Annotated in this window: 58 protein-coding genes and 1 tRNA gene; 34 read left to right on the top strand and 25 right to left on the bottom strand. The window is 45.2% G+C overall.

Going from position 1 to position 55,902, the window contains the following annotated elements; translation table 11 throughout:
- Positions 1–190 precede the first annotated feature (190 nt).
- From ACFSRY_RS18620 to ACFSRY_RS18580, 9 genes are all read right to left on the bottom strand, one after another.
- Positions 191–278 (bottom strand) — tRNA-Ser (locus ACFSRY_RS18620).
- Positions 279–345: 67 nt separating this feature from the next.
- On the bottom strand, positions 346–1,413 hold the full coding sequence (locus ACFSRY_RS18615; RefSeq protein ID WP_377511603.1) for an asparaginase: 1,068 nt from the start codon (positions 1,411–1,413) through the stop codon (positions 346–348).
- Positions 1,414–1,415: 2 nt separating this feature from the next.
- On the bottom strand, positions 1,416–2,183 hold the full coding sequence (locus ACFSRY_RS18610; RefSeq protein WP_377511600.1) for a TatD family hydrolase: 768 nt from the start codon (positions 2,181–2,183) through the stop codon (positions 1,416–1,418).
- Between the two features lie 153 nt (positions 2,184–2,336).
- Positions 2,337–3,428, bottom strand: coding sequence for a glycosyltransferase (locus tag ACFSRY_RS18605; RefSeq protein WP_377511597.1), 1,092 nt, complete (start codon positions 3,426–3,428; stop codon positions 2,337–2,339).
- Complete coding sequence (locus ACFSRY_RS18600) at positions 3,425–4,057, bottom strand: polysaccharide deacetylase family protein (protein WP_377511594.1); 633 nt, start codon at positions 4,055–4,057, stop codon at positions 3,425–3,427. Before ACFSRY_RS18600 ends, ACFSRY_RS18605 begins: the two co-directional genes overlap by 4 nt.
- Positions 4,058–4,092: 35 nt before the next feature.
- A complete protein-coding gene (locus ACFSRY_RS18595; RefSeq protein ID WP_377511591.1) occupies positions 4,093–5,316 on the bottom strand; it encodes a PP2C family protein-serine/threonine phosphatase in 1,224 nt (407 codons plus the stop codon).
- Positions 5,317–5,514: 198 nt separating this feature from the next.
- Positions 5,515–5,772 carry a hypothetical protein gene (locus tag ACFSRY_RS18590; protein WP_377511588.1) on the bottom strand — a complete coding sequence of 86 codons (258 nt, stop codon included), beginning with the start codon at positions 5,770–5,772 and terminating at the stop codon, positions 5,515–5,517.
- Positions 5,769–6,902, bottom strand: coding sequence for a glycosyltransferase (locus ACFSRY_RS18585; protein ID WP_377511585.1), 1,134 nt, complete (start codon positions 6,900–6,902; stop codon positions 5,769–5,771). The genes ACFSRY_RS18590 and ACFSRY_RS18585 overlap by 4 nt, the downstream gene beginning before the upstream one ends.
- Positions 6,899–7,888: a lysylphosphatidylglycerol synthase domain-containing protein gene (locus ACFSRY_RS18580; RefSeq protein WP_377511582.1), complete on the bottom strand. Its 990-nt coding sequence runs from the start codon at positions 7,886–7,888 to the stop codon at positions 6,899–6,901. Before ACFSRY_RS18580 ends, ACFSRY_RS18585 begins: the two co-directional genes overlap by 4 nt.
- Before the next feature lie 25 nt (positions 7,889–7,913).
- Between ACFSRY_RS18580 and ruvC the strand changes: the two genes are divergently transcribed.
- The 4 genes from ruvC (at position 7,914) to ACFSRY_RS18560 (ending at position 11,204) form a co-directional block, all read left to right on the top strand.
- Positions 7,914–8,486 carry a crossover junction endodeoxyribonuclease RuvC gene (gene ruvC / locus ACFSRY_RS18575; protein ID WP_377511579.1) on the top strand — a complete coding sequence of 191 codons (573 nt, stop codon included), beginning with the start codon at positions 7,914–7,916 and terminating at the stop codon, positions 8,484–8,486.
- Positions 8,487–8,588: 102 nt separating this feature from the next.
- Entirely contained in the window at positions 8,589–9,404 is an 816-nt protein-coding gene (locus ACFSRY_RS18570) for an MlaE family ABC transporter permease (protein ID WP_377511576.1), read from the top strand.
- Between the two features lie 3 nt (positions 9,405–9,407).
- Positions 9,408–10,187 carry an ABC transporter ATP-binding protein gene (locus tag ACFSRY_RS18565; RefSeq protein ID WP_377511572.1) on the top strand — a complete coding sequence of 260 codons (780 nt, stop codon included), beginning with the start codon at positions 9,408–9,410 and terminating at the stop codon, positions 10,185–10,187.
- The gene (locus tag ACFSRY_RS18560; protein WP_377511569.1) at positions 10,188–11,204 is read left to right on the top strand and encodes an MlaD family protein; all 1,017 of its coding nucleotides are present in this window, start codon (positions 10,188–10,190) and stop codon (positions 11,202–11,204) included.
- 73 nt (positions 11,205–11,277) lie between these two features.
- Here ACFSRY_RS18560 and ACFSRY_RS18555 read toward each other — a convergent pair whose 3' ends face one another.
- From ACFSRY_RS18555 to rsmA, 5 genes are all read right to left on the bottom strand, one after another.
- Entirely contained in the window at positions 11,278–11,676 is a 399-nt protein-coding gene (locus ACFSRY_RS18555; RefSeq protein WP_377511566.1) for an HIT family protein, read from the bottom strand.
- Positions 11,677–11,687: 11 nt separating this feature from the next.
- On the bottom strand, positions 11,688–12,161 hold the full coding sequence (gene greA, locus ACFSRY_RS18550; RefSeq protein ID WP_377511563.1) for a transcription elongation factor GreA: 474 nt from the start codon (positions 12,159–12,161) through the stop codon (positions 11,688–11,690).
- Between the two features lie 260 nt (positions 12,162–12,421).
- The gene (locus ACFSRY_RS18545; RefSeq protein WP_377511560.1) at positions 12,422–13,372 is read right to left on the bottom strand and encodes an NAD(P)-dependent oxidoreductase; all 951 of its coding nucleotides are present in this window, start codon (positions 13,370–13,372) and stop codon (positions 12,422–12,424) included.
- Positions 13,372–14,724, bottom strand: coding sequence for a magnesium transporter (gene mgtE / locus ACFSRY_RS18540; protein ID WP_377511557.1), 1,353 nt, complete (start codon positions 14,722–14,724; stop codon positions 13,372–13,374). The genes ACFSRY_RS18545 and mgtE overlap by 1 nt, the downstream gene beginning before the upstream one ends.
- 6 nt (positions 14,725–14,730) lie before the next feature.
- Positions 14,731–15,510 carry a 16S rRNA (adenine(1518)-N(6)/adenine(1519)-N(6))-dimethyltransferase RsmA gene (rsmA, locus tag ACFSRY_RS18535; protein WP_377511554.1) on the bottom strand — a complete coding sequence of 260 codons (780 nt, stop codon included), beginning with the start codon at positions 15,508–15,510 and terminating at the stop codon, positions 14,731–14,733.
- Positions 15,511–15,669: 159 nt separating this feature from the next.
- Here rsmA and ACFSRY_RS18530 point away from each other — a divergent pair, with 159 nt between their 5' ends.
- The 11 genes from ACFSRY_RS18530 (at position 15,670) to ACFSRY_RS18480 (ending at position 26,200) form a co-directional block, all read left to right on the top strand.
- The gene (locus ACFSRY_RS18530) at positions 15,670–17,103 is read left to right on the top strand and encodes a leucyl aminopeptidase family protein (RefSeq protein WP_377511551.1); all 1,434 of its coding nucleotides are present in this window, start codon (positions 15,670–15,672) and stop codon (positions 17,101–17,103) included.
- Positions 17,104–17,109: 6 nt separating this feature from the next.
- Positions 17,110–18,132: a 4-hydroxythreonine-4-phosphate dehydrogenase PdxA gene (gene pdxA, locus ACFSRY_RS18525; RefSeq protein WP_377511547.1), complete on the top strand. Its 1,023-nt coding sequence runs from the start codon at positions 17,110–17,112 to the stop codon at positions 18,130–18,132.
- 66 nt (positions 18,133–18,198) lie between these two features.
- Positions 18,199–18,747, top strand: coding sequence for a YceD family protein (locus tag ACFSRY_RS18520; RefSeq protein WP_377511544.1), 549 nt, complete (start codon positions 18,199–18,201; stop codon positions 18,745–18,747).
- A 54-nt stretch (positions 18,748–18,801) separates the two neighbouring features.
- Positions 18,802–18,999, top strand: a complete 198-nt coding sequence (gene rpmF, locus ACFSRY_RS18515; protein ID WP_377511541.1) for a 50S ribosomal protein L32 — start codon at positions 18,802–18,804, stop codon at positions 18,997–18,999.
- Between the two features lie 50 nt (positions 19,000–19,049).
- On the top strand, positions 19,050–19,991 hold the full coding sequence (gene plsX / locus ACFSRY_RS18510) for a phosphate acyltransferase PlsX (protein ID WP_377511538.1): 942 nt from the start codon (positions 19,050–19,052) through the stop codon (positions 19,989–19,991).
- A 144-nt stretch (positions 19,992–20,135) separates the two neighbouring features.
- On the top strand, positions 20,136–21,137 hold the full coding sequence (locus ACFSRY_RS18505) for a beta-ketoacyl-ACP synthase III (RefSeq protein WP_377511535.1): 1,002 nt from the start codon (positions 20,136–20,138) through the stop codon (positions 21,135–21,137).
- A 104-nt stretch (positions 21,138–21,241) separates the two neighbouring features.
- Entirely contained in the window at positions 21,242–22,471 is a 1,230-nt protein-coding gene (locus tag ACFSRY_RS18500) for a glycosyltransferase family 87 protein (RefSeq protein WP_377511532.1), read from the top strand.
- A gap of 145 nt (positions 22,472–22,616) precedes the next feature.
- Positions 22,617–23,180: an elongation factor P gene (efp, locus tag ACFSRY_RS18495; RefSeq protein WP_377511529.1), complete on the top strand. Its 564-nt coding sequence runs from the start codon at positions 22,617–22,619 to the stop codon at positions 23,178–23,180.
- A gap of 3 nt (positions 23,181–23,183) precedes the next feature.
- Entirely contained in the window at positions 23,184–23,678 is a 495-nt protein-coding gene (gene accB / locus ACFSRY_RS18490) for an acetyl-CoA carboxylase biotin carboxyl carrier protein (protein WP_377511526.1), read from the top strand.
- 127 nt (positions 23,679–23,805) lie between these two features.
- Positions 23,806–25,149, top strand: coding sequence for an acetyl-CoA carboxylase biotin carboxylase subunit (accC, locus tag ACFSRY_RS18485; protein ID WP_377511523.1), 1,344 nt, complete (start codon positions 23,806–23,808; stop codon positions 25,147–25,149).
- Positions 25,150–25,249: 100 nt separating this feature from the next.
- On the top strand, positions 25,250–26,200 hold the full coding sequence (locus ACFSRY_RS18480) for a DUF6340 family protein (RefSeq protein WP_377511520.1): 951 nt from the start codon (positions 25,250–25,252) through the stop codon (positions 26,198–26,200).
- A 58-nt stretch (positions 26,201–26,258) separates the two neighbouring features.
- Here ACFSRY_RS18480 and ACFSRY_RS18475 read toward each other — a convergent pair whose 3' ends face one another.
- Together ACFSRY_RS18475 and ACFSRY_RS18470 are read right to left on the bottom strand one after the other, a co-directional pair.
- A complete protein-coding gene (locus ACFSRY_RS18475) occupies positions 26,259–26,837 on the bottom strand; it encodes a DUF3109 family protein (protein WP_377511516.1) in 579 nt (192 codons plus the stop codon).
- A gap of 104 nt (positions 26,838–26,941) precedes the next feature.
- A complete protein-coding gene (locus ACFSRY_RS18470; protein WP_377511513.1) occupies positions 26,942–28,585 on the bottom strand; it encodes an ankyrin repeat domain-containing protein in 1,644 nt (547 codons plus the stop codon).
- A 255-nt stretch (positions 28,586–28,840) separates the two neighbouring features.
- Here ACFSRY_RS18470 and ACFSRY_RS18465 point away from each other — a divergent pair, with 255 nt between their 5' ends.
- The 4 genes from ACFSRY_RS18465 to ACFSRY_RS18450 all read left to right on the top strand — a co-directional run bounded on the left by ACFSRY_RS18465 (position 28,841) and on the right by ACFSRY_RS18450 (position 34,496).
- Positions 28,841–31,087, top strand: a complete 2,247-nt coding sequence (locus ACFSRY_RS18465) for an ATP-dependent helicase (protein WP_377511510.1) — start codon at positions 28,841–28,843, stop codon at positions 31,085–31,087.
- Between the two features lie 171 nt (positions 31,088–31,258).
- Entirely contained in the window at positions 31,259–31,924 is a 666-nt protein-coding gene (locus tag ACFSRY_RS18460; RefSeq protein ID WP_377511507.1) for a DUF4290 domain-containing protein, read from the top strand.
- A 5-nt stretch (positions 31,925–31,929) separates the two neighbouring features.
- A complete protein-coding gene (gene murA / locus ACFSRY_RS18455) occupies positions 31,930–33,234 on the top strand; it encodes a UDP-N-acetylglucosamine 1-carboxyvinyltransferase (RefSeq protein WP_377511504.1) in 1,305 nt (434 codons plus the stop codon).
- 158 nt (positions 33,235–33,392) lie between these two features.
- The gene (locus tag ACFSRY_RS18450) at positions 33,393–34,496 is read left to right on the top strand and encodes a hypothetical protein (protein WP_377511501.1); all 1,104 of its coding nucleotides are present in this window, start codon (positions 33,393–33,395) and stop codon (positions 34,494–34,496) included.
- A 58-nt stretch (positions 34,497–34,554) separates the two neighbouring features.
- On the opposite strand, the gene ACFSRY_RS18445 is transcribed toward ACFSRY_RS18450, so the two are convergent.
- Positions 34,555–35,739 carry a THUMP domain-containing class I SAM-dependent RNA methyltransferase gene (locus ACFSRY_RS18445; RefSeq protein ID WP_377511498.1) on the bottom strand — a complete coding sequence of 395 codons (1,185 nt, stop codon included), beginning with the start codon at positions 35,737–35,739 and terminating at the stop codon, positions 34,555–34,557.
- Positions 35,740–35,930: 191 nt separating this feature from the next.
- Here ACFSRY_RS18445 and murB point away from each other — a divergent pair, with 191 nt between their 5' ends.
- The 4 genes from murB (at position 35,931) to ACFSRY_RS18425 (ending at position 38,745) form a co-directional block, all read left to right on the top strand.
- Positions 35,931–36,947, top strand: a complete 1,017-nt coding sequence (murB, locus tag ACFSRY_RS18440; RefSeq protein ID WP_377511495.1) for a UDP-N-acetylmuramate dehydrogenase — start codon at positions 35,931–35,933, stop codon at positions 36,945–36,947.
- 85 nt (positions 36,948–37,032) lie between these two features.
- Positions 37,033–37,464: a lipocalin family protein gene (locus tag ACFSRY_RS18435; protein WP_377511492.1), complete on the top strand. Its 432-nt coding sequence runs from the start codon at positions 37,033–37,035 to the stop codon at positions 37,462–37,464.
- A gap of 135 nt (positions 37,465–37,599) precedes the next feature.
- Positions 37,600–38,055 (top strand): hypothetical protein, encoded by a 456-nt coding sequence (locus ACFSRY_RS18430; RefSeq protein ID WP_377511489.1) that lies wholly within the window; start codon positions 37,600–37,602, stop codon positions 38,053–38,055.
- A gap of 231 nt (positions 38,056–38,286) precedes the next feature.
- Positions 38,287–38,745 carry a hypothetical protein gene (locus ACFSRY_RS18425; protein ID WP_377511486.1) on the top strand — a complete coding sequence of 153 codons (459 nt, stop codon included), beginning with the start codon at positions 38,287–38,289 and terminating at the stop codon, positions 38,743–38,745.
- A 48-nt stretch (positions 38,746–38,793) separates the two neighbouring features.
- On the opposite strand, the gene ACFSRY_RS18420 is transcribed toward ACFSRY_RS18425, so the two are convergent.
- Positions 38,794–41,190, bottom strand: a complete 2,397-nt coding sequence (locus ACFSRY_RS18420) for an endonuclease MutS2 (RefSeq protein ID WP_377511483.1) — start codon at positions 41,188–41,190, stop codon at positions 38,794–38,796.
- Between the two features lie 192 nt (positions 41,191–41,382).
- Here ACFSRY_RS18420 and ACFSRY_RS18415 point away from each other — a divergent pair, with 192 nt between their 5' ends.
- Entirely contained in the window at positions 41,383–41,832 is a 450-nt protein-coding gene (locus tag ACFSRY_RS18415; protein ID WP_377511480.1) for a YhcH/YjgK/YiaL family protein, read from the top strand.
- Between the two features lie 21 nt (positions 41,833–41,853).
- Positions 41,854–42,417: a pentapeptide repeat-containing protein gene (locus tag ACFSRY_RS18410; protein WP_377511477.1), complete on the top strand. Its 564-nt coding sequence runs from the start codon at positions 41,854–41,856 to the stop codon at positions 42,415–42,417.
- A 143-nt stretch (positions 42,418–42,560) separates the two neighbouring features.
- Here ACFSRY_RS18410 and ACFSRY_RS18405 read toward each other — a convergent pair whose 3' ends face one another.
- A complete protein-coding gene (locus tag ACFSRY_RS18405; protein ID WP_377511474.1) occupies positions 42,561–43,760 on the bottom strand; it encodes a carboxypeptidase-like regulatory domain-containing protein in 1,200 nt (399 codons plus the stop codon).
- A 174-nt stretch (positions 43,761–43,934) separates the two neighbouring features.
- On the opposite strand from ACFSRY_RS18405, the gene ACFSRY_RS18400 reads away from it, so the two are divergent.
- The 4 genes from ACFSRY_RS18400 to ACFSRY_RS18385 all read left to right on the top strand — a co-directional run bounded on the left by ACFSRY_RS18400 (position 43,935) and on the right by ACFSRY_RS18385 (position 47,137).
- Entirely contained in the window at positions 43,935–45,320 is a 1,386-nt protein-coding gene (locus tag ACFSRY_RS18400) for an MATE family efflux transporter (RefSeq protein WP_377511471.1), read from the top strand.
- A gap of 124 nt (positions 45,321–45,444) precedes the next feature.
- Entirely contained in the window at positions 45,445–45,912 is a 468-nt protein-coding gene (locus tag ACFSRY_RS18395) for a GNAT family N-acetyltransferase (protein WP_377511468.1), read from the top strand.
- A 63-nt stretch (positions 45,913–45,975) separates the two neighbouring features.
- Positions 45,976–46,776 carry a HipA family kinase gene (locus ACFSRY_RS18390; RefSeq protein ID WP_377511464.1) on the top strand — a complete coding sequence of 267 codons (801 nt, stop codon included), beginning with the start codon at positions 45,976–45,978 and terminating at the stop codon, positions 46,774–46,776.
- Positions 46,754–47,137, top strand: coding sequence for a DUF3037 domain-containing protein (locus tag ACFSRY_RS18385; RefSeq protein ID WP_377511461.1), 384 nt, complete (start codon positions 46,754–46,756; stop codon positions 47,135–47,137). Before ACFSRY_RS18390 ends, ACFSRY_RS18385 begins: the two co-directional genes overlap by 23 nt.
- A gap of 6 nt (positions 47,138–47,143) precedes the next feature.
- On the opposite strand, the gene ACFSRY_RS18380 is transcribed toward ACFSRY_RS18385, so the two are convergent.
- The 3 genes from ACFSRY_RS18380 to ACFSRY_RS18370 form a co-directional block, all read right to left on the bottom strand.
- The gene (locus ACFSRY_RS18380; RefSeq protein ID WP_377511458.1) at positions 47,144–47,920 is read right to left on the bottom strand and encodes a TIGR02757 family protein; all 777 of its coding nucleotides are present in this window, start codon (positions 47,918–47,920) and stop codon (positions 47,144–47,146) included.
- Between the two features lie 194 nt (positions 47,921–48,114).
- On the bottom strand, positions 48,115–49,089 hold the full coding sequence (locus tag ACFSRY_RS18375; RefSeq protein WP_377511455.1) for a LysM peptidoglycan-binding domain-containing protein: 975 nt from the start codon (positions 49,087–49,089) through the stop codon (positions 48,115–48,117).
- 12 nt (positions 49,090–49,101) lie between these two features.
- Entirely contained in the window at positions 49,102–49,878 is a 777-nt protein-coding gene (locus ACFSRY_RS18370; RefSeq protein ID WP_377511452.1) for a DUF4905 domain-containing protein, read from the bottom strand.
- Between the two features lie 96 nt (positions 49,879–49,974).
- Here ACFSRY_RS18370 and ACFSRY_RS18365 point away from each other — a divergent pair, with 96 nt between their 5' ends.
- The 5 genes from ACFSRY_RS18365 (at position 49,975) to kdsB (ending at position 53,607) form a co-directional block, all read left to right on the top strand.
- Positions 49,975–51,327, top strand: a complete 1,353-nt coding sequence (locus tag ACFSRY_RS18365; RefSeq protein ID WP_377511449.1) for an NfeD family protein — start codon at positions 49,975–49,977, stop codon at positions 51,325–51,327.
- Between the two features lie 32 nt (positions 51,328–51,359).
- Complete coding sequence (locus ACFSRY_RS18360) at positions 51,360–51,701, top strand: hypothetical protein (protein ID WP_377511446.1); 342 nt, start codon at positions 51,360–51,362, stop codon at positions 51,699–51,701.
- A 59-nt stretch (positions 51,702–51,760) separates the two neighbouring features.
- Positions 51,761–52,105 carry a hypothetical protein gene (locus ACFSRY_RS18355; protein WP_377511443.1) on the top strand — a complete coding sequence of 115 codons (345 nt, stop codon included), beginning with the start codon at positions 51,761–51,763 and terminating at the stop codon, positions 52,103–52,105.
- The gene (locus ACFSRY_RS18350) at positions 52,102–52,809 is read left to right on the top strand and encodes a DNA alkylation repair protein (protein ID WP_377511440.1); all 708 of its coding nucleotides are present in this window, start codon (positions 52,102–52,104) and stop codon (positions 52,807–52,809) included. Before ACFSRY_RS18355 ends, ACFSRY_RS18350 begins: the two co-directional genes overlap by 4 nt.
- Positions 52,810–52,875: 66 nt before the next feature.
- Positions 52,876–53,607, top strand: a complete 732-nt coding sequence (gene kdsB, locus ACFSRY_RS18345; RefSeq protein WP_377511437.1) for a 3-deoxy-manno-octulosonate cytidylyltransferase — start codon at positions 52,876–52,878, stop codon at positions 53,605–53,607.
- Between the two features lie 6 nt (positions 53,608–53,613).
- Here kdsB and ACFSRY_RS18340 read toward each other — a convergent pair whose 3' ends face one another.
- From ACFSRY_RS18340 to ACFSRY_RS18330, 3 genes are all read right to left on the bottom strand, one after another.
- Positions 53,614–53,961 (bottom strand): translation initiation factor, encoded by a 348-nt coding sequence (locus ACFSRY_RS18340; RefSeq protein WP_377511434.1) that lies wholly within the window; start codon positions 53,959–53,961, stop codon positions 53,614–53,616.
- Between the two features lie 72 nt (positions 53,962–54,033).
- Complete coding sequence (locus tag ACFSRY_RS18335) at positions 54,034–54,918, bottom strand: diacylglycerol/lipid kinase family protein (RefSeq protein WP_377511430.1); 885 nt, start codon at positions 54,916–54,918, stop codon at positions 54,034–54,036.
- Positions 54,919–55,022: 104 nt separating this feature from the next.
- Positions 55,023–55,902 (bottom strand): universal stress protein (locus tag ACFSRY_RS18330; protein WP_377511427.1); only part of this gene is annotated, 880 nt, incomplete at its 5' end.

The raw sequence follows: 55,902 nt of genomic DNA, 5'->3' as shown, positions 1-55,902 counted from the left end.
TACCTCAGTTACCACTTGTAGTTTAAAGCCTAAGGGATAATCGCGCTGACTGCGCTTGCTTTTTTTCTCTGCTGCTTTTTCCATAATAGGTTGTTTTAAGTGTCAACCTATTTTAGGACGGGACAATAAACGCAAAAAAGCCTGTAAACTATTCATTTACAGGCTTCTCTAAAAATGATGACATTACCAGCAGAGAGTAAGGGATTCGAACCCTTGATACCCTTTTGGGGTATACACACTTTCCAGGCGTGCTCCTTCGACCACTCGGACAACTCTCTTTGTGATGCAAATATAGGCTATTCTACAGCACATCTGCAAATATGCATCCGGTATACTTTCACTTATCTATAGACTTATCTCTCCTCGCAGGTTCTGACACAGCAGCATCCGTGTCTGTTCATGGTCCAGTTCCAGTCCAAGCACATACATTAATTTGGTAATAGCGGCTTCGGTGGTAATATCAGCACCTCCTATTACTCCCATCTGCAACAGGTGAGTACTTGTTTCATACTGCCCCTGAATTACCCTGCCTTCGTCGCATTGTGAGACATTAAGAACATGAATTCCTCTGTCAAGGGCATCATGCAGCAGTTGAAGGAACCAGGGGGCAGACGGAGCATTACCCGAACCAAACGTTTCCAGCACCAATCCCTGCAAACCAGGGGATTGAAGTACACTCTGTACCACTTGCCGCGTAATCCCGGGAAATAACTTAAGAATGGCTACCTTATCGTTTAGCTTTTTGTGTGTCCTGAAAGCGTGCTTGGGGTGCGCCAGGATATCATCATAGCTATACTCTATATCGATACCGGTCTCGGCAAGCGGCGGATAGTTGTCAGACTTGAAGGCATCAAAATGACTACTCTCTACTTTCTTCGCCCTGTTTCCCCGCAAAAGCAGGTTCCTGAAATATATACAAACTTCCGGCACCATGCTTTTGCCATTTTGCCTCATAGCAGCAATCTGCAGGGCTGTTATCAGGTTTTCGCGGGCATCGGTGCGTAAGCGGCCCATAGGCACCTGCGCTCCTGTAAAGATCACCGGCTTCTGCAGGTTCTCCAACAAAAAGCTAAGTGCCGAGGCACTGTAAGCCATGGTATCGGTACCGTGCAGGATCACGAAGCCATCATACTTTTTATAGTTCTCCTCAATCAGCTTCGCCAGCATCAGCCAGTCTGCCCCCGATACGTTAGATGAATCGATGGCCGGCTCAATGCTCATCACCGTGAGCAGGTAATGGAACTGACTGATCTCCGGCACATGGTCCAGGATTTGCGAAAAGTTGAAGGGCACCAGGTGCTGTTCTTTTTTATCAAATACCATCCCCACTGTACCTCCCGTATAAATAATTAAAATGGATGCCTCCGGATCCTTGGGTGTGGCGGTGTCAATGTCTACTTTAATTACCTTCATTACTACAGCTTAAACAAGTTTATCGCATTGGCAGTCGTTCTTTCTGCTATTTCCTCCACTGGCTTATTCATTAACTCTGCCACTCTTTTGGCAATCAGCGAAAGGTATACAGGCTCGTTACGTTTGCCCCGGTGCGGTACAGGCGCTAAGTAAGGACAGTCTGTTTCCAAAGTCAGGTTTTCCAGGCTCAGGTGAGGGAGCACTTTGTCCATGCCGCCGTTCTTGAAGGTAGCCACTCCACCAATCCCCATTAAAAAGCCTAGTTCCTTTACTTTCTCTGCCTCTTCTACTGTACCTGAAAAACAATGAAATATTCCCTTTAGTGAACCATCCTGCGCAGCTGCAATTATTTCGTAGGTTTCATTAAAGGAGTCGCGGGTATGGAGCACAATAGGAAGGCTGTGTTTTTTTGCCAGCTGTACCTGCACCTTAAGCGCTTCCTGTTGCTGCGGAAGAAAACTCTTGTCCCAGTACAGGTCTATACCACATTCCCCTACAGCTGCAAACGCACGCTTATCCAGCCACTCCTCCACCAGGTACAGTTCCCGCTCAAAGTCTTTCCCTACCGAAGTTGGGTGCAGCCCCATCATGGGTACACAGATACCTGCATACTCCTCCTCCGCTTCCAGCATGGCATCTATGGACGTATGATCTATATTTGGCATATAGATTTTGCTCACCCCATCCTGCTGCGCACGCTCAACAGCCTGCGCACGATCCTCATCAAATTTCTCAGAATAAATATGTGCGTGCGAATCAACTAAGTTCATCTACAATAATCTTTTAACGTTGGCAAAATACCAACCTGATACTACTTCTGTTTTATAGCTGCAAGTTAGGAATTTAAAAATTGTTGGTTGGTGATAGTTCCTATACAGCTTTGCCTCCGGACATAGATGTACCCTTTCACTTGGGCAAGCCCCTTAATACTTCCTCCCTTTCCAGTTGGTCTTAACAGGAAGAAAGAAGAACACGATGAGGATAACAGAGGAAACCACCATGTAAATCTCAAACAGGATATAGAGCCACCAGGGGGCAGACCTGCCAAGCCGGCGCAGACAAAGGAAAATGTACACGCTCTGTAGCAGTAGTTTAAGTATAAAGATTGCCAGCATCACCGTTACCGAAGTATAGGCAAAGAATGGAAGCAGCACCGGGTAATAGGCTGCATGCATGATAAAAATGACAGCCATATAGAAAGGCAGGTGCATAGAGCCGCGCATCCAGCGCTTGCGTTGGTGCAAAAACTGAAACAAAGTGAAGGCCGGCGTAGACAGTGCCATAACACTGCGGTCATACACATTCCGGAAACTCCAGCCTTCTTTTAGTATCCTGTTGAAAATGGCAATATCCTCTGTAATCGAAAAGTCTATGCTCTCAAAGCCTCCCACATCCTCATAGGCTTTCCGGCGCAGCAGCATGTTGTTCCCCATGGTTGTAACAGGCAGTTTAAGGTCAGATACTACCTGCATTAACCCCAGTGAGTACAGCCAGTCCATAGCCTGTAGTCTCGAAAACAGATTGCTCCCACTGATGGTGGTAATACCCGTTACCACACCAACCGCAGGTTTCATCTCAGCCAGCATAGCCTCTATCCAGGTAGGTGGCACGGCAATATCAGCATCTGTGTAAAAGTAATAGTCTGTGCGCGCGATCTTAGCCAGTTGCGCAAGTACATTGGCTTTACCCCTGGCTTTACCAATGTTTTCAGATATGGTTATGCAGGTATAATTTGGTTTATCCCGAATAAAATCATCTATCACGGTACGGGTAGCATCGGTACTTCCGTCATCGCCAATCAGCACCTCTACCTTATCCCTGGGATAATCGAGGTTTTCAATGGCAGATAGACAGCGAATAATTGTATGTTCCTCGTTCCGGGCCGCTATCAGGATACTAACTTTAGGATATGCATCAGGTTTTAAGACGTACCGCTTTCGGTTTGCGACCAGAAGCCCCAATAGTAGCAGGAAAAGGATGAAGTAGAGTATAAAATAGGCTACTGAAAAGATCATAGCGTTTCGAAGGTGTAGCCCAGTTTGCTAAAGTGTTCCAGGTAACGGGGAAGCGCATACATCATATTTCTCCGGGCTTTCAGGCTGTCGTGGAACACGATGATGCTACCGCTTTGAGTACTCTCAATACTTTTTAAAAGGCACTTCTCCTGCGATAGCGAGTTATCATAATCGTTGGTAAGCACATCCCACATGATAATTTCATACTTCCCGCGTAGTTGCTTTGCCTGCTTACCTGTTATTCTGCCATAAGGAGGTCTGAAAAGATTTGTTGCAGGACTGGGAGCATACCTTTCCAGCTCCTGCTGGCACTGCTCCACGTTTCGCACATACCGGTCCTCTTTCGTGTTCCAGCCTTTCAGGTGATGGAAAGTATGGTTGGCCAACACATGTCCCTTATGTATGATCTTTTCAGTTACATCAGGGTGCTTCACTACGTTATCTCCTACACAAAAGAAGGTGGCTTTGGCACCATACTTTTCCAGTTGCTCCAGCACCCAGGGTGTAACTTCCGGAATGGGGCCATCATCAAAGGTAAGATATAGCTTCTTGCCGGATGCCTCTTTATGCCAGGTGTAACCCGGCAGCATTCTCTTTAATATCCAGGGAGTTTTAAAAAGGCGGATCAAAGCGACTTTAACATGTGATAAGGCAGGGACTCAGATTACTTAAACCGGCATGACAGCAAGGTGATGTCATCATTCAGAGCAGCTTCCTCATTGTACAGGTTTATCTCACGGAGCAATTGCAGGTGGAGCATCTTAGAGCTCAGGTACCTGTTTCGCTGCAGAAATGTTATAGTGCCCTCAATGCCAAACTCCGCCTCCTCTTCATCAAATACTTCCGTTAGTCCATCGGTATAGCAAAGGAGTACAGAGTTCTTTGGCACATTAACCCGTGTAACCGATAAAAATGGCAATACATCAAAGACCCCCAGCATAGTACAGCCTTCGCTCAACAGGCGGTGCGTATTATCATCGTGCAACAGGATTGGTGAATTATGACCTGCGTTTACAAAAGAAAGCTCCCGTTTTTTTCGGTTGTAGAGCCCCAGAAACATGGTGATAAACTTCTCAGCTATCGCGTTACGGTAGATCAGGTTGTTAAGCTCTGCCACTACCGTGTTCAGGTCTGCCGTTTGGCGCAGAATGGTTCTGAGGCCAGCCTGGAAGTTGGACATCAGTAAAGATGCAGGCACCCCCTTGCCCGATACATCGGCTACGCAGAAGACAAAGTTGTCAGCGTCTATCTCAATGAAATCGTAATAGTCTCCGCCAATGGAAGAATGCGGAATATAGCTGGCGTGTATAGTTACGTCTCTGTCGTTTGGTAGCGACTTTGGAAACAGCATTGATTGCACCTCACGGGCAATTTCGATTTCCCGCCTGATAGACTCCTGCGCCAGTCGCTGCCTTGCCAATTTGTGGTTTTCGATGGCCACCAACATGATATTACTCACAGTCTGCACAAAGCTCAGGGCTTCCATGTTGGTGTAGTATGGCTGAATCTTTCCTATCATTACAAAGGCAAGTACTTTGCCGTTGTGCAGGATGGGAATCACAATCTCAAAAGCCCGCCACTTCTTTTCGATCTTCAACTTAGAGGTACGGGTTATCTCCTTCAGCTTCAGTATCTCGTCCGGCATATCATGCTTTGTAAAATCCTGCTCGGTTCCAAAGCACACCTTGCACTCCCAGCTCTCATCATGCACAAACAGCACCAGGCGGCTGATCTGCAGCTGCGCCAGCAGCGTAAAACGATAGATTTTATAAAGCGCCGTTTCCGGTAAGTTTTCGTTGATAGCCTGGGTAATCTCAAGTAACGCAGATAGCTCCAGCTTTTTCAGGTTTAACTCCTGCTGTATGTTGGGTACGGTTATTTCAGGCATTCGAAAGTTTGATTTTCAATTTATAGCATCATGCACACCAACTGCGAAAATCAAGGTTCTGATACCTCAGCAGGAGGCGAAATGCAAGGTAAAAGTAGTAAAAAAAGTACAGCGAGGGCAGTTGTTAACTAAAATCATTTTTAAAATCCCCCTCTGTAACGCGGTGCGGAAACGACACTATACCAGCTTCTGTAGGCCTCAAACAGAATTATGCACTACTAATCCTGCTTTAGTTGCCAGAAAGTAATAATCCTGGCAGTGGCTACCGAATTCTGCCTCCTTGTACTCGTATTCAGTGTCCTGATCCGGGTATAGTATCTTCACATAACCTTGCCTGATCAACGACTGCAGGGCAGAACATATTTCATTATCGGTAAGAGAAAGGGTACTTTTCAGGTCAAGGTAAGACATTACAAAGTAAAGCTCATCCAGTATATCAAATTCATTCTCGCTCATGAGTTTCGTATTGTTCTTCCCTTCCATTGGTAGCGACCAAAAAGCCCCATTATGCCGGTTACTACCACATAGGGTACATACACCAGCTGCAAAGGAAACATGTGCCATAAATACTGCTTTCTGCCCAGGAAGTTTAGTATGCGTTCTAAAAATAAAAAATCAATAATAAACTTACCTATATAGGCTGAAACTAATAGCAGTAACGGCAATTTGCCAAATAAAAATAATGGGATACTTACGAAGAGTAGGAAATTAACAAGAAAAACAACCAACGCCACCAGCTGCACATGCAGGCTCTGATAAGCTTTCCATTTGCTGGCCCACCTTACACGCTGAGAGATAAAAGAAGACAGGGACTTGCGGGCCTCGGTATAAACAATCGCCTTCTTAGTTTTCAGGAAAACCGCCTTGCCAGGAAAGAGATTATTCACCTTGTGCAACAGGAACTCATCATCCCCGCTAGCGATCTGCTCATTGCCGGAAAAACCGTCCACTTCGTCAAAAACTGCCCTTGTATAGGCCAGATTTGCCCCATTACACATATTCGGTTTCGCCAGGGCCAGGGAAGCTCCGCCTATTCCGATCAGGCTGGCAAATTCCACCAGCTGCATTTTCTCAAAAGTAGAACTGGTTTTATGAAAGCAGACAGGGCCACTGATAAAGTATGACTTCTTTGTTTCATAAGTGTAGGCATACTGCAACAACCACTCCGGCCCTACACGGCAGTCACCGTCGGTTAACACAAGTAGCGCCCCCTGCGCCTCTTCTACCCCCTTCTTCACAGCTCCTTTCTTCATTCGCAAGCCGGCTTCACCATCAAGTTGCAACAGCTTTAAGCAAAGCTTAGAAGTGAGAGTATAGTTACGTACTAAGCAGGCGGTTTCATCAACAGAATGATCATCCACCACAATCACTTCAAAAAGCTCCTTCGGATAATGCTGTGCTTCCAGGTCGTGCAGCAGATCCACGATATGGCTACCCTCATTACGAACAGGTATGATCACAGAAAGGAATGTGGAAGGACTAAAGTCTGCAGGGGCATCGGCATCTGGAAGCTGCATCCAGGCTACCCAGCGGCGAAGCACCACCCAGGCATAGGCTAACAGCGATAGCCCTAAAAGCCAGATCATGCGGCTACTCCTTTCCGTGCTAATCTTAAACGCAGCACAAACACCAGCCCAACCGCGCTTGGCACAGCAATATTCAGGAGCCAAAGGCTAAGACTAGCGCTTAGTACCTGTAGTCGTGCCTGCCCCAATAAACCAAACAGGTACATTGCCGACAGCTCCCGAATACCCAGATCAGACAAAAGACTTACTGACGGCACCACAGACTTAAGAAAGAAAGTCCCTGAAACGCCACTCAGGTATTCCAGCGGGCTCAGTTCCACGCCGTAAAGGACAAGAAGCAGGATAAACTGAAGTAGGAAAACAAAATAACGCCCCAGCGACAACCAGAGCAGGCTTGTTATTTCTTTTTTATTGTAGGTTCCCATTACGGCCACGTACCGGACAAACGGCCGAAGGGGCTTTATGGCAGCCACTATGGCTACCATGGCTCTCGCATTATACAAAAGAAGCAAAGTAGCTCCACATAATGCCAGCAGCAGAAGTATCAGGCTCATAGCCACTGCCGGGTATTCCAGCCAGTAAAATTTTAGTACGAAGTATGTCAGGCCAATGGTACCCACCAGCACTGTTGCCACCAACTGGCAGTACCTGCCAATAAAGATGGCTCCAATGGCATCCAGGCGCTGCCTGCTCTTAAGCTCAAGTACGCGGCCGGCATAATCACCCAAACGATTAGGCGTAATAAAGCCAAGCGTTAGCCCCACCATTACAGCCCGGTAAGCTCTGATAAAGGAGATCGGTTCCAGTTTCTGACCGAGCAGCTGCCATTTACGGGCTTCAAACCCCCAGTTAATGGGTATTAACAGTGCGGCAAAGAACAAAAGACCTAAAAGGGGACTATCTAAAGCGCTTCTTAGAATACCTCCCCAGGTAAGGAATGTGTCTGGTGCAAAAAAAATGGTCTGGTAAAGCAGGTAAAGCGTAAGCAGCAGTACCAGCAACTTACCCGAGAGTAAAAGGAATCTCTTGTTAAGATTAATGTTCAAGATATTGTCTTAATTTTGTAGCCTTATGGTTTACTCTTCTGCACTTCCCCCTCACAAACTCATTCTTGGCATAGACCCGGGTACACAGGTAATGGGCTATGGCCTTATCGAAGTAACTGGTTCTAAGGTACAGGTGGTGCAGTATGGCGTTATCCACCTTAAGAGCTACAGCAACCACGCCGTCAAGTTAAAGAAAATTTTTGACCGAATGATACAGCTCATCGATGAGTACCTGCCTGATGAGCTTGCCATAGAGTCGCCTTTTTTTGGTGTGAACGTGCAAAGTATGCTGAAACTAGGTCGTGCACAAGGCGTGGCCATAGCGGCTGCACTATCCCGCGACATCCCTTATGTGGAGTATGCGCCTAAAAAAGTAAAACAGTCAGTAACGGGAAATGGGAATGCATCTAAGGAGCAGGTAGCCAGTATGCTGGTACAGATCCTGAAGATACAGCCAGACCCTAAGCTGCACGATGCCACTGATGCTCTGGGAGTTGCCCTCTGCCATCATTACCAGAAGGGAAATAACGCCAGACAGGGTGGAAAATCGTGGAAAAGCTTTCTGACGGATAACCCTGACCGGGTTTCTGGTAAATAAACCTCATGCATCTTATAAACCGTATGAGGTTGTACCTGTTTAAGGTACTCCTTTACCAATTATATAGTAGATTTGTATATTGATTGGTACAAACCGGCTTTAATGAATCAAGACAAAGATAAAACTAAAAATACCCGCACCCGCACATACGTGACTACCCGAAGGCTCGACAAGATCTTTGTAGAGCTGGCCGGTGTGTACCGTTTCATAGCGCGGTTCTTCAGAGAAGTTTTCTTTCCTCCTTATGAAATTAAGGAGGTGATCAGGCAGTGCTACGAGATTGGCGTTCGCTCACTTCCTCTTATTTCCCTGACAGGCTTCATCATCGGAATTGTATTCACCAATCAGTCCAGGCCCTCCTTAGCTGGCTTCGGGGCCACTGCTCTTCTGCCTGCCCTGATCTCTGTAGCCATAGTAAGAGCCATGGGCCCTCTGGTTACAGCACTTATTGCAGCAGGCCGTGTTGGTTCTAACATCGGCGCAGAATTGGGCTCTATGCGGGTTACGGAGCAAATAGATGCGATGGAGGTTTCGGCTACCAAGCCTTTTAAGTTTCTGGTGGTAACACGTGTGCTTGCCTCTACTCTCATGATTCCGGCCCTAACGATGTACACAACGCTGGTATCGCTGCTGGGAGGATATCTGAACGTGCACCAGAACGAACAAACTACACTTATCACCTTCTTCTACCAGGTTTTTGAGGCTATCACTTTCCTGGATATTGCCGCTTCATCAGTGAAATCAGTAATATTCGGTTTTACCATTGGGATGGTAGGCTGCTACAAAGGCTATAATTCTTCTAAAGGTACTGAGGGTGTGGGTAAGGCTGCCAATTCATCTGTGGTAACGGCCATGTTCCTGATATTTATCGAGGAGCTGCTCATTATGCAAATCGTGAACGCTTTAAGAATGATGTAAGGTATGGAGCAGAAGGAAATAAACCCACGGATAGACAGAAACGAAAAGGTCATCTCTATCAGAGGACTTAAAAAGGCGTTCGATGATTTTGAGGTGTTGAAGGGTGTAGACCTGGACCTGTTCAAAGGGGAGAACCTGGTAGTACTGGGCCGCTCCGGAACAGGTAAGTCAGTTCTGATCAAAATTATTTCGGGCCTGTTACAGGCTGATGAAGGGTATGTAAACGTTCTGGGGAGAGAAGTGGGTAAACTAACGCCTAAGCAATTAGACGAATTGCGGCTTAAGATTGGGTTCTCGTTTCAGAACAGCGCCCTGTATGATAGTATGACCGTAAAAGAAAACCTGGAGTTTCCGCTGGAACGGCATGCCAAACAAATGACTCAGAAGGAAAGGGATAAGATAATAGATGTTGTGCTGGAAGCTGTCGGCCTCTCGCAGGCGCTGAATCAAATGCCCTCCGAACTATCGGGCGGACAGCGCAAACGCATTGGTATCGCCAGAACCTTGATCCTGAGGCCGGATATCATGCTGTATGATGAACCCACCGCCGGGCTTGACCCGATCACCAGTATCGAGATCAACAAGCTGATTAATGATGTTCAGCGCAGGTTCAACACATCCTCTATCATCATCACCCACGACCTTACTTGCGCGCGCGCCGTAGGAGACAGAGTGGTTATGCTACTGGATGGACAGTTTCAGCGGCAGGGTTCTTTTGATGAAGTATTCGCCACAGACGATGAGCGGGTACAAGCTTTTTATAACTACAACTTTATAGACTAGATGAGCACTGGAAGTAATAGACCCACAGTAATTGTGGGCATATTTGTTTTTTTAGCAATCGTGATATTGGTGGCGGGCATTTTTATGCTGGCAGGTCAACAGAAGCGGCTGATCAGCACAATTGAAGTTAGTGCAGTTTTTGACGATGTGGCTGGCTTGAAAACAGGTAATAACGTCTGGTTTTCTGGTGTGAAGATAGGCACAATAAAATCTATCAGCTTTGTAGGAGATTCGCAGGTAAAGGTAACCATGCGGATTGAAGAGAGCGCACAGCAGTACATCCGTGAAAACTCCATTGCCCGTATCAGCTCCGAAAGCTTTATCGGCAATAAAAACATCGTGATCGAGGGCGGCACGATGGAGGCAAGTCCAGTGGAAGACGGTGACCAGATTTTGGCCATAAACCCGCTGAACACAGATGACCTGATGGATACCCTTCAGAAAAACAACAAGAACCTGGTTGCCATTACGAGCGACTTCAAAGTAATTACTTCCAGGTTGGTACAGGGAGAAGGCACTATTGGCGCCATACTCACAGACACTGCCATGGCAGATAACTTCCGGGCAATGGTGGCAAATATGCAGCGGGCCTCAAGAGAGGCCGCCGAGGCTTCCAATGAGCTTTCCAGGTTCACAACGAAGCTTAACAACCCGAGTGGACTTGCTAACCAGATAGCTACTGACACAGTGGTATACAGCAGACTAAAAACATCCATGGCTCAATTAAAAGAGGCCACAACCTCAGCCTCTGCGATGATGCAGAATTTGCAGGAGGTGTCGGCTAAACTGGATAATGAGAACAATGCAGTTGGTGTGCTGCTTTCAGACGAAGAGTTTGCGCGCCAGTTACAGACGACCATGCGTAACCTGGAAACCAGCACCCAAAAGTTTGATGAGAACATGGAAGCCCTTCAGAACAACTTCCTGTTGCGCGGATTCTTCCGGAAACAAGCGAAACGAGAGGCCGAAGAAAGACTTCAGAAAGACTTGGAGCAGCAGCAACAGGACGAGCAATAAAGACATACTGTCATAAATAAAAAGGGAGCTTGAAAATTCAAGCTCCCTTTTTATTTATGACTTCTAGCTGAAGTTACATGTGATATTCAGTCCGTATCTTTTCGGCTACTTCTTCAAACTCCTCTTTGCTGAACTCCTTCTTATTAGCAAAATTCATATCTGCCATACTGTTTATTGGAATGAGATGCACATGTGCATGCGGCACTTCCAGGCCTACTACAGCCATTCCTACACGCTTGCATGGCACTGCCTTACCAATTGCTTTGGCTACCTCTTTGGCAAAAGCCATCAGGCCGGCATAGAGTTCATCGTTCAGGTTGAAGATGTAATCAATCTGTTCCTTCGGTATTACAAGTGTATGCCCTTTGGTGGTTGGATATACATCCAGAAAAGCAAGAAAGCGATCACTCTCTGCAATTTTATAGGATGGTATTTCACCCTTGGCAATCTTTGTAAATATCGAAGCTTCCATAGTTTTTTGTTTTATCGGCTGATCTCCAGGATCTCAAACTGAATATTACCGGCAGGAACAGTTATCTCAGCCACATCACCTACAGATTTACCAAGCAGTCCCTTGCCAATCGGTGACTTAACGGAGATTTTTCCTGCTGCCAGGTCGGCCTCCTCTTCTGCCACCAAAGTATAGTTTACTACCATGTTGTTCTTAAGGTTTTTAATCTTCACCTTAGAAAGGATCAACGCCTTGCTTGCATCCAGGTGAGTCTCATCGATCAGGCGGGCATTTCCCACGATCTCTTCCATCTTGGCGATCTTCAGCTCCAGGTGCCCCTGTGCGTCCTTTGCGGCATCGTACTCAGCGTTCTCGCTAAGGTCACCTTTATCGCGTGCCTCAGCCAGCTGGCGTGCCACCTCAGAACGTCCTTTTGTTTTAAGCTCAGCGAGGTCGTCCTTCAATTTCTGTAAGCCTTCTGCTGTGTAATAAGAAATCTTGCTCATAATCAGTTTCCACGTTTAAAACACAAAAACAAAAAGAACGGTTATGGCGCGCATAACCGTTCTTTTTGCCAAATATGTAAAATCTTTTAATTCTTTTCCAGTGCGGCGACCAGTATAAAACTATACTGCCGCCAAAGTTTAGCATTGCTTTAACTTTAATCGACAATTATAACCAGGAGCTACTCCCCTTGGTTCTGTTTAAGCAAATATACAGAATTAGAGACACAAGATGCAATTTATTTTTATAGTCTTATTACCTTCTATTTTATTAATTTTCGGATTTTATCAACCAGCACTTCATTGATCTTTACGTAAGACTCATGTGTCCAGCCGGCAATGTGCGGAGTTAATAATACATTACTTGCCTGCACCAGCGCATCAAAATCCTGCTGCTGTTCGCTTGTGAGGCTCTGCAGTTTCTCGTTTTCAAGAACATCCAGCGCAGCTCCCTTCAATTTACCATTTTGGAGGTGCTCAACCAAGGCAGACAGCTGCACCACATCTCCTCTGGAGGTGTTAATGAACCACACCCGCTTCTTCAGGTTCCTAAAAAAAGCTTCATCAGCAAAATTGAGGTTTTCGGGAATATAAGGTATGTGCAGGCTCACTACATCCGCCTCCCGCTGCAGTTCTTCCAGCGAAACACACTCATAAGGGGCACAGATCTTCTCAGGGGCAAAACGATCATAGGCGATGATCCGGCAGCCAAACCCTTGCAGGATACGGGCGAAGCTAAGCCCCATGTTCCCGAAGCCAATGATACCAACAGTTTTACCACCTAACTCCTCCCCCCGGTTCTCCTCACGCAGCCACACCTTTTGTCTTACCTGCCTGTCACCACGGGTAATATTGCGCATAAGCGAGAGCAGCATTCCCAGGGCAAATTCGCCCACAGCCTGCCTGTTACCCTCATTCGCTGCAAGCAAAGCTATCCCTCGCTCCTGCAACGCCGCTGCATCAATGTTATCTACGCCAGCTCCTGCCCTGGCCACATATTTGAGTTTAGCAGTATGTTTTAACGTATCTGCGGTAATTCGCATTTTACTCCGTACAATCAGCCCTTCGTGCCCGGCGAGCGCCTCGCAAACATCAATCGGCTTTATCTCCGGCCTGTAATCTGCCTTTACCCCTATCCTTTCCAGCATAGGAAAAATGCTGTCGTGCATCTCATCGATAATAAGAACACTACTACTTTTCAAATCTTCAGACATTATAAATTATAAAGCAGATGCGCCACACCGAAATAAATGGTTATACCCAGAAGGTCGTTGGCGGTAGTGATAAAAGGTCCGGCAGCTACGGCGGGGTTAATGCCGAATTTATCCAGGATCATGGGGGTGATGGTACCCATCATGGAAGCCAGCATCACAACTGAGAAAAGAGCCGTTGCCACTACAATGGAAAGGGTCAGGTCCTGACGGAACAAGTATGAAAAGCTAAAGACCAGAATAGATATAATTAGGGCGTTAAGCAGGGCGACCAGCACAAGTTTTAAAATACGCTGCGTAAAGTTCTCCAGCATTACCGCATTCGAAGAAAGCGTCTGGATAATTATGGAGGAGGACTGTATTCCTACATTCCCTCCTGTTGCCGTGATAAGCGGCACGAAGAGGGCCAAAGCAGGCAGCAGGGCAATGTCTTTTTCAAAGAAGCCCATAAAATGAGCAGCGAGCAAACCTCCCACCATACCAATGATCAGCCAGGGTAATCGTGAACGGGAGATACGGAACACACTGTCATCCTCTTCCACGTTCTCAGAGATACCTGTCATTAACTGGCGGCTCAGTTCTGCCTGTTCCTGCATAACGTCTACCACGTCGTCAATGGTGATGCGGCCCAGCAAACGGCCCTGAATATTTACCACCGGTATCGCTTCCAGGTCATACTTCTGCATCACGTTCACCACCTCGTTCTCATCTCTGAAAGACTCGATAGATATTACGTCCGGGTTGTAGATGTCCTTTACCAGCTTATCGTCTTTGGATAACAGGAGGGACTTAACACTAACACGGCCAACAAGTATATCACGGTTATCAACCACATATACTGTATATATGCGCGACACATCCTCTGCCTGTCTGCGAATCTCTTCAATGCACTGGGTTACACGCCAGTTCAGGTTTACCTTAATAAGTTCTTTCGCCATCAGACCACCCGCACAATCCTCTTCGTAATGCAGCAGGTCCAGGATGTCTTCAGCCTTTTCCTCGTTATCAATCAAGGCCAGAACCTCCTCACGGGTCTGCACCGATTGCTCGTTAAGGATGTCCACGGCATCATCCGAGTGCATCAGGTTAACATAGCGGGCTATCTCGGCACTTGTGAAGTAATCAAGAAAGTCTTCACGGATGTCATAGTCCAGGTCGCTCAGAATCTCTGCCCCTACTTCCGGAGGCAACAAGTCCATCACATACTTCGACTCATTGGTATCAAGCTCGTAGAGCACCGTGGTAATATCGGCAGGATGCATCTCGCCCATTGTACTCAGAATAAAGTCTTTATCCTGACGTTCAATTGCTTCCTCTACCTGCTCAATAAACTCACGTGTTATCTCTATCTGCATCTTTTCTTATGTATTCTGCTGAATAAGTTGGGTCAACTCTACAAAGTCCTGTACCGAAAGTTGCTCGGCACGCTTATCAAAAACGGGTAGCACCGTTATTTCTGGCGGCAAGTTATAACTTCGGAGTGAGTTACGAAGGGTTTTACGCCGGGTTCCGAAACTTAATTTAACCACCTGCATAAACAGCTTCTCATCACAAGGCAACTGTTTTACCTCATTACGCACCAGGCTGATTACCGCCGACTTCACTTTTGGCGGCGGGTGAAAAACGTGTTCACTTACCGTGAAATTATATTTAATGGTATAATACGCCTGCAACAACACACTTAGGATGCCATAGGTCTTAGAGCCCGGAGGAGCTGCAATTCTCTCTGCTACCTCCTTCTGTATCATACATACTACCTCCGGCACTACATCCCGTTGCTCCAGCACCTTGAAGAATATCTGGCTCGAGATATTGTAAGGGAAGTTACCTATAATGGCAAAAGGTCCCGGAAACAATTTGCTCAGGTCGGTCTTCAGGAAATCTGCCGATATGATACGATCCCCAAGCTGCGGAAAATGCTCCTGCAGGTAAGCAATCGACTCCCTGTCAATATCCACTACGGTTGTTCTGTACTCCGGGTGTTTGATCAGGTATTGCGTGAGCACGCCCATTCCCGGGCCTATCTCCAGCACATCTTTTACACCGCCGGGCAGGCTCAGTTGCTCTACAATTTTGATGGCAATGTTCTGATCTACCAGAAAGTGCTGCCCCAGGTGTTTCTTTGGTCTTACGTTACCCACGCTTTGTTATTTATAGGTCGAACGGCAGTAAGTATACTTTTCCGCTCATTCCCGTTATACTTTAGTTGTAAGTTAGCCTTAGCCCCAGCAACAGGGGTGCAGGCTTTCGCATTACGTATTATACTTACTATATTGCGCACTCAAAGATACAAACGACAGATGCCAACACAACTTAAATACGACACAAGCTTAGCTAAAAATACTAATTTGGCTATCATTATAGCTAAGGATCAGGTAGATCAGGTGCAGGAACTGCAACCTGAAGAGCAAAACTATGTGCAACAGCAGGTACAACAGGATGCTAAACTCATCTACCTGAACCGCTATTCGCACCGCGTGTTTGTAGTGGTGGCTCCTGAAGCCAAAACAGAAAGCCTTAAAAAAGAAGCACTTCGACAGGCTGGACATAAACTGCTTCAGCAGCTTAAAACAGACAAAGCAGAGAGCATATCCATACTGGACAAAACAAACTCTGAAGCCAGCTTATACCTGGCAGAGGGGATTTACCTGGGGAATTACCAGTTCCGGAAACACAAGACAAAAGACGAGAAACCAAGTTCTTTGCAAACCATCACAATTGCTGATGAGCATGTAACTGAGACGCAGGTAGAGGAACTCTCTAACGTACTCGAGGCTATTTATAAGGTACGCGACCTGGTAAATGAACCGCATAGCCATCAATCTGCCACACAACTTAGCGAGCAACTGGAAGAGCTTGCGCAGGAAGCAGGGTTTGACCTGGAGGTGCTCGACCTGATCAAGATTCAGTCACTGAAAATGGGCGGGCTTATAGCGGTAAACCAAGGCAGTGAAGAACCGGCTACCTTTAACATACTGGAGTGGAAGCCTGATAATGCAAAAAACACCAAGCCATACGTGCTGGTAGGCAAAGGAGTTGTATACGACACTGGTGGTCTGAGCCTGAAGCCGACACCACAGTCTATGGATTACATGAAATCTGACATGGCTGGCGCAGCTGCTGTAACAGGTGTTATGTATGCTGCAGCCAAAAACAACCTCCCACTGCACATTATTGGCTTAATCCCAGCCACTGATAACCGCCCGGGAGGCAATGCTGTGGCACCAGGTGACATCATCACCATGCATAATGGCATGACGGTAGAGGTCCTGAACACAGATGCGGAAGGCAGGCTGATACTAGCTGATGCACTAAGTTTTGCAAAGAAATACAACCCGGAACTGGTAATGGACTTAGCCACCCTTACCGGCTCAGCCATGCGTGCTGTGGGTAAGGAAGGATTGGTTGTAATGGGAACTGCCGGTGAGGAAGTGATGGCAGAGCTCAAGAAAGCGGGCGACAACGTACACGAGCGCACGGTGGAGTTTCCGCTGTGGGACGAGTATAAAAAGCAGCTCGACTCAGATATTGCCGACCTTAAAAACATAGGTGGGGCCGACGCGGGCCACATCACGGCTGGCAAATTCCTGGAAGCCTTCACGGATTACCCTTGGGTACACTTTGACATTGCCGGTACAGCTTACCTGCATAGCGAGGACTCTTACCGTGGCAAGCTGGCTACAGGCTCCGGCGTTCGACTTGTTTATAACTACCTCAGTTCTCTGGCCCGATAATTAGAAATGGATACTAAATATAAAGTGAAACTTGGCATCAGCATAGGCGACACCAATGGCATTGGTCCGGAAGTGATTGTCAAGACCTTATCAGATCAACGGGTATTAAACTACTGCACCCCTGTAATTTATGCCGCACCTGGCGTACTTAACCGGGTGCGTAAAGCACTAAGCGCTGAGCATTTTTTTTATCAGCAGGTAGAAAGTGCCAATGCATTAGTACCACGCAAGGTAAACCTGATCACCTGCTGGGATCAGGAACTGTCAGTTACACCTGGCGTACCTACTCCCGAATCCGGCAAGGCATCCCTGGATTCCCTGTTGGCAGCCAGCAGCGATTTAAAAGCCGGTCTACTGGATGGTCTGGTGACAGCTCCGATTAACAAAGACAACATACAGGCGGAAGAATTCAATTTTCCGGGTCACACAGAATTTCTGACATCATACTTTGATGCACCGGAAAGCCTGATGCTGCTGGTTAGCGAAGACTTAAGAGTTGCTACAGTTACAGGGCATATGCCTGTTAAAGAGGTAGCATCAAAACTTACAGTAGAGCTCCTGATTCGCAAAATGACCATCCTGCTGGAGTCGCTTAGAAAAGACTTTGGCATCCTTAAGCCCCGGATTGCGGTGCTGGGTTTGAATCCGCATGCCGGTGAAGAAGGTTTGCTGGGAACAGAAGAACAGGAGATCATTCGTCCGGCTATCATGCAAATGAAAGAGCGCGGCAACTTAGTGTTTGGCCCCTACCCTGCTGATGGGTTCTTCGGCATGAGACAGTACAAGCAGGTGGATGCCGTACTGGCCATGTACCACGATCAGGGTCTGATTCCATTTAAAACACTGGCTTTTGAAAGTGGAATTAATTATACAGCCGGTTTACCGATTGTGCGCACCTCGCCCGATCACGGTACTGCTTATGATATTGCTAATAAGCACATTGCAAATGAAACCTCTTTCAGAGAAGCGTTGTTCCTGGCCTGCGACATTGTTAAAAAACGATTAGCTGAAGAAATGCCTGCTGTTTAATAGCATCAGGTATTTTTTTTATCAGATTTATATCCTAATTTTGCGTCTTGCAATAAAAAGTCGGTTGTGAAAAAGCTAAAAGACTATGAGATCGGCATCGCCAAGCTTAGCAATAAGCGACACTCGTATGAGTTTGAGATGGACGATTCTTTCTTTGAACTTTTTGGGACGGATATAATATCAGGAGGTAAACTGCTGGCTAAAGTGGAGCTCGACAAAACGGAGTCGTTGCTTACCTTTGACATAGACATAGAAGGACATGTGCGCCTGACTTGCGACAGAAGCCTGGATGAGTTTGATTATCCGGTACATGTGCAGCAAGTTTTCAGAGTGAAGTATGGCGAAGAGAACCTGGAGTTGGATGATGACTTGTGGCAGATCACGAATGGCACACAGGCTATCAACATTGCACAACACCTGTATGATTACATAAGTCTTTCATTGCCTATGAAGAAGCTTCACCCACGCTTTGTGGAGGAGTCTGATGAAGAGGAGGATGACAGCGAGGAGGATATCCTGATTTATACTTCGCGCAGCGAGAGCGACAGCGAAGATGAGGATGACGACGATGAGGATACTGATCCGCGTTGGGACGCCCTCAGAAACCTTAACTAAAGAGTTTTAAGATTTTAAGAAAGTATAAACTAGTAAGTAAATTTTTAACAAAAAATGGCACATCCTAAACGTAAGATTTCGAAGACCAGAAGAGATAAGAGAAGAACTCATTATAAACTTTCTGAGAAAGCCATCGCAATCTGCCCTACTACAGACACGCCTCACCTATTCCACCACGCATATGTGGTTGATGGCGACCTGTTCCACAAAGGCAAGTTGGCTATCAAAAATTATACAACGAACGCTCAGTAAGCAATAGCCTGCTTCTTTTAAGTTCTGTATAATTTAACAACACCCAGTAAATGAGGATCGCCTTAGACGCTATGGGCGGTGACTTTGCACCAGAGGCTGTCGTTAAAGGTGCAATTTTGGCCGCTCAGCAGCTGGAACAGGAAGATGTAATCCTGCTAATTGGCAAGGAAGACATTGTTCAGTCGCTGCTAAACGAATACGGATATTCTGGCAATAACATACAAGTTGTTCATGCCAGCCAGGTAATAGAAATGGGAGAGCACCCTACTAAGGCGCTCTCACAAAAAACCGATTCCAGCATTGCCGTTGGGTATGGGCTGCTTAAAATGCAGAAAGCAGATGCTTTTTGTAGCGCAGGAAATACGGGTGCCATGCTGGTAGGTGCCATGTTTAGCGTAAAAGCTATTGAGGGAATTCTGAGACCCTCTATAGGTGGCCTGGTTCCTAAAGTAAATGGTGGCTATGGTATTATGCTGGATGTTGGGGCAAATGCAGATTGTAAACCTGAAGTGCTGGAGCAATTTGGCGAAATAGGCTCTATCTATGCCAAGTATGTTTTGGAAATTCCTAATCCGAAGGTAGGTTTGATGAACCTGGGCGAAGAGGAAGGGAAAGGCACAGTAGTTACACAGGCTGCTCACCAGCGCCTGAAAACAAACAGCAGCATTAACTTTATCGGTAATATCGAAGGGCGTGACCTTTTCAATGATAAAGCAGATGTTATTGTTTGTGATGGCTATACAGGAAATATCATTCTGAAGATGGCTGAGAACATCTATGACATCCTCAATGAGAAGAACATGCATGATCCGTTCATCGACAAGTTCAACTATGAGGCTGTTGGTGGTAGTCCTATCCTGGGCATCAATGGTAATGCAGTAATCGGGCATGGTGTTTCCAGCCCGAAAGCTATCAGTAACATGGTACTACAGGCTCAGAAAATGGTAGCGTCAAAACTATCAGAGCGCTTCAGAAAAAATTACTCAGAATAAATGGTTGCCCTCTGTGGCAATAGCTAATATTTAGCTGGCATAACCTGCACCAGTAACTCTTTTTACAGAAACTGGCAGGTTATGCCAATTTTTTTTTAGTAAATTGCCCCCCACATTTGATTTAACAATAAGACTTTTCTTAACATGAGTAAAATCACCGCCGCTATCACAGGTGTGAGTGGCTATGTTCCAGAATACGTGCTCACTAACAAGGAGCTAGAGACAATGGTTGATACGAATGATGAGTGGATCACTTCTCGCACGGGTATCAAGGAGAGACGTATCCTGAAAGGTGAGGGCAAAGGTACTTCACAAATTGCTGTGCCAGCAGTACGGGATTTGCTCGAAAAAACGAATACAAAGCCGGAAGAAATCGATCTTCTTATTTGTGCTACCACAACACCTGATATGGTGTTTCCGGCAACAGCTAACCTGATCACAGCAGAAATAGGTGCTGTAAATGCCTTTGGTTACGACCTGCAGGCTGCCTGTTCAGGTTTTCTTTATGCGTTGGCTACCGGATCAAAGTTCATAGAATCCGGCCGCTACAAGAAAGTGGTTATAGTAGGAGCAGACAAGATGTCTTCTATCGTTGACTATACAGACAGAGCTACCTGCATTATATTTGGTGACGGCGGCGGCGCAGTAATGCTGGAGCCAAACACAGAAGGTTATGGCATTTTAGACGAGGTACTGAAGTCAGATGGCACAGGTGCACCGTTCCTGCACATGAAGGCTGGTGGTAGCCGAAAACCGGCCACTGTAGAAACCGTGCTGGCAAGAGAGCATTACGCTTTCCAGGAAGGCCAGCAGGTATTTAAGTTTGCCGTGAAAGGCATGGCTGATGTTTCTGCCGAAGTAATGGAGCGTAACAAGCTGACAGGTGATGATATTGCCTGGCTGGTTCCACATCAGGCCAATAAGCGTATTATTGAGGCAACTGCTAATCGCATGGGCCTTAGCAGTGAAAAAGTCATGCTTAACATTCAAAAGTATGGCAACACAACAAGCGGCACTATTCCGCTTTGCTTGTGGGAGTATGAGAACCAACTCAAGAAAGGAGACAACATAGTGTTAGCCGCATTCGGGGGTGGATTTACCTGGGGCGCTATCTACGTTAAATGGGCTTACGACCCGAAACAATAACATTGAAACGGCCGCCTCAGCGGCCGTTTTTTTATGCATGCATACAACATAAAACGTAGGTTTAGTTTAAGCCTATCCTATCTACATCAGATTAAAAGGTACCAGTGAAAAAAATTTTGGAGATAAAGAACCTCTGGATCTACTTTATCCTGTTAGCCAGCTCCATCCTGCTATTCGGAGAAATCATTAACGACCGCTTCACAATGCATGACCTGGAGGTATATTACCGCACAGCAGCCAGGATGATAGATGGAGAGGAACTGTACCGTATTGCGGCTGACGGGCATTATGTATATAAGTACTCTCCTACGGCTGCCCTGTACTTTGTTCCATTTGCCTTACTTCCTTTTCCAGTAGCCAAAGTTATTTTTTGGGGTTTATTAACAGCTTTGACAATAGTTGTTTTAAGAGTGCTTTTCAATTTAGCTCAAGAGGCCTTTCCTGGTATCAACAACAGAAACAGGAATATACTCTTAGTAGCATTCTTAGCTGTAGGGGCACACGTACACCGGGAGTGGCACCTTGGCCAAGTCAATTTTGTATTGCTCTCACTATACATTTTTATGCTTGTGTTCCTGATGAAGCAAAAATCCTTGCCAGCCGGAGTTCTATTAGCAGTAAGCCTATTCTTAAAGCCTTTTGGATTGATATTTTACCCTTACCTGCTGCTAAAAGGGAAATTCAAAACTGTATTGACCTCTTTGGGAGCCATAATGATCTTAGCTTTACTGCCCATGGTCTTTTATCCTTCATGGCACCAGTACACATTACTGAACCAAAGCTGGCTGACAGAATTAAGTATAGAACTAGGTGCAAAACAGAACCTGATGGCAGAAGCTAACCATACTATTTTCTCTGTTCTCGCACGCTATTCGCCGCTACAGTACCTGTTAGCTACCTCCTCATCAATAAAAATATATCAACTGATCCTGTTGGGCATCATTGGGCTCTGCTTTCTATCCTTTATGCAAATGGGTAAGAAAGTAAAAAACGGTTTAGTGGCAGAAGTAGCAGTACTTATAGCTCTTGTTCCTTTATTTGCCTTTACAAGTCAGAATGCTTTCCTGTTCACCTTACCTGCCATCGTTTTGGTTCTGTACAACTACCCGCAGCTTCCGCCAGCAGGTAAATACATGACTGTAGCAAGCTGCCTCCTAATTGGAGCTAACATCAGAGACTTAATGGGCCGGGAGATATACAACCTATTTGAAAATGCCTCTGTTTATACATTCGGCACTTTACTTCTACTAGCTATGCTGTTCCTGATTCGGAGAAACCGGCAGAATGAAATAAATCAGACTCATGAAAGCCGGGGAAGCATCTTGCATGCCTGATGTTTAAACATGAAGAACTGCTATTTGGACAAAATGGCGGCTTTTTCAGGACAAATTACCCAGAATACCTGATTTTGTTTGCAACACAGCAATTTCAGCTATACTTTTACCCTTCAGTTTTACTATTTAGAATAAACCATAAACTATGGCAACCACAGCTGATATTAAAAACGGTGTTGTGATTGAATTTAACCACGACCTATACCAGGTAACTGATTTCCAGCACGTAAAGCCAGGCAAAGGCCCGGCATTCGTTAGAACAAAGCTCAGAAACGTTAGAACGGGAAAAGTAATTGATAACACTTTCTCGGCAGGCCATAAAATAACAACTGCCCGAGTGGAGCAGCGCCCGCACCAGTTCATCTACAAAGATGACATGGGTTATAACTTTATGGACATGAATACCTTTGAGCAGGTTACCCTTAATGAGGCGATGGTACCATTCGCTGACCTGATGAAGGAAGGACAGGAAGTTACAATTCTTTTCCACGCTGAAACAGAAACGCCATTAACCTGTGAAATCCCACCATTCGTAGAGTTAACAATTACTTATACTGAGCCAGGCATTAAAGGCGATACAGCCACTAACGCCTCAAAACCAGCCATCGTAGAAACAGGTGCTACAATTCAGGTGCCTCTGTTTATTGGCCAGGACGAAAAAATCAAAGTAGACACTCGTACATATTCTTACGCAGAGAGAGTAAAATAACAAATGAAAGCTAAAGAAATCCAGGACCTTATCGACTTTATCGCCAAATCTGGCTTGAATAAAGTAAACATCGAAACAGAAGAATTCAAGATCTCCGTAAAGCGTGATCCGGACCAGAAAGTGAAGTATGTGAGCCAGCCAGCCACGGCTGCACCTGCACCACAGGCTCCTGCACCAGTTGCCGCTCAAGCTCCGGCACCTGCTGCGTCAGCTCCTGCAGCAGCTTCTGCTCCATCAACTACTTCTGATGAAAGTAAATATGTTGCTATAAAGGCACCAATGATCGGTACTTTCTACCGTTCTTCCAGCCCGGAATCTCCAGTATTTGTTAATGTTGGAGATGAGGTTAAGCAAGGACAGGTGATCTGCATCATCGAAGCAATGAAATTGTTTAATGAGATTGAATCTGAGGTTTCTGGTAAAATCGTGAAAGTATTGGTAGACAATTCCTCACCAGTAGAATACGATCAGCCATTGTTCCTGGTAGATCCTAGCTAACGTAAAATTTGAAAGTTTGAAAGTGTGAAAATGAGGAATTGGAGAAACAGTATAAACTCCCTTTCCTCATTTTTAACGTCTAGAATTTCCACATTTCCAAATCTTCAGATTCTCTAATTAAAGACTTATGTTCAAAAAGATATTGATCGCCAACCGTGGCGAAATCGCACTGCGCGTTATCCGTACTTGTAAGGAAATGGGTGTTAAAACGGTAGCAGTATACTCTACTGCCGACAAGGAGAGCCTTCATGTGCGTTTCGCTGACGAAGCTGTGTGTATAGGTCCGGCACCAAGTGCACTGTCTTACCTTAACATTCCAAACATCATAGCTGCTGCAGAAATAACAAACGCAGATGCCATTCATCCTGGCTACGGTTTCCTTTCTGAGAATGCAGAGTTCTCCCGTATCTGTGCTGAAAACGGCATTAAGTTTATCGGTGCTTCTCCTGAAATGATCAACTCCATGGGCGATAAGGCTTCGGCTAAAGCAACCATGAAGAAAGCCGGTGTACCAACCATACCTGGCTCTGATGGCTTATTGAAGTCAATGGAAGAAGGCATAAAATTAGCAAACAAGATCAAATACCCGGTTATTCTGAAAGCAACTGCCGGAGGTGGTGGTAAGGGTATGCGTATCGCTAAAAACGACGCCGAATTTGAGAAAGGCTGGAATGATGCACGCGCTGAGGCAAAGGCAGCTTTTGGTAATGATGGTATTTACCTGGAGAAGTTTGTTGTTGAGCCACGTCACATTGAAATTCAGCTGATCGGTGACCAGCATGGCCAGGTAGCGCACCTTTCGGAGCGTGATTGCTCTATCCAGCGCCGTCACCAGAAATTGGTTGAGGAAACTCCTTCACCTTTCATTACAGATGAACTGCGGGAGAAGATGGGACAAGCTGCCATTGCTGGTGCAAAAGCAATTAACTACGAAGGTGTAGGTACCATTGAGTTCCTGGTAGATAAAAACCGTGATTTCTACTTTATGGAAATGAACACGCGTATCCAGGTAGAACACCCTATCACAGAAGAGGTTATTGACTACGACTTGATTAAGGAGCAGATCAAGGTAGCTGCCGGTCATAAGATCACAGGCAAGAACTACTATCCTAAGATGCATGCCATTGAGTGCCGTATTAATGCGGAGGACCCAAAGAATGGTTTCCGTCCTTCTCCTGGAAAGATCACAACGTTGCATACACCAGGAGGACACGGTGTACGGGTAGATTCACACGTTTACTCTGGCTACACCATTCCGCCAAACTATGACTCTATGATCGCGAAGCTGATCGTCAGCGCACAGACACGTGAGGAGGCCCTGGTAAAGATGAAGCGCGCACTGAGCGAGTTTGTCATTGAAGGCATCAAAACAACTGTACCTTTCCACCTGAAGCTGATGGATGACGAAGGCTTCAAGGCAGGTAACTTTACAACAGCTTACCTGGACAGCTTCGATTTTAGTAAACTGTAGAAAGACGCAACAATAGCTTTAGAAAAGCCCTGGTTTTACAGCCGGGGCTTTTTTTGTGGGTCGTGCAACTAATCATCCTATAATGGTATCTTATATTTGAATGAAGAAGACAATTATAAATCTCGCACTCTTTATTGTAGCAGGACTGTCATTGATGAGCTGTACCTCTCAACTCTTTATAGATACTACTTTGCCTCCTGCAGTAGATGTTGGTAATGAGCAGTGGAAAGTTGTAGCTATCAAAAGGTTCAACCCTGCCCTTTTGCCTTTTAAGCGTGAAAAGAAAACTGAGGTTTTCCAAAACGGGGCTGATGAAGCTTTAGCTGGCGTATTAGAAGCCATTCACCAGGACCACACCTACCAAATAGTAGCAGTAGATACTTCTTCTGCCTACCTCGCTAACTCTCCTAATGAACAGCTAACAAGAGACCAGGTAAAAAGCATTCATCAAAAGTATCCGCACCACTTGCTGTTAACCTTAGATAACATTGATGCTAGCTTCCATCAGATGACAACCCGGGAAAAAGACAGCGATGAAACGGTTGTTAAAACGGCACATTATACCTTGATCACCACAACAACCTGGACGCTCTATGACAGCTTAGGAACAGTGCTGGACAGAATGAGCCTGAGGCAAGAGGAGCCTTATCAAACCCGTGACGTAGTAAGTGGCTTACTGGCTGTCGGTCCCTCTATGGGTAACGCTGGTCCGGCTGTTAACCGTTTAGCCTGGCGTACCGGGAAAAGCTACTGGAGGCGCTTGTCTCCGCAGCGGGTTAGCCTGGTGCGTCCTTACTACTCTATGAAGGCTTTCGAGCCTGCTGCCTACCAGATAGCGGCTGGTAAATGGGATCAGGCCATTGCACTGCTTCAGCCACTTGCAGAGAGCAAAAACAGAAAGGATGCAGGAAAAGCAGCTTATAATCTCGCTGTAGTGCATGAGGCAAAAGGAGACATAAAGGGAGCTCAACGTTGGGCCAGACAGGCTGCAGATAGCGGCAACAAATTAGCGGCTCTTCTGCTCCCCGACCTGCAGAACTACGGAAACTGAGTTGCGACTTAAAAGCAGAAGCCCCGGCTATAAAGGCCGGGGCTTCTGCTTTTGAAGATTACTTTTTCTCTTTCAACTCTTCATCCATTAATTGCTCCAGTTCGCTGTACCAGCCCTCGCCATACCTGCGGATTAAGGGCTCTTTCAGAAACTGATACACACGCACCCCCAGGTCCTGACCGAAGCTGCAGGCTGAGCTACAGATTCCCCACCGGTCATAGTTCAAAGCTTCGAAGCCATCATACTTTGTAATCCGGATCGGGTATAGGTGGCAGGATATTGGCTTTTTCCAGTCAATCTTGCCATCATAATATGCCTGCTCAATAGCACACTTCAATGTTTTGTCCTCATCATAAATGGCGTAAGCACACTCACGGTTGTTAATGGTTGGCGTGGAGTAATCTCCTTCCCAATCTTTGATGTACAGCCCCTGCTCCTCAACAGCCTGCTGTCCGGCACCCGTCATGTAGGGTTTAATCTGTTCGTAACTTTCTTCCAGAATGGCAAGCTCATCCTCTTCAAGGGGTGCACCTAAATCACCTTCCACGCAGCAGGCACCCTTACACTTCTCCAGGTTACACACAAAGAACTGATCCCGGACATCGTCACTAATAACTGTATTCTGAAGAACTATCATAAAAAAAGGTTAGAGCATTGAGTAGAAAGGAGTAAAGGATGACTATACAATTCATAACCTCCCCGCGCTCAATAAAAATAAAGTCGATTAAAATCTTTTAGCGCTTACTTCTGCTTCTCCGGAGAACCTGCTGCCATTAAAACGTTCTGCACATTCTCTTGTTTGGCATAGTCTATGGCCGCTTTTCCATAGGCGTCCCTCAGCTTAGGGTCAGCCCCGGCCTGTAACAGGGCAACTATTACTTCTGGGTTTGCATTTATCTCGCAGGCCAGGATCAAAGGCGTTTTGCCTTCGTTGTTACGTGCATTCGGCTTGGCTCCTGCATTGAGCAGCCTGCCTAGTTCCATAATACCAATGTGTTGACCAATGGTTGCCCGCAGTGCGCTTGCCAGCACTGTATTACCGTCGTTGTCTTTGATATTTGGATTTGCGCCACGGCGCAGCAGGGTATCAAGCAAATCTACCTGCTCCTGTTCGTACAGCTCAGATCTGACACGGGCACTGCTTACCAGGTAATGCAGGGCGGTTTTGCCATCTACGTCTCTGTCGTTGATGTTGGCTCCCTTAGCAAGCAGCATACTCACTGTTTTAGGTCGAACATCCGGTTCATAGGTTACACCGTAATCCTCTAAAAGCAAAGGAACATAAATAGTATGCATCAATGGTGTTCTGCCACGCAGGTCAGTCATGAATTCCTCTGGTACGGCTAAAGTATTTGGATCTCCCCCGGCATTCAGCGCACGCTTCAGCATTTCCGGATCACGGGTCACAGCTGACATCACTACTTTCTGATCCGGGCTAAGGTTGATATACCGCAGCTGCTCATAAGCATTCACACTACCCTTTGATACGGCTTTTCGGTATAGCTTACGGGCATCATCAATCTTTACTTCACCTAAAGTACCCTCTTCATATAACAAGGCCATGGTATAAAGGGCCTCCCGTTCACCGGCGTCAACACCCTTCTTAAGCCAGTACACGGCCTTGCTGTAATCTTTCTTCACCCCTTCCCCATTCAGGTAAAGGTTAGCCAGAGCAGTATAGGAGTTAACATCGTTTGCTTCTGCTGCTTTGCTCAGGTAGTTAAAAGCTAATCCCTTATCTACCATCTCGCCAAAACCTGTATAGTACATACTGCCCAGGATGCGGTTACAGAAGGCGTCGCCCACCACGGCTTTTTCCCTGATCTCGATGGCAGCAGTACGCATGTGCTGCATGAAGCGGCGCTTATCATCCTGTGTCATGATAACTGTTTGTTCTGCCAAACCCAGGTGCCCCAGCAGACTTCCTTCATCAACTGCTCTTTTATAGTAATATGCAGCAGAATCGCTCTCTGATGAGAAGAACTCCTCTACATCACCGATCTCGCGCAGCGTATCAATTTTAACGGAATCGTACTTTAGCTCACGATACTGATACATTCTTCCAATAAAGTACAGGGCATCCTTGTCTCCCTGCGCAATGGCTTCTCTGAACTTTTCCTGAGCCTGCTGGTACTTTAATGTGGTATAGTAAGCCATGGCCTCATCCATTGCCGGTGTGCGCCAGACACGTTTTTTAGGCTGCGCAGTGGCTGTAGCCGTTACAGGCTTACTACTGGCAGTTGCAGCGGCAGGCTTGGTGCTGCCAGTGCTTTTAGCTGTCGCTTTTGTTTGCCCCACTGCTGAAAAGCCCGTAAATGTAAATGCCAGAAGAAGCATCACCACACGGACCACAACACGATCGCTAGTTATATATGGAGGTACCAAAATCAATTCTTATATTTTTTTAACAACTGCAAAACTACAGTTATCCACGCTCTAAATCAAAAACCGGGCAAATAGTTATCTTATGGCTATTTATTTCCCAACTCGTAAACGCATTCAGGCTACTTCCTGTTCATAACTAGTGCTTTATCTTTAAAATTTATTCTGCCTGAACGGCGACGGGTGCTGCGCGTGTTCTTTAAAAGGATTTGTATTTGTAACTTGCATAGATTTTAAGACGCACGCGGAAGAGAAGAAATGGATTATATCAGCCTATTAAATGAGTCGCAACGCGCGGCAGTACTTCATACCGAAGGACCTGCCATGATTATAGCGGGAGCAGGCTCAGGAAAAACAAGAGTTCTAACATATCGGATCGCGCACCTGATCAGCCAGGGAGTAGATCCGTTTAACATATTGGCCCTTACCTTTACGAATAAAGCGGCCAAGGAAATGCGCAACCGTGTTGAGAAGGTGATTGGCAATGAAGCCAAAAATATCTGGATGGGTACATTTCACTCCGTTTTCTCACGCATACTTCGCGCAGAGGCTGAGAAGATAGGTTACCCGAAAAGCTTCACCATTTATGATACGGACGACTCCAAGACACTTATTCGCAACATTGTGAAGGAGATGAACCTGGACGACAAGCTGTATAAGCCAAATGTGGTGTTGGGTAGAATCTCATCTGCTAAAAACAAGCTGATATCTGTAAAGCAGTACCTCAACGACCCTGTTATCCAGGCCGACGATGATGCTGCCATGCGCCCGAAGATTGGCAAGATCTATGAAATGTACCAGAACCGCTGCTTCAGGGCGGGTGCAATGGATTTTGATGACCTGCTTTTCAACACAAACGTGCTCTTCAAAGACCATCCTGATGCACTTAACAAGTATCAGAACATCTTTAAGTTTGTAATGGTGGATGAGTACCAGGACACAAACTACTCACAGTACCTGATCACGCGTAAGCTGGCTGCCCAAAACCGTAACATTGTGGTTGTAGGAGACGATGCGCAGTCTATTTACGCTTTCCGTGGTGCTGATATCCAGAACATCCTCAACTTTGAACGCGACTACCCGGAATTACAGGTTTTCAAGCTGGAGCAGAACTACCGTTCCACTAAAAACATTGTTAACGCGGCTAATTCTGTCATTCGGAATAACTCGGCTCAGTTAAAGAAAGATGTTTATACGGATAATGAGCAGGGGCCGCTGATAGAGGTAATAAAGGCAAACTCCGATAACGAGGAAGGAAAACTGGTAGCCACTACCATTTTTGAGGAGAAAATGAACAACCACCTCTCCTACGACGACTTTGCCATCCTTTACCGCACCAATGCGCAGTCCAGGGCCATGGAGGAAGCCCTGCGCCGCATGAACATCAAGTATAAGATAATCGGTGGCCTGTCCTTCTATCAGCGCAAGGAAATTAAAGACCTGATCGCATACCTGCGTCTGACCGTCAATCCGAATGATGAGCAGGCATTGCGACGTGTTATCAACTATCCAAAGCGAGGAATTGGCGAAACTACGGAACAGAAAATATTTGTAACGGCTAACGAAACCAACCATTCTGTTTGGGAAGTAGTGCAGAATGCTGCTCAGTTCCTGGGCAACAGGGTGGGTACAGCCATTGAAAATTTTTCTATCATGATCCGGGACTTCGCCCGCATTTCGGAAAATTCAGATGCGTTTGAGGTAGCCAAGCATATTGCCAAGCACTCCGGAATTGTAGATGATCTTTACTCAGATAAAACCGTAGAGGGACTCGCACGTTACGAGAACATCCAGGAGCTTCTGAATGGTATAAAAGAATACGTGGATGATCCGGAGAAAGAGGATAAGAGTCTTTCAGCTTTCCTGCAGGACATTGCCCTGATTACGGATGCTGACACCAAGGAAGATAAAGACGGGGAATTTGTAACGCTCATGACCATTCACTCGGCCAAGGGCCTGGAGTTTAAGAATGTTTTCATAGTGGGAATGGAAGAGAACCTCTTCCCTAGCCAGATGATGCTAAACTCCCGAGCCGATCTTGAGGAAGAGCGTCGTTTATTTTATGTGGCGATCACAAGGGCAGAGAAAAAGCTGTACCTGACCTATGCCACCAGCCGTTATCAGTGGGGTAACCTGCGCGCCTGCGAAAAGAGCCGCTTTCTGGAAGAGATAGATCCGAGATACCTCAACTTTAAGTATGGCGAATCTTCTTCAGGTGGCAACGTGTTTGATCGGGTGTTACAGCGCAAGAGCAGCATCAGCAGTCTGGTACAACCACCAGCACGTAAGCAGGCTGCCACGGCTTATACACCACCTGCGGATTTTAAACCAAGCGATACCTCCAATTTAGCAGAGGGAATGAAAGTAGAACACCCAAAGTTTGGATTTGGCGTAGTATCTAAAATAGACACGCAAGGTAACAGCGTAAAAGCAATCATCGATTTTGATGAGGTAGGCGAAAAAACCTTACTGCTAAGCTTTGCCAAATTGCGGATTCACAACTAATTAATTAATTAGAAATTCTAAATTAAAAATCAGAAATTGGGATAGGAGCCAAAAGTATAACCCACTTAGCTTATAACTTCTTGCTCTAGATCCGTAATTCCTAGTTGCACCACGTGCAATATTTATCATTTCTAATTTCTAATTCATACTTTTGAATTTACATAAGATATAATGGAAGCTAGTACCACTTTTAAACAAGACCTGTTACTGCGAGAATATGGCCGTAACGTACAGGACCTGGTAAACTACATAACTAAAGTAGAAGACCGTTCGGAACGTACACGCCTTTCGCAGCTGCTCATAAACCTGATGGCGAAACTTAATCCACAGTTGCGCGACACACAGGATTACCAGCAGAAACTCTGGAATCACCTGTATGTAATGTCTGGCTCTACTCTGGACGTGGATGCTCCTTACAAGCTTAGTGCGATGGAGTACCTGAACGATAAGCCGCAGCCGATGGAATATGCGTTGGATACGCCAACTTATAAGCACTATGGTACTAACGTGGAAATGCTGATCCAGAAAGCAACGGAGGTAGAGGATGAGAAGGAGCGCGAAGCTGCTATTGTATCTGTGGGTAAGCTGATGAAGACATTGTACAAGTCCTACAACAAAGACAGTATTACGGATGATGTCATCCTGAACGATATCCGCCAGCTTTCAAAAGGAAAATTAAACATGGACCTGCGCACCATTGAAAGTAACAACTTATTTGAGTCTTCCGGAGGCGGACGCTCACAGCAGGATAACCAGCGTAGCCAGCAGAGCCGCAACGATAACCGCGGTGGTGGCAGAAAAAACCAAAGATCCTCTTCTAACCAAAGAAACAAATAGTATACATGGCTTCATTTGAAGTAATAGGCGGCAACAAATTAAAAGGCGATATTTATCCACAGGGTGCTAAAAACGAGGCACTTCAGATATTGTGTGCCGTGCTGCTTACCTCTGAACCGGTAGTAATTTCCAACATACCTGATATACGGGATGTAAATAAGTTAATTGACCTTCTTCGCGGCTTAGGTGTTAAGGTAGAACGCAATGCCCCGGACACTTATACCTTCCAGGCCGACAATGTTGACCTAGACTACCTGGAAACTGAGAAGTTTGTAGAGCAGGGCAGAGCCATCCGTGGTTCAGTAATGATCGTTGGTCCAATGCTGGCTCGTTTCGGAAAGGCAAAAATGCCAAAGCCAGGTGGAGACAAGATTGGCAGACGCAGACTGGATACGCACTTTATCGGCTTTGAAAGACTTGGAGCTCATTTTGAATATGATTCTGAAGCAAGCTTCTATGGCGTGCATGCCGACAGGCTGAAGGGAGCTTACATGCTTCTGGACGAAGCTTCTGTTACAGGTACAGCCAACATTCTTATGGCTGCTGTGCTGGCCGAAGGCACTACCACTATCTACAATGCTGCCTGTGAGCCTTACGTGCAGCAGCTTTGCCGCATGCTGAACCGAATGGGTGCCAAGATCAGTGGTGTTGGCTCTAATTTGCTGGTAATTGAAGGGGTAGAATCTCTTCGTGGCACAGAACACCGCATGCTACCTGACATGATCGAGATAGGTTCCTTTATTGGTATGGCTGCCATGACAGGTTCTGAGATTACCATCAAAAACTGCCAGATTCCTGAGCTTGGCCTGATACCCGATACTTTCCAGCGGTTGGGTATAAAAATGGAATTCAGAGGGGATGACATTTTTATACCGGAGCAGGATCATTATATGGTGGATACTTATATTGATGGCAGCATTCTGAACATATCAGACCACACATGGCCAGGTTTAACACCAGACCTGCTAAGCGTGGCGCTGGTTGTGGCTACACAGGCAAAAGGGACTGTGCTCGTACACCAGAAAATGTTCGAGAGTCGCCTGTTCTTCGTGGACAAGCTGATTGATATGGGTGCCCAGATTATTCTTTGTGACCCACATCGTGCTACGGTTATTGGTCTTAACAATCAAATCCCACTTCGCGGAATACGAATGACCTCTCCTGACATTCGGGCAGGTGTTGCGTTGCTAATTGCTGCACTTTCAGCAGAAGGCAAGAGTATCATTGATAACGTGGAGCAGATTGACCGCGGTTATCAGAACATAGATGGTCGATTAAATGCCATTGGCGCTCAGATCAGAAGAATTTAAAGCATCCATCATACTTAAAGATCAAAAAGAGCACCTCTAGAGGTGCTCTTTTTCATTTACTCTGTTTTTAGTCATGATATTTAGTGAAAAATATTCATATTCATATTCATATTCATATATTTACCTAAAACTTACCTCTTTCACTATAATCACAATCTATGAAGTATAAACTTTTACTCTTATCATTATTTAGCTTCATCTATTTTAATGTTTCTGCTCAAGTTCAAAAAGAGCAGGGCCGAATTATCAAAAAGGATAATCAGGAGCTTACAGGTTTTGTATCATATTTCTTTGATAGTCCTACTGAAATATTCTATTGGGATGCTCAAAACGAGAAGCATGTGTTTTCACCGGACCAAATATCTGAGATTAGATTAATCAGTGGGCAACGTTTTGTATCTAAACCTTTTAAGTCTGCCTCAGGCACTCACGACCAAATTTTTCAGGCAATTCTTATTACAGATAAAATCAACTTTTATGTTCGTGAAGGCAATAACAAGGAATTTTATGTAGAAAAAGATGGCATTATTTACAAGCTTGAGAATAATGTAAAATTGATAAAAGAAAAAGGCAAAGAGTTAAAGTCTTATGATTATCAATATGTAAGTGTTCTAAGCCAATTGTTGCAAGACCGCATGGATTTAGTTGGCAATCTTAATCAGATAAAATTGCAGGAAAAAGATCTTTTAAAAATCCTGACTGAGTACGCTAATGGAGATATCAATTATTACTATACTCCGAACACCAAGGAATTAGAACATAATAATTTCTGGTCTGTATATACTCAGGTTAGTAACCACGGTGGCATGAACTCAAATGTAGAAACAGAAGGTTTTTCATTTGGTTATCAGGTCGGAGTACAATATCATTTTGGGAAAGGCACTAGAAGCTCTGTAAAACTTGCTTTTAACAAATCAACATACAGTTTTTCAGATCTGAATGTTGAAGCTCTAAGTTTAGTTGCAAAATATCAATATGAGTTTTTGAAAAAGAGTACCTATACGTCATACCTTGTTGCTCAAGTATTAGAATTCACTAAAACTGATATAAATTATAAAGCTGATTGGAAAGAAGACCATGAATCTGGAGGTATATCTATTGGTATTAGACCTGGCATTGGTATTGAAGCAAGGCCCTCTGATAAAGTTTCGTTCTTTTTAGAAATAAATGATTTACTATACATGGGGAGTATACCAAAGAACTTTAGTGTAGGCTTAAACTATAGGTTGGGTAAAACGGCAGAAGAACACCTAAGCCTTTAACTTTCAACAAAAAGAGCAGTCTTGAAGGGCTGCTCTTTTTGTTTAGATTTACTAATGACTACTCTTCCTCTCCCCCATTTCTGCGTGAGCCTCTGTACAACTCATACTTTAACAAGCGACAGTCGATGGAGCCGTTATATAGGGGCACCCGGCGAGAAGTACGCAGTCCAACATTCTTTGCAGCCTCTAGATTACCTGTGAATACAAAGGCATCAAAGCCCTGATAATTGTTTTTAAGCGTATCACCAATGTTCTTGTAAAGCAGGTTAATGTCATCAGACTGTATTCGCTCGTTATAAGGTGGGTTCATAACCACAAATCCATGATCTGCAGGAGCATTTGTTTCAAAAAAGTCAGCCTTTTCTACTCGGATGATATTTTCTAATCCGGCATTTTCTATGTTATTTCTGGCAGCCGCTATATAGTCAGCATCAATGTCGTACCCTTGTATCAAAGCCTGTGGTTTGTCCATGATAGCTTTTGCCTCAGCCGTTTTCCAGATCATCTCCAGCAGACCTGCATCATAATCTTTCCAGCTCTCAAAGCCAAAGGCATCACGGCGGTATAATCCAGGAGCAATGTTCTGCGCCATCATGGCTGCCTCGATTAAAAACGTTCCCGAACCACACATGGGATCTACAAAAGCAGACTTCTTATCCCAACCCGATAAACCTATGATGCCTGCAGCTAAAACTTCGTTCAATGGAGCCACGTTTGTCTGCAGCCGGTAACCGCGGCGGTGCAGTGAATCTCCAGAGGAGTCAAGTGAAAGGGTTACCATGTTCTCATGCATGTGCAGGTTCAGACGCAAATCAGGACGGATGCGATCTACAGAAGGACGCTCACCTGTTGCTTTCCGGAACTGGTCTACTATGGCATCTTTGGTTAACTGCGCTACATAAAGGGAGTGTTCAAACGTAGAATGGCTAACTACTGCATCTATTGCAAAGGTCTGTTCCAAACCAAAGTATTCTGACCAATCCGTTTTCTGGACCTGTGCATACAGGTCCTTTTCATCACGAGCCTTAAAGTTGCGGATGGGCTTCAGGATGCGAATAGCAGTACGGCACCAAAGGTTAGCCTCATACAGCTGGCGCAGGTTTCCAGAACAGCTTACAGCACGATTTCCCACCTTTACATATTCCATGTCGAGGGCACGCAGTTCTTCTGCTAAAACCTCCTCTAAACCTGCCATAGTAGTGGCTATAATATTAAAATTATCGTTCTGCTTCTGCTTAGCCATTTTTTATACTTTTATTCTATGCAAAGATAGGATGTATAGCTAAGAGTTTAGAGTTAAAGTTAAGAGTAGTTAGCTATGTGTGTTTTAATGCCCCCAATTGGCAAAAACAATCTATACCAGTTAAAGCCACCTTTAACTCATAACTTTCAACTCTAAACAACCTGAACTATCTTTGTATAAATTCAATGCTTATGAAAATTCAGTCTGATTATTCGCTTAAGCCCTACAACACCTTCGGTATAGATGTAAAAGCAAAGCTTTTCGTTCGTTTCGAATCTGTGCAGGAATTGCAGGAGATATTAAGGATGCCTGAACTGAAGCAGGAGCAGAAACTGATTTTAGGGGGTGGCAGTAACGTGTTGTTTACGCAGGATTTTGATGGCGTAGCTCTCCTGAACAGCATTAAAGGCATTGAGGTTATTCATGAAGACGACCAGCATGTTTATGCAAAGGCCGGTAGCGGAGAAGTATGGCACGACTTCGTTTTGTATACCCTACAGCACAACTGGGGAGGCGTGGAAAACCTTTCACTTATACCAGGTACAGTAGGCGCTGCTCCTTTACAAAATATTGGGGCTTATGGGGTAGAACTGAAAGACGTTTTCCATGAGCTGGAGGCAGTACATACAGAAACAGGTGAAGTAAAAACCTTTGACAATGACACCTGCCAGTTTGGATACCGGGAGAGCGTGTTTAAAAATAAACTAAAAGGGCAGTACATCGTTACTGCTGTCACTTTTAAACTGCATAAGGAGCATCACCTAAACACCAGCTACGGAGCTATTAAAACTACTCTGGAAGAGATGCAGGTAAAGCAACCTACTATACAGGATGTTAGTGCTGCCGTCTGCCACATCCGGAGCAGCAAGTTACCCAATCCAAAGCAGATAGGGAATGCAGGTAGCTTTTTCAAGAACCCGGAGATTCCACTTGACGAGTTTGAACAACTGAAAGCACAGTTTTCAGACATTCCCTCCTATCCTGTATCAGAAACAACTGTAAAGGTACCGGCTGGCTGGTTAATTGAGCAGTGCGGCTGGAAAGGTAAAGTATTAGGTAACTATGGAGTGCACAAAAATCAGGCGTTAGTGCTGGTTAATTATGGCGGTGCCAAAGGAGACGAAGTACGCAAATTGGCATATGACATTATTGCATCCGTAGAAGAAAAGTTTGGTATCAGGCTAACTCCTGAAGTCAATATCCTGTAATTTTCTTTCTAGAGCCAAAATATCTAAGTTTTGGCTCAACCTATTTTCCACAGCTGCGATATATAGTAGAATCAAATTAGCAGCTATGAACAAGAAAATACTACTCACCCATCTTTTTTTGCTTTTTACCCTGGCTTTCTTTACCGCCTGCGATAAGGAAGACCCTGATTTAACTAAAACTGATATTCTTGTAGCCGAAACCTGGAAAGGTGATCAGGTACTGGTCAATGGTGTAGATGTGTCTGACAGGCAGGAAGTCATCAATGAAGTTGGTCGTATAAAAACTGCACACATGAAGTTTGACAGGAATGGTACTTACCGTGCCACCTATGAAAGCAATGAGGGGCAAGAGGAAGAAACCGGCACCTGGGAGTTTAACGAAGATGAGACTACAATTACTTTTGACCTTTATGGGGAAGTAAATGTAGTCAGGTTAACAGACAGGAACCTCGATTTTATGGCTAAAATCCCTTTTCAGGGTGTAATATTTGATGCCGAAGTTAAGTTTGTGAAGTAAAAAAACTTAATATAATCAGAACATGTCAAAGCCTTAACAACAATAAGGTATTTAAATAACATCCTTTAAAATATAAAGGATTTAATATATTGCAGCCCTTTTAAACCTTTTTACTTTCTCTTTATTAAATATTATATGAACAAAATTAGAATTTTAAGTTTCCTCTTTGCTGCACTGTTTCTGTCAACCTTAACAAGCTGCGATAAAGATGACGAAGATCAGGAACCATCTAAGAGGGATCTCCTTACAGCAGGAACATGGACTGGTACAGCTATCTATGCTAATGGACAGGACTTCACTCAAGTGTTTATAGATGAACTAGGTTACGATATCAAAAAGAACACTGTTAAGTTTGATAAAGCAGGAACTTATGTTGATACCTATGAACGTGTATCAATAAATGGAACTTGGGAATTTACTAATAACGAGCAGGCTATCTTATTCGATAAAGGGGATCCTGATAATGAATATATCGGGGAAATTTCTAAACTTGATAGTGATGAACTCTTCATTCAACAAGATCTTGAAATTGAAGACGATGAAGGAAACGTTTCAACAATTGATTTAGAAGTAAGATATAAGCGACAATAAAACAGCAAAGGCTCCCGAATGGGAGCCTTTGCTGTTTTAGCCAGTTTCTTTTTACAACAACCTAGTAAGCTTTACATTCCTGCATCACTCCCACACTAGATATTTATATAAAATACTATCCCTCAGCAACTTTAAACGTAAACACCCATAACCCCCACTATATCCAAATTAAAACAAGGATAGTTACAACAACCAAAACTATATACTATTTGGAATTTTAAACATGCTTCTATGAGAAGATTTAAACATTTATTCTTCCTTTTACTCGTTATTACACTGGTCCCGATGACCAGTTGCGACGATGACGATGATGACGTTGAACCTTCAAGAATGGACTTATTGACTGCAGGTGAGTGGTCGGGATTTGCTATTTTTGTTAATGGTGCAGATGTAACCGACTTCTTGGCAAGCGATGAAGACGAACCGATCGACGTCAGGACTTGGAAGCTCAAGTTTAATAACGACGGCACTTACACGATAAGAGGAGACGGTGTGGATCCTTCTCCTCTTCAGGGAGAGTGGGAATTCACCAATAACGAGCAGGCCATTATCTTAGAAGGAGACAGCCCAGGCGACACTCAAACTGTTGAAATAAATAAGTTAACTAGTTCAGAATTGTTTCTCAACATGACGCTGGAAGACGAAGACAGTGGAACATCCATAGACGGTGAAATAAGGTTCCGCCGATAAGCAAAGAAGGCTCCCTGTAAGGAGCCTTCTTCTTTTAAGGGATTCCGCCTATTTCAGCACAGCAATTGTGGCACCATTTCCACCTCGTTCCTCAGCTTCATTGCCTACACTGGCCACCTCTGGTACGGCATATAGATAATCGCGCACCACCTGGCGGAGAATACCGTTTCCGCGGCCATGGATTATTTTTATCTCCGGAATGCCAAGCATGATCGCCTCGTCTGTGAAGTTCATTATCTTAGTTAGCGCACTTTCTGCAAACTCGCCACGAATGTCAAGTATGGTGGTAAAATCCGCCATACGCTGCGTGATGTTCATTCCGCGGGTATAGCCTTCTGCTGATGAGGCTTTTTCTTTCTTCTGCTTCGTTGACACCTGCCCTTCTATCTTTTCCAGGTTATCAACTTTAGCTATTGTTTTAAGTCCGCCAAAAAGTACTTCCGCTGTTTTGCCCTTGATACTTACTACCTGCCCTACAGAGTCCTGCCCAACCAGAGACACGTTATCGCCTTCTTTTATGGTTCCGCTAGCAACACGCTTATGGGCAGGGCGCGGTTCTTCTTTTCGTACCTCCTGGGTAAAGGCCTCTAACTCTCTTCTTGCTTCCTTCGTCTGTTCCTTCTCTGCCTGGCTTTGCTTTATCTGCTGTATAGTAGATTCAATTTTCTGATTTGCATCCTTAAGCAGCAGCTTCGCTTTCCCCTTAGCCTCGCGCATGATATCCTGCTTACTATCCTCAAGATAGTTTTTCAGGTCCTGGTACTCCTTCACGTTGCGTTTCAGCTTCTGCTCCAGCTTTGTAGCCTCCTGAAGTTTTTTCTCCAGCTCCTGCTTCTCTGTTTCAAGTTCTTCCAGCAAACGGTCATATCGAATCTTGTCCTTACCTACCAAACTGCTGGCTTTGTCAACGATTGGTTTCGGTAAACCAATCTTACGGGCTATCTCTATGGCAAACGATGATCCGGGTTTTCCGATCTCCAGTTGATAAAGTGGTTGAAGATTCTTGTGGTCGTATCGCATGGCACCGTTTACGATACCTGGCGTACGCTCAGCATAATTTTTCAGGTTGGTATAATGCGTTGTAATTACTCCAAACACCTTACTATCGTTTAGCGTTTGCAGCACAGCCTCAGCAATTGCACCACCGAGTATAGGTTCAGTACCCGTACCAAATTCATCTATCAATACCAAACTCTTACTATCAGCCACCGTTACAAACTTCTTCATGTTTGTCAGGTGTGAACTGTAGGTACTCAAGTCGTTTTCTATGGATTGTTCATCGCCGATGTCAATAAAAATATCATGGAAAATACCTGCTTCCGAACCATCCTCTGCCGGTATTAGCATACCGCACTGTAGCATATACTGCACCAATCCTACAGTTTTCAAACTTACCGACTTACCACCAGCATTCGGTCCGGAAATAATAAGCATGCGCTGATCCCTGTTCAGTTCCAGGTCCATTGGAATGGTGGGTTTGCCTGCCTGCCTGTGTGCCAGGTACAGCAAAGGGTGCATCGCCTGCTTCCAGTTGATGTGCGGATACTTCTGAAGCTTCGGTTTCGTGGCTTCTACTCTACGGGCAAAGGCTGCCTTCGCCCGAATGAAATCCAGTAGCCCCAGGTACTGGTAAGCCTTTCGAAGTTCCGGCACATGATGGCGTAAGGTATTTGTAAGACCAATAAGGATGCGTACCAACTCACGATGATAGGCATTCTCTAAGTCCTTGATATCGTTATTCAGCTCGAAGATAGACTCAGGTTCAATGTAGACAGTTTGCCCTGTACTGGATTCGTCATGTATTAACCCTTTTATGCGGCGCTTATGCTCCGCAATAACAGGTATAACCAAGCGTCCTCCTCGTATGGTAGGCTCCACATCAGATGGTGTCCAACCTTCGTTCTTTGCATGCCTTATGATAGATTGTATTTGCTTACGAAGTACGGCTTGCTGTGCAATTAGATCCCGCTTCAGACGCTGCAATTCTGGAGTGGCATCATCGCGCACGGCACCAGCATCATCTACCACTTTATCCAAAGCAGCAATCAAAGAACGTTCTACCGTAATGTCTGTACCTAAACCTTTCAGAGCAGTAAACTTTCCTTCTTCGGTACCGGAAATGAAACGCAGCGAATCACGGATAGTACGCAGAGACATCTTTATTTCGAAGAAGTGCAGCACGTCCAGATAAGTACCCTCGATCACAGCTCTGTCCAGGTAAGCGGTAACATCAAAGTAGTGCTGCAACGGAATCTCTGCGTCAGATTCCAGTAGTTGTTTAAATTCGTAAGTTTGCTGAAGCAGCCTTTCCACCAGATCCTGGCGGTTAAGGAATTGCATGCGATTTACAAATTGGCTACCCAGCGGACTCAGGCAAAGCTCTGAAAGCATTTCCCTAATCTGGGCAAACCCGATCTTTATTTCAAAATTCTCTGGATAGATCAATGTTATCTCTTAATTTGTGCAAAAATAGCATTTTATAACAAGTTTAGGCTGCTGTTCGTTCGCTTAAACCTGATATAGATAATGCTTATTTTTCAGGGCAGTTGTTCTGAAGCTATTAACAATAAACTTTAAACTTCAGAGTAGCTCATTTCATGTTTTAAATCATTTACATCGCACATTCAGACACTCCATATGATTTTAGATAAACTTCAAAACGCACCGCGGTATTATACGTTGCACCCGCTATTCGAGCAGGCATTCCGGTTCCTGAAGGAAACTGATCTAACCGCTTTACCAATCGGGCAGCAAGCCATAGTTGGCAGGGATCTGTTTGCAATCATATCGGAGGGTACGGGTACTACAGAAAAGGATGCAAAGCTGGAGGTGCACCGTAAATACATAGATATTCAATACATTGTTTCAGGTACAGACCATATGGGTTGGAAAGACCTGGCACAATGCAGCGCACCAAGTGACCCCTATACTGAAGAGCGTGATGCAGCTTTCTTCCCGGACAAAACAAGGAACTGGTTCGACGTTCCGGCTGGTTCCTTTACTATTTTTTACCCTGATGATGCCCATGCTGCCATGGTTACAGAAGAGACAGTCCGTAAAGTGGTGTTAAAAATTGCAGTAAACTAGCCCTGCAGGTAGAAAGAAGGTATGAGTACAGAAGATAAAGACTTTAACGGGAAAGATTTTACCGATGTCTCTCTGCCTAAAGGAGAATATGAAAACTGCACTTTCACGAACTGCCTTTTTTCCGGTTCAAGTCTGTCAGAAGTTGTTTTCATTGACTGCAGGTTTGAGACCTGTGATCTGAGTATGGCTATCCTGCAGGGTACAGCATTTAGAGACATTCAATTTAGAGGTTGTAAAATGCTGGGTCTGCACTTCGAAGACTGTAACAGTTTTTTGTTTTCTGTAAGCTTTAACAACTGCCAGCTAAACCTTTCTTCTTTCTATAAGCTAAATCTAAAGAATTCAGCTTTCCGAGACTGTAGTCTTCAGGAGGTAGATTTTACAGAGGCAAACATGACAGGAATTTTGCTTCAGAACTGTGACTTAACCGGTGCTACTTTTGAATATACCATTCTTGAAAAAGCTGACTTTCGGACTGCCACCCACTACTCCATTGATCCTGAAAAAGTGCAGATGAAGAAAGCAAAATTCTCTATCCCTGGTGTGATAGGACTTTTAGATAAGTATGATATAAGCATAGAGTAAGTCTTTACTACCCTGTACTTCCACTTAGGATGATGACCTAGAACAATGGGTTAGCAACATAAAATATCTGGCCTGTTTCTTGGGAATGAAGATTCATGGGATGTGGCAGCCAATTTTCCTGGAAGCCTGATTAATAAGAAAATTTAATTTAACCTGTAGTCAAGGGGGAGCATCTCTCCTACTTTTTCCCAGCCCCAGTAACCTTCCAGCACCACTTGCAAGGGCTCAGAAACACTGCCATTCTCCTCTAAAAATATGCTTCCTGAATCAAGTGATATAACAGAAGTCTGGTAAGTAGGTTTACCTGCTTTTCTTTCCTTAAACTGCAGCAGGTAGCCTGGTTCTTCTTTTTCTCCTGTAAACACGACCTGCAGGAAGTCATCAAAGGCCAGTTTTGCTAACCCGTTTTCTGTACTAAGGTAGGCATTGTACGGCACAGGGTTTTTATCCAGCTTTTCAATATACTTAGGTAAACTGGCTCGGGATAAGACCTCCCCAACTTCACCTTCGAGTTTTACAGTGCCTCCTTTAGCTCTTTCTCTTAATTCTGCACGGGCTGCGGCGATCTCTTCATCAGTAGGGCGGTTGGGGTTAGGCAAACGGTACAGGCGGCGCAGGTTGAATCCCTGCTCTTCTAACTGTTGCTTTCGCAGCGCCCGCACAAAATGCATGAAAGATCCGTTGTAGGCCGCCTCCCTGTTTTTCAGCCAGCGGCGTTGTTTCCCTTTGCCACCCTCCATCAGCGTGAACTTAGGATAGCCAAGGAAGTAAGAATAATTGTCTCTGAAATAAAGCTTGAAGTCCGTCAACAGGTATTCAATTGTATAACCTAATGCAGGATTTTGAATCAGCAGTACATCCTTTGCCTGCACGTCCAGTACACTCTCCTGAGGATCAAAGGTGATAACTAACACTTCGGGGTTTAAGATTTTCAGCTGATTGCCCAATTTGCTTTTACCAAGGAAATGTTCTTTAAATACCGCCAGGTTATAGTACCATTCTTTGTCACGGGTAGCAGTTACTTCTACTTCGCCTAAGTTATAAGCTTTGGGTGTTAGTTTAACTAAGTAAGAGGGTGCCAGTTCATTTCCTTTAGCTTCAAAAATAACCGGCTCGTACCCCATAAAAGAGACAACCACTTCATACGTACCTGCTCCTACAGCTAGCCTAAACTCTCCTTTGTCATTAGTGTGGGTACCATTCGTTGTATTGTTCAGGTAAACAGATGCGAACTCTACAGGTTTATTTGTCTGCTCATCAATTACCCTCCCCTGCAATACCTTTTGGGCAGATGCAGTGGAGACGAGCAACAGCAGCAATAACAGGATTTTTAGTCTAAGCATCTGGAAACAACTGGTTGAAAGCTTAATTTAAAGAATTGTTGTTCAACAAGGCTAAACTTTAACTTTCTTTAACATTTGAGCCAGCGCAGCTAATGTTCTTTTGAGCCTTAGCAGTTAATACTAATTGCTACAGAACTAGTATTGATTATTACACCTGGTACATCTATCTAAACTATGAAAAACTTTCTGCATCTCGTGTGGTCTGCTGTGAAGGGTAAGGAGCAGGATTATACTGTACTGGGCATAAAACAGAGTATAATTCTGCTGGCAATACCTATGATCCTGGAGATGGTGATGGAGTCAATGTTTGCTATCGTGGATATTTTCTTTGTAGGGAAACTAGGATCAAACGCCCTGGCCACAGTAGGGTTAACAGAATCTGTGCTGATGGTTATTTACGCTGTTGGGATGGGCATAAGTATAGCGGCCACAGCAATGGTGTCGCGTAGAGTTGGAGAAAAGAACTACCACGAGGCAGGAAGCATAACATTTCAACTGATTGTAACAGGTGTGGTCCTGGCGCTGCTGATGGGAGGCATAGCGACCTATTATGCGGCCGAGATGCTGGCTTTAATGGGAGCAGCACCAGAAGTAATTACAACCGGGGTCTCCTATGCCCAGATTATTTTTGCCGGCAACGTTGCTATCATTTTACTATTCCTGATCAACGGTGCCTTTCGTGGGGCAGGACAGCCGCACCTGGCTATGCGGGCCCTGTGGTTGGCAAATGGGGCGAACATCATCCTGGACCCGCTCCTGATTTTTGGCATTGGCAGCTTTGAGGGTCTTGGGCTAGCTGGTGCAGCCTGGGCAACGACAATCGGCAGAAGCCTAGGGGTAATTTACCAGCTTTATCACCTGTTTAATGGCAAACATCTGCTAAAGATCGTGCGCAGCAACTTAATGGTTAGTTTATCTGTCATCATCAGGATTCTTAGAGTTTCATCCGGTGGTGTGGGGCAATACCTCATCGACTCTGCCAGCTGGATCTTTCTGACCAGAATTATGGCCGAGTTCGGTAGTAATGCTCTTGCGGGTTATACCATTGCGTTTCGGGTCATTATCTTCACGCTCCTGCCGGCATGGGGACTTTCTTCGGCTGCTGCTACCCTTGTCGGCCAAAACCTGGGAGCCAGGAAAGCGAAAAGAGCTGAGTTAGCAGTCTGGCTCACGGCAAGGTATAACATGATTTTTATGGCTGCTGTTACAGGTATATTTATCTTATTTGGCGAGCACCTTTCTGCCTTTTTCACCGATGATCCTGAAGTAATCAGTATCGCGACAACGGCCTTGCAGATCATAACCCTTGGCTACATCTTCTTTGGCTTAGGTATGGTGATGGTACAGGCGTTTAACGGCGCCGGCGATACACGAACTCCCACTATCATCAATATTGTCGTGTTGTGGCTTCTTGAGATACCACTTGCTTATGCGCTTGCCATTTACCTTAACTTAGCAGCCACAGGAATTTTTATCGCCATTGCATTCTGTCACTCCTTCCATGCTGTTGTGAGTGGATGGTTGTTCCGGCGCGGCACCTGGAAGCGGGTTAAGGTATAAGCAATCTGTGTGGAAGAGCAGAAGATTTAACTAACCTTTATCTGATTTTCTGCCCATACAAAGCAGTTTATCACATAATTCTTCCTTATACTTGCCGCACGAACTTTGTAGCCCGGACAGTAGGATGCTCAGACTCATCAGAACAGATTCAGATAATAAAGACTTTCGCCAGCTAATAGTGCTACTTGACCAGGACCTGAAGAAGCGAGATGGCGACGAGCACTCCTTTTTCGCTCAATTCAATAAAATTGATAATATAAGCCATGTAATCGTGGCCTATAAAGAGAATATACCTGTAGGTTGTGGTGCTATTAAAGCCTACACACCAGGTATTGCCGAGATCAAACGAATGTTCGTATCGGAGCAGCACAGGGGCCAGGGAATTGCCGGTCTTGTACTTCAGGAGCTGGAAAATTGGGCTGCAGAACTGGGCTATTCTTCTTGTATCCTAGAAACAGGCCTAAAGCAAACGCCGGCAATCAGACTTTACCAGAAAAGCAGTTACGCTGTTATTCCAAACTATGGACAGTATGCCGGCGTTGAAAGCAGTGTCTGTATGCAGAAAGATCTAAAAACAGCCAGTGAAGCATAAGTCACTTAATTTTAGGCAGAACTGCAGGCGGAGATTGTGGACCAGAACTATTGATATCAACTTATGAAGTATACTCCACCAGAACTCCGAACAGTAGAGGTAACACGGTATGTTACGCCGCTGCGTGAGGGAGGCTCTTTGCCAGCCCTTGTCGAGGCAGATGATGAGTTCCTTTACGTGCTCAAATTCAGGGGTGCCGGACAAGGTATAAAAGCACTCATTGCGGAGCTTATTGCCGGTGAAATTGCCCGTATACTTGGATTTAAAGTACCGGAGTTAGTGTTTGCCACCCTGGATGAAGCATTTGGCCGCACAGAGCCTGATGAAGAGATACAGGATTTACTCCGGGCCAGCGAAGGTTTAAACCTTGCGTTGCATTACCTGACGGGTGCCATTACCTTTGATGCGCTTGTGACCACAGTAGATACCAGACTAGCTTCACAGATTGTCTGGTTGGATTGCCTGGTGATGAACGTAGACCGCACGCCCAGAAACACAAACATGCTGATGTGGCACAAGGAGCTATGGTTAATTGATCATGGCGCATCGTTATACTTTCATCATGCAGGGTACAACTGGGAGGAACAGGCAAGGCGACCATTTGTACAAGTAAAAGACCACGTTTTATTGCCGGAAGCCACTGAACTTGAACTTGTAGATAAGGAGTTTAGAGAAATTCTTACACCAGAACGCATTCAGAATATTGTCGCGCTTATTCCAGACGAGTGGCTGCAAACCATAGACTCCCCTTTTGAATCCGTGGGTGAGCACCGGGAGGTTTATACAAAATTCTTAGAGACACGACTGGCACATACAGAAGTATTTATTAATGAAGCACAGCATGCAAGAAAAGCACTTGTTTGAGTACGCCGTAATTCGCGTAGTGCCGTGCGTTGAGCGGGAAGAGTTTATCAACGTGGGGGTCATAGTTTATTGCTCCTCAAAGGGATTCCTTAAAACGAAATGTGAGTTGAATGAAAAACGTCTTTGCGCATTTTCTGATCAGATGGATGTGGAGGAATTGCGGGAGCGCCTGAGAGCTTTCGAGCGCATTTGTGCGGGCGGTAAGGACGGAGGCACGATAGGAGCTCTGCCAATTGCTTCGCGTTTCCGGTGGCTTACAGCTACACGCAGCACTGTGGTACAAACTTCCCCTGTTCATCCCGGGCTTTGCACAGACCCACAGGAAACGCTGGAAAAATTATATGCCCAACTGGTGCAGTAGGTGATGTCAGAACTTCTCTTCTATACCTAAGCCAAATAGCGCATAGTCATACTTTACCGGGTCAGCAGGATCAAAAACCCGCAGATGATCTGTTAGTTCTTCAGCCGTCTGCCAGTCCATGCCTTTTCGGGTTATAAGACCAAGCTTGCGGCCTACCCGTTCCACATGCACATCACAAGGGCATACAAGATCGCTCATTTTCATTGTATTCCAGATACCAAAGTCTACCCCGCAATCGTCTTTTCTCACCATCCATCGGAGATACATGTTCAGGCGCTTACAGGCAGATTTACGGGCAGGAGTGGCAATGTGCTTTCTTGTGCGTTGAGGCGCATCCTCTAAGCTAAATACCAGTGTATGGAAATGCTCCAGTCGTTCCTTTTGAGATGTCAATTCGTTTTGTTCCCCTGTAAAAGCAGTTTCAAGGCTCTCATGCTGTTCATAGTACCACCTCAGAAAGTGTAGCAGGTAAAGTAAGTCCGTGTCATTGAAGGTGCGGTGCTTAAAGCCTAAAAAGCGCTTCAAATCATGCTCCCGATGATGAAGGATGAAATCATGCGGAGCACTATCCATCAGACTCATCAGTTTTATACAGTTGTTGATGATGGTCTTACGCTGTCCCCAAGCCAGTATTGCTGCAAACAACCCACTGATTTCGATGTCTTGCTTCTTAGTGAAACGATGTGGAATGGAAACAGGGTCATTGGGTATAAAATCAGGTTGGTTATACTTCTCTACCCTATCGTCTAGCAAAGCTTTTATGGTGGCGTAATCTTGTTCCATGAGATACTCTACGGGAGTTAGAGGGAATTTAGTTTGAATGATTGTTTATAATATCTTTTTTCAGAGCAGCAAAGCCAACAAGTATCCTTAGTTAGAAAGACTATTATTATAATAACTCCTACATAACTGTGGTCTGTTGCAACAAAAAAGCCTGAACATTTCTGCTCAGGCTTTTGCAAAATCTTCTTAAAGTTTTATGGCATGTATGATACTTCTACTCTAAACTTCTGGTCTACAGCCCCTAACTTCTGATATGCCTTTTTAGAAACTTTTACTACAACCTTATCATTTGCCCCGGTTTCAGGAAGCTTCCCGATAACACGCACATAAACTATCTGGTTGTTCATAGCATTTTTCACCTGCATGATGGTTCCTACAGGAGCTGTTCTGTGAAGGGCCAGGTACTTATTAGTATCAGCTTTCGGATCTATCATCTCAGCCATGCCACTTTCCACCACACGCTTCACTACTTCACTATCTTCCTTCTCCTCTTTTGCCTCCACACGCTCGTTTGCCGGCGAAGGAGTAGCTGCTTCAGGCTTAACAGCAGTAGCCGGCTCTGTAGCATCCGCAGCCTCTGCTGGCTTGGCCTTTGTCATTTCATCATCAGGCTCCGGCACGTACACAGGCTTTTTAGTAGGAGTCGCCATTCCTTTACCTACTACCAGTTTCGCTCCAACGCTGATGCTGTTATCCTTCAGGTTATTCCAACGCTTAATGTCATCCACGCTTACACTGTGCAGCCTCGAGATAGAATAGAGCGTTTGGTTAGGCTCCACTGTATGCAGCTTGTTGCCGGTCTCATTCACTGTATAGGTACGGCTACTGGCTGCAGGGGCTGCAGGGGCTCCTGTAGCAACAGGAACTGTATTAACTGCAGATGCAACAGCGTTGGAAGTTATTGTTTTACGAGGGATCAAAACAATCTCTCCTATTTTTATCGTCGTCTCTACGCTAGGATTTGCATCCACGATCTGAGACACGGGAATGCTGTATTTTCTGGATAAGGCGTAAAGTGTTTCCTTCGGTTCTACCTTGTGCTGCACAAACAGCTTTCCGTTTTTGCGCGCTATGCCAACGGAATCACGTACAGACGATACATCAAAGGCATTTGCCGAGAAAGAAAGCAAGGGTGCTACTATAAGAGTAACTAAAAAAGATCGAACCATGGTAAAATTGTACTATGCTAAAAGTCGATATACCTTCAAAATCTGCTTGTCCTGCAGAAAGTATAAATTGAGGTTAAAGATAAAAAAAGTATCTGAACCAATGCCACTCAATCCGCTTCCAAGTTTTTCTTTTAGCTGTAAATCCCCCTCCAGGTTAAATACAGCCACAAAATTTGTTAAACCTGCTTCTCCCTTATCTTCATAGAAGCTAACCACTAAAGCCGCATCCGTTTCAGCGTACTCTACGGCCTTAACGGGTACAATTCCAAGTTGCGCCTCCAGGAAATCCCGCACCTGCTCAAAATACGCCTCCCCTTCTTTGTACAACGCCGGATAGGTGCAGTTCTTGTACCTGCGTACACTAAATGCCTCTGCCTGTTCTGCAGCATCCTGCTGTCGCAGGCCAGTCTTTAATGGCTGCCCCGTACGAGGATGCAGCAACTGAAAAGAAATCTCCGGAGCTGTAGCCGGATATGCTAAAACACCATCTGCAACAACGCCATAGAATGCTAACTCCGGCTGCTCCCATATCCTTTCCCCAGTAGCTGCAGCCATGGCTATGATCCCTTTGTGCTGGCCTACCTTGCGGTCGCCGTAGCCATGCAGGTAAACCACACCTTCTTGTGTATCCTCCAGCCCTTTCCACCATGCCTGGGCAGATGGTACTGGTAATTGCCTGATAGTAAAATCTGAAGCTGACAAAGTAAAGTAGTAGGCCAGAAGTAAATCTGCATCCCTTATTTCCAGGGCCAGGTTAAAAGCCGAAGTATCCAGGCGGATGCGCCACACTGGAGCTGCAAATTCGTATTTAAAGAGTAGCGTAGCGATAGCTGGAGTATTTTTATTATCTTATGCCTTATTGGCCCTTATAACCTGCCCTAAATTATGAAATCCTATCCAAAGCATTGGCATTTGCACCTGTTTTACCTGCTATGCCTGGTGCTGTTACCCATCATATCCGTGGCCCAGGAGGCTAAGACTAAGGTCTTTATCATGGAGATTGATTCTGAGATAGATCCCCGCACCAATCGTTATACAGAACTGGCTCTGGAAGAAGCAACAGAGGTCGGAGCCGATCATGTGCTGCTTGTGCTCGATACTTTTGGAGGTGCTTTAAATGATGCTGATGAAATAAGGAAGCGGATACTGGAGTACCCGAAGCCGATCTATGTGTTCATCAATAAGAATGCCGCTTCGGCAGGGGCTCTAATCTCCCTGGCCTGCGACAGCATTTACATGGCTCCCGGGGCAAACATTGGTGCTGCCACGGTGGTTGGTGCCGACGGCGAGGCTGCTCCAGGCAAATACCAGAGTTATATGCGTTCTATTATGCGCTCTACGGCTGAGGCTAACGGCAGAGACCCACGTTTAGCAGAGGCAATGGTGGAGGCCAGTGTAGATTCTACCTTATCAGCCGGACAAGTCCTTACCCTTACTACCACAGAGGCAATAAAGCTAGGGTTTTGTGATGGCGTAGCCGTTAATGTGGAAGGTGTGCTGGCAGACCTGAACCTGCTGGACGCAGAAATCATTACGTATCAGCTTAGCACAACAGATAAGATCGTTTCCTTCTTTCTCAATCCATTTATCAGCGGAATTCTGCTGCTTATAATTGTGGGTGGCCTTTATTTTGAACTGCAGACACCTGGCATAGGATTTCCCTTACTGGCTGCTTTGGTGGCAGGTGTTCTTTACCTGGTTCCGTATTACCTGAACGGACTGGCGGAGAACTGGGAGATCATGCTATTTGTAGCAGGGCTTATACTTATAGCGCTCGAAGTTTTTGTCATTCCCGGCTTCGGAATTGCAGGCATAGGTGGTATCATACTGGTGTTTGTTTCGCTGGTTCTGGTAATGGTTAACAACCAGAACTTTGACTTCACCTTTGTACCTTCTGACAGGCTTGCGAAAAGCTTGGTTTCTGTTGTAGCAGGCATGTTGGGAGCTGCTGTCCTTATTGCCCTAACCTGGAACCGCATTATCAGCAGCAAGCATGCTCAGCGTGTAATTTTAAGTAATACTTTCAGCAGTAAAGAGGGGTATCGCTCAGGCAATACTGTTGAGCACCTGATAGGAAGAACGGGCGTGGCCCATACCCGTATGACCCCCTCAGGGCGTGTTATGATAGATGACACTTTATATGATGCACAGGCTCGTGATGGTTTTATTGAGAAGGGAGAGACAGTGCAGGTAATTGATCAGAGCACTTTTTCACTTCGTGTAAAGCGGGTTTCGTAAAATTTAGTATCCTAAACATAACCATACCATCCATGAGAATTGCACCCCTTCTTGTAACAGTACTTACAGCCGTAACTATGTTATCTTGCCAGAATAACTCCCCACAAGACGAAACCAGATTGACCACTGAAGCTACCCTCTTATGGACGGGTGAAATTGCGGCAGACGGATGTGGTTTTGAGGTAGTGATAGATGGAAAAAATTATTTACCAGAAAACGAAGACGCAATTCCGGCCAAATATAAAGAAAGGGACAGCACACAGGTTCAGCTATCTTACATACCTCTGAAGGAACCGATTGACAGGCGCTGTGGAATGATACCACAGCCGCGGGTTATGGATGCTATACGTGTTGTGTCTGTTGAGGAGATTTAAAATTTTTGGCCACTGCAACCATCAGAGCTTATTTCGACTCCTATGGGAAAAGAGATACGATGAAAGTGACTAAAAAACTTCTGCCCCTTGCCCTCTTTACCGGAGTAATGCTTTTTACCTCCTGCAGCAAAGATGATGAATTAGATGGAGGCACTCTTGAGAGAGCTGATGCGACTTTAACCTGGTCCGGAGATTATGCTGTCGATGGTTGTGGTTTTACACTACAAATTGGAGAAGAGTATCATAAGCCTGTAAATGAATCAGATATAGCTGCTTCATATAAGGAAAATTTTACGACAGAGGTCGAGGTAAAATTTATTAACTATAACAGATCGGTGAAAACCTGCCAAACCAACGTCAACAGGAACAAGATTAAAATCCTGGACATCAGGGAAAAATTGTGACATTAGAACAAATCATGCAGCAGCTGTCGGAGCTCGGTGACACAGGCACAAAGCAAGTACTTCTGAAACACGGAGCCAAAGAACCATTTTTCGGGGTTAAAGTGGGAGACCTTAAGCCTATCCAGAAAAAGCTAAAAAAGAACCACATGTTAGCTAAAGAGCTTTACAGGACCGGCAACTCAGATGCCATGTACCTTGCAGGACTTATAGCTGATGAAAAAGCTATGACCAAAGCTGATCTGCAAGAATGGGTGTCTAAAGCACATTGGTACCTTTTAAGCGAGTATACCGTTGCCCAGCTTGCTGCAGAGAGCGCCCATGGATGGGAGCTCGCCAAGGAGTGGATAGATTCTGACAATGAAGGCATTGCCTCCGCTGGTTGGTCAACCCTTTCGAATTTAGTTAACATACTGCCTGACGAGAAGCTGGATTTACCCTTCCTTGGGAGTTTACTCAGCCATATTGCACCAACTATTCACCAGCAGCCCAACAGGGTGCGCTATACCATGAATAGCTTTGTAATTGCCGCAGGAACTTTTGTAGAGGGCTTAACTGCCGCAGCCAAACAAGCGGCATCGGAAATAGGTATGGTCAAAGTGGACATGGGAGAAACTTCCTGTAAAGTACCCGATGCCCTAACATACCTGAAAAAGATGGAGTCTTTGCAAAAAATAGGCAAAAAGAAAAGAAGGGCCCGCTGTTAAACCAGCCATACTTGCGTAACTTTGAGCAGTACTTAAAAGCATCAAAAACCCTACACTCCGAACACTATGGAAGTTCTTGGAATCATACCTGCGCGCTATGCCAGCACCCGATTTCCGGGTAAACCTTTAACTGATATCAATGGCAAAAGTATGATTCAGCGGGTGTATGACCAGGCAAAAAGCTCCAGCCTTAAAGAAGTGATAGTTGCAACAGACGATGCACGTATTTTTGACCATGTGCAGGGATTTGGGGGAAAAGTAGTGATGACGGCGGAACATCACCAGAGCGGTACAGACCGTTGCTTTGAGGCTTATCAGCAGTTTGACCAGCCTTATGAGTATATTATTAATATTCAGGGCGACGAACCCTTCATCAGGCCGGAGCAGATCGATCTTGTGGTCTCCTGCTTCAAAGACTCCCGTACCCAGTTGGCTACCCTTATAAAAAAAGTGGAAACGGCAGAGGAATTATTTAATGTGAACTCCCCGAAGGTAGTGTTGAATAAAGCACAGGAAGCTTTATACTTTAGTCGCCAGCCTATTCCCTATTGCCGTAACGTACCGAACGACATCTGGCATAAGCAGCACACATACTACAAGCACATCGGCATTTATGGTTACCGGGCCGATATTCTGGAGCAGATAACACAACTGCCTCCATCCGCACTGGAATTGGCAGAGTCGCTGGAGCAACTACGCTGGCTTGAAAATGGATTCCGAATCACCACTGCCACCACAACCTTTGAAACAGTAGGCATTGATACACCAGAAGACCTGGAGAAGGTAAGGAACTTATAGGGTTAATTATCCTCCTGCTTTCTTTGCTTTATAACCTGAAGCCTGTAAAACCTGAAGTATTTTATCACGGAAGTCACCCTGGATCAGTATCTCACCGTCTTTAACTGAACCACCCACGCCGCATTTGTTTTTCAAAAGCTTTCCGAGCTCCTTCAGGTCATCTTCTGTCCCAACAAAACCGGTTACAAGAGTTACCTGCTTTCCGCCACGTGATTTTTTATCCAGCATCACCTTCAGATTCTGCTGTTGAGGCGGCAGGGTAGCTTCTTCGTGCTCCTGATCGTATTCGTAATTAAAATCTGAACTTGTAGAATATACTACTCCCTGGCGGCCTTTCTTATTTTTATCCTTCATAGTTTTTCAGTTTTTGTGATACATTATTAACCCAGCCCCTAAGCCGTAATGATATAACATCAATCCGCTGTTTTACTTTGGCACCACTACCTTTAGGGAAAGCGGATTCATCTGAACATCAAATTCAGAGGCCTTGCCCATGAACTCACCGTCTGCATGGAACATCATAGGTTCGTCTGTCTCCACTTTTACGTGGTTTGTTTTAAAGTATTCGGCACTGTCAGCGTTTGCCAGCTGCTTTGTAAGCATACAGTAACTCAGGTGCAGTGCCTTAATCAGATCCAGCTTACGCACCAGGCACACATCAAGATGACCATCCTGTATATCTGCCATAGGGGCAATGTATGCGTTGTTGCCATATTGCGCGGCATTAGCGAAAGCCATCACATAACAGTCGGTATCAAAGCTATGGTCGTTTATACTGGCCTTAACAGGCAAGTGCTTGTAATTAAGCACTTCCTTCATCACGAGTTCAACATAGGTTTGAAGCCCACGCTTTTTGTTGCCAGCAAAGACCGAGCTGATGTAAGCATCGAACCCTATTCCTGCTGTGGTAAAGAAAGCATTCCCATTAATACTCCCACTATCGATTGTAGATACATGTCCCTCGTTGAGTACCTTCAGCGCCCCATCCAATCCCATTGGAATTTTTAGGTGGCGTGCCAGCCCGTTGCCTGATCCTCTTGGCAGAATTCCCAATGCTGTTTCAGAATATACAAGCCCACGGGCCACCTCATTTACCGTACCATCACCACCAACGGCAACAACTATCTCACAACCTTTGTCGGCAGCTTCGCGCGCCAGATTGGGTGCATGTCCTGCGTGCTTTGTGAAAACAACATCATACTTAAACTTCTTGCGATCCAGCAAGTCTTCAATACGTGCAGGCACATCTACCCGATTTTTAGGACCCGAGGTCGGATTGATGATAAAGCGTATATGGGGGCGTGAACTCATAGTCTTAGGTTAGGGTACTAACCTTGCAAAAATACCCTTTCCGGCTGACAATAAAAAAGCCCGGTCCCTTAAAGGCACCGGGCAGGCTTGTATTCCCATTTCTTCTACTTCAGATGGAAAGTGAGTACCGGAATGTTGGTGTGGTTTACCAGATCTTCCGCTATACTCCCACTTAACAAATGTGAGAGGCCAGTCCTGCCATGTGTTGCCATCATGATTAAATCAGCCTTTATGTCGTTTGCAAAGTGCAGTATCCCGTCTTCTTCAATTACATCATTGTAAACATTTATAGTATAGTTCTGTAATCCATACTTCTGTGCTGTGTGCTCCAGTTTATCTCTCAGGTTTCCGCTCGATTCAAAAGCGCCAGGGGTATTTATGTACACCAGGTGCAACCGGGCCCCAAACAAGGACTGAAACATATTGAATTTATCGACAGCATGCCGAATTTCTCTCTTGAAGTCAGAGGCTAAAACAATTTCATTTACTGTAAATTCAGGATCACGCTTCTTAATAGTTAGCACAGGGCACTCCGCTGAACGAACAACCTTTTCAGTGTTAGAGCCGACCAGGAATTCATCTAATCCACTTGCTCCTTTTGACCCCATGACTACCAGGTCTACCTGATCTTCCTTAATTGTTCTCCTGATCTTACTGATCGGTCTGTCAACGGCTACTTCTTCCACAACATCGATTCCTTTATGATCAAAAGAGTTGACCATTCTGCGCATGTTTCCTTTCGTCGTTTCCAACATCTGTAGCACATATACCTGCTCCATACCATCCCCAGTCAGTGTTGTATCACCGGTGGCACTGAAATTACCTGTAAAGCTATAGTTAGTGGTGTAGGGCATTTCCACTACATGCAGTAGTTTTATAGCTGCACCCGTACGGCGGGCAATGCTTATAGCTACTTCATAAGCATTTCTGGAATGTTCTGAAAAATCGGTAGGAACTAAAATTCTTCTCATCATGGAATTAGCG

The organism is Pontibacter locisalis (assembly GCF_042684605.1).
In the GTDB taxonomy this organism is placed as follows: Bacteria; Bacteroidota; Bacteroidia; order Cytophagales; family Hymenobacteraceae; genus Pontibacter; species Pontibacter locisalis.
This window is presented reverse-complemented; position numbering and strand designations above follow the sequence as displayed.

Bases quoted from the DNA above. Each gene is read 5' to 3' on its own strand.
- ACFSRY_RS18530 (WP_377511551.1), top strand. From the start codon at position 15,670: ATGCCAACACAACTTAAATACGACACAAGCTTAGCTAAAAATACTAAT.
- ACFSRY_RS18430 (WP_377511489.1), top strand. From the start codon at position 37,600: ATGAACAAAATTAGAATTTTAAGTTTCCTCTTTGCTGCACTGTTTCTG.
- ACFSRY_RS18445 (WP_377511498.1), bottom strand. From the start codon at position 35,739: ATGGCTAAGCAGAAGCAGAACGATAATTTTAATATTATAGCCACTACT.
- murB (WP_377511495.1), top strand. From the start codon at position 35,931: ATGAAAATTCAGTCTGATTATTCGCTTAAGCCCTACAACACCTTCGGT.
- ACFSRY_RS18380 (WP_377511458.1), bottom strand. From the start codon at position 47,920: ATGGAACAAGATTACGCCACCATAAAAGCTTTGCTAGACGATAGGGTA.
- ACFSRY_RS18480 (WP_377511520.1), top strand. From the start codon at position 25,250: ATGAAGAAGACAATTATAAATCTCGCACTCTTTATTGTAGCAGGACTG.
- ACFSRY_RS18555 (WP_377511566.1), bottom strand. From the start codon at position 11,676: ATGGAAGCTTCGATATTTACAAAGATTGCCAAGGGTGAAATACCATCC.
- ACFSRY_RS18585 (WP_377511585.1), bottom strand. From the start codon at position 6,902: ATGATCTGGCTTTTAGGGCTATCGCTGTTAGCCTATGCCTGGGTGGTG.
- ACFSRY_RS18560 (WP_377511569.1), top strand. From the start codon at position 10,188: ATGAGCACTGGAAGTAATAGACCCACAGTAATTGTGGGCATATTTGTT.
- ACFSRY_RS18475 (WP_377511516.1), bottom strand. From the start codon at position 26,837: ATGATAGTTCTTCAGAATACAGTTATTAGTGACGATGTCCGGGATCAG.
- ACFSRY_RS18595 (WP_377511591.1), bottom strand. From the start codon at position 5,316: ATGCCTGAAATAACCGTACCCAACATACAGCAGGAGTTAAACCTGAAA.
- accB (WP_377511526.1), top strand. From the start codon at position 23,184: ATGAAAGCTAAAGAAATCCAGGACCTTATCGACTTTATCGCCAAATCT.
- ACFSRY_RS18385 (WP_377511461.1), top strand. From the start codon at position 46,754: ATGCAAGAAAAGCACTTGTTTGAGTACGCCGTAATTCGCGTAGTGCCG.
- mgtE (WP_377511557.1), bottom strand. From the start codon at position 14,724: ATGCAGATAGAGATAACACGTGAGTTTATTGAGCAGGTAGAGGAAGCA.
- murA (WP_377511504.1), top strand. From the start codon at position 31,930: ATGGCTTCATTTGAAGTAATAGGCGGCAACAAATTAAAAGGCGATATT.
- ACFSRY_RS18465 (WP_377511510.1), top strand. From the start codon at position 28,841: ATGGATTATATCAGCCTATTAAATGAGTCGCAACGCGCGGCAGTACTT.
- pdxA (WP_377511547.1), top strand. From the start codon at position 17,110: ATGGATACTAAATATAAAGTGAAACTTGGCATCAGCATAGGCGACACC.
- efp (WP_377511529.1), top strand. From the start codon at position 22,617: ATGGCAACCACAGCTGATATTAAAAACGGTGTTGTGATTGAATTTAAC.
- ACFSRY_RS18365 (WP_377511449.1), top strand. From the start codon at position 49,975: ATGAAATCCTATCCAAAGCATTGGCATTTGCACCTGTTTTACCTGCTA.
- ACFSRY_RS18410 (WP_377511477.1), top strand. From the start codon at position 41,854: ATGAGTACAGAAGATAAAGACTTTAACGGGAAAGATTTTACCGATGTC.
- plsX (WP_377511538.1), top strand. From the start codon at position 19,050: ATGAGGATCGCCTTAGACGCTATGGGCGGTGACTTTGCACCAGAGGCT.
- ACFSRY_RS18425 (WP_377511486.1), top strand. From the start codon at position 38,287: ATGAGAAGATTTAAACATTTATTCTTCCTTTTACTCGTTATTACACTG.
- ACFSRY_RS18590 (WP_377511588.1), bottom strand. From the start codon at position 5,772: ATGAGCGAGAATGAATTTGATATACTGGATGAGCTTTACTTTGTAATG.
- ACFSRY_RS18570 (WP_377511576.1), top strand. From the start codon at position 8,589: ATGAATCAAGACAAAGATAAAACTAAAAATACCCGCACCCGCACATAC.
- ACFSRY_RS18505 (WP_377511535.1), top strand. From the start codon at position 20,136: ATGAGTAAAATCACCGCCGCTATCACAGGTGTGAGTGGCTATGTTCCA.
- ACFSRY_RS18375 (WP_377511455.1), bottom strand. From the start codon at position 49,089: ATGGTTCGATCTTTTTTAGTTACTCTTATAGTAGCACCCTTGCTTTCT.
- ACFSRY_RS18400 (WP_377511471.1), top strand. From the start codon at position 43,935: ATGAAAAACTTTCTGCATCTCGTGTGGTCTGCTGTGAAGGGTAAGGAG.
- ACFSRY_RS18545 (WP_377511560.1), bottom strand. From the start codon at position 13,372: ATGTCTGAAGATTTGAAAAGTAGTAGTGTTCTTATTATCGATGAGATG.
- ACFSRY_RS18610 (WP_377511600.1), bottom strand. From the start codon at position 2,183: ATGAACTTAGTTGATTCGCACGCACATATTTATTCTGAGAAATTTGAT.
- ACFSRY_RS18460 (WP_377511507.1), top strand. From the start codon at position 31,259: ATGGAAGCTAGTACCACTTTTAAACAAGACCTGTTACTGCGAGAATAT.
- ACFSRY_RS18390 (WP_377511464.1), top strand. From the start codon at position 45,976: ATGAAGTATACTCCACCAGAACTCCGAACAGTAGAGGTAACACGGTAT.
- ACFSRY_RS18340 (WP_377511434.1), bottom strand. From the start codon at position 53,961: ATGAAGGATAAAAATAAGAAAGGCCGCCAGGGAGTAGTATATTCTACA.
- ACFSRY_RS18335 (WP_377511430.1), bottom strand. From the start codon at position 54,918: ATGAGTTCACGCCCCCATATACGCTTTATCATCAATCCGACCTCGGGT.
- ACFSRY_RS18355 (WP_377511443.1), top strand. From the start codon at position 51,761: ATGAAAGTGACTAAAAAACTTCTGCCCCTTGCCCTCTTTACCGGAGTA.
- ACFSRY_RS18405 (WP_377511474.1), bottom strand. From the start codon at position 43,760: ATGCTTAGACTAAAAATCCTGTTATTGCTGCTGTTGCTCGTCTCCACT.
- ruvC (WP_377511579.1), top strand. From the start codon at position 7,914: ATGGTTTACTCTTCTGCACTTCCCCCTCACAAACTCATTCTTGGCATA.
- rpmF (WP_377511541.1), top strand. From the start codon at position 18,802: ATGGCACATCCTAAACGTAAGATTTCGAAGACCAGAAGAGATAAGAGA.
- ACFSRY_RS18605 (WP_377511597.1), bottom strand. From the start codon at position 3,428: ATGATCTTTTCAGTAGCCTATTTTATACTCTACTTCATCCTTTTCCTG.
- ACFSRY_RS18395 (WP_377511468.1), top strand. From the start codon at position 45,445: ATGCTCAGACTCATCAGAACAGATTCAGATAATAAAGACTTTCGCCAG.
- ACFSRY_RS18450 (WP_377511501.1), top strand. From the start codon at position 33,393: ATGAAGTATAAACTTTTACTCTTATCATTATTTAGCTTCATCTATTTT.
- ACFSRY_RS18565 (WP_377511572.1), top strand. From the start codon at position 9,408: ATGGAGCAGAAGGAAATAAACCCACGGATAGACAGAAACGAAAAGGTC.
- ACFSRY_RS18435 (WP_377511492.1), top strand. From the start codon at position 37,033: ATGAACAAGAAAATACTACTCACCCATCTTTTTTTGCTTTTTACCCTG.
- ACFSRY_RS18415 (WP_377511480.1), top strand. From the start codon at position 41,383: ATGATTTTAGATAAACTTCAAAACGCACCGCGGTATTATACGTTGCAC.
- accC (WP_377511523.1), top strand. From the start codon at position 23,806: ATGTTCAAAAAGATATTGATCGCCAACCGTGGCGAAATCGCACTGCGC.
- ACFSRY_RS18360 (WP_377511446.1), top strand. From the start codon at position 51,360: ATGAGAATTGCACCCCTTCTTGTAACAGTACTTACAGCCGTAACTATG.
- kdsB (WP_377511437.1), top strand. From the start codon at position 52,876: ATGGAAGTTCTTGGAATCATACCTGCGCGCTATGCCAGCACCCGATTT.
- greA (WP_377511563.1), bottom strand. From the start codon at position 12,161: ATGAGCAAGATTTCTTATTACACAGCAGAAGGCTTACAGAAATTGAAG.
- ACFSRY_RS18615 (WP_377511603.1), bottom strand. From the start codon at position 1,413: ATGAAGGTAATTAAAGTAGACATTGACACCGCCACACCCAAGGATCCG.